Annotated in this window: 53 protein-coding genes, 2 tRNA genes, 1 pseudogene and 1 riboswitch (1 of these 57 cut by a window edge); of the genes and pseudogenes, 30 read left to right on the plus strand and 26 right to left on the minus strand. The window is 60.2% G+C overall.

Features of this window, described 5'->3' with window-relative positions; all coding sequences use genetic code 11:
• Positions 1 to 199, minus strand: a pseudogene (locus PMI35_RS15215) (gamma-glutamyltransferase); the annotation flags it as partial.
• Between the two features lie 165 nt (positions 200 to 364).
• Here PMI35_RS15215 and PMI35_RS15210 point away from each other — a divergent pair.
• Entirely contained in the window at positions 365 to 1,474 is a 1,110-nt protein-coding gene (locus tag PMI35_RS15210; RefSeq protein WP_008060164.1) for a DUF2817 domain-containing protein, read from the plus strand.
• A gap of 188 nt (positions 1,475 to 1,662) precedes the next feature.
• Here PMI35_RS15210 and PMI35_RS15205 read toward each other — a convergent pair.
• Positions 1,663 to 1,739, minus strand: a tRNA-Met gene (locus tag PMI35_RS15205).
• A gap of 242 nt (positions 1,740 to 1,981) precedes the next feature.
• Between PMI35_RS15205 and PMI35_RS15200 the strand changes: the two genes are divergently transcribed.
• On the plus strand, positions 1,982 to 3,199 hold the full coding sequence (locus tag PMI35_RS15200) for an MFS transporter (protein WP_008060166.1): 1,218 nt from the start codon (positions 1,982 to 1,984) through the stop codon (positions 3,197 to 3,199).
• 100 nt (positions 3,200 to 3,299) lie between these two features.
• Entirely contained in the window at positions 3,300 to 5,501 is a 2,202-nt protein-coding gene (locus tag PMI35_RS15195; protein ID WP_032831628.1) for an OsmC domain/YcaO domain-containing protein, read from the plus strand.
• Positions 5,502 to 5,564: 63 nt separating this feature from the next.
• Here PMI35_RS15195 and ychF read toward each other — a convergent pair whose 3' ends face one another.
• The 8 genes from ychF to PMI35_RS15155 form a co-directional block, all read right to left on the minus strand.
• A complete protein-coding gene (gene ychF / locus PMI35_RS15190; protein WP_008060171.1) occupies positions 5,565 to 6,665 on the minus strand; it encodes a redox-regulated ATPase YchF in 1,101 nt (366 codons plus the stop codon).
• A 22-nt stretch (positions 6,666 to 6,687) separates the two neighbouring features.
• Positions 6,688 to 7,272 (minus strand): aminoacyl-tRNA hydrolase, encoded by a 585-nt coding sequence (gene pth / locus PMI35_RS15185; RefSeq protein ID WP_008060172.1) that lies wholly within the window; start codon positions 7,270 to 7,272, stop codon positions 6,688 to 6,690.
• A gap of 169 nt (positions 7,273 to 7,441) precedes the next feature.
• Positions 7,442 to 8,041, minus strand: a complete 600-nt coding sequence (locus PMI35_RS15180; RefSeq protein ID WP_008060174.1) for a 50S ribosomal protein L25/general stress protein Ctc — start codon at positions 8,039 to 8,041, stop codon at positions 7,442 to 7,444.
• A 142-nt stretch (positions 8,042 to 8,183) separates the two neighbouring features.
• Positions 8,184 to 9,125, minus strand: a complete 942-nt coding sequence (locus tag PMI35_RS15175; RefSeq protein ID WP_003171603.1) for a ribose-phosphate pyrophosphokinase — start codon at positions 9,123 to 9,125, stop codon at positions 8,184 to 8,186.
• A gap of 45 nt (positions 9,126 to 9,170) precedes the next feature.
• Positions 9,171 to 9,245, minus strand: a tRNA-Gln gene (locus PMI35_RS15170).
• 36 nt (positions 9,246 to 9,281) lie between these two features.
• The gene (gene ispE, locus PMI35_RS15165; RefSeq protein ID WP_008060176.1) at positions 9,282 to 10,133 is read right to left on the minus strand and encodes a 4-(cytidine 5'-diphospho)-2-C-methyl-D-erythritol kinase; all 852 of its coding nucleotides are present in this window, start codon (positions 10,131 to 10,133) and stop codon (positions 9,282 to 9,284) included.
• A 1-nt stretch (position 10,134) separates the two neighbouring features.
• The gene (gene lolB / locus PMI35_RS15160) at positions 10,135 to 10,752 is read right to left on the minus strand and encodes a lipoprotein insertase outer membrane protein LolB (protein WP_008060178.1); all 618 of its coding nucleotides are present in this window, start codon (positions 10,750 to 10,752) and stop codon (positions 10,135 to 10,137) included.
• Positions 10,753 to 10,756: 4 nt separating this feature from the next.
• A complete protein-coding gene (locus tag PMI35_RS15155) occupies positions 10,757 to 12,481 on the minus strand; it encodes a tetratricopeptide repeat protein (protein ID WP_008060180.1) in 1,725 nt (574 codons plus the stop codon).
• 235 nt (positions 12,482 to 12,716) lie between these two features.
• Between PMI35_RS15155 and hemA the strand changes: the two genes are divergently transcribed.
• From hemA to PMI35_RS15125, 6 genes are all read left to right on the plus strand, one after another.
• Positions 12,717 to 14,006 (plus strand): glutamyl-tRNA reductase, encoded by a 1,290-nt coding sequence (hemA, locus tag PMI35_RS15150; protein WP_008060183.1) that lies wholly within the window; start codon positions 12,717 to 12,719, stop codon positions 14,004 to 14,006.
• Positions 14,003 to 15,085, plus strand: coding sequence for a peptide chain release factor 1 (gene prfA, locus PMI35_RS15145; RefSeq protein ID WP_008060185.1), 1,083 nt, complete (start codon positions 14,003 to 14,005; stop codon positions 15,083 to 15,085). The genes hemA and prfA overlap by 4 nt, the downstream gene beginning before the upstream one ends.
• Positions 15,086 to 15,916, plus strand: coding sequence for a peptide chain release factor N(5)-glutamine methyltransferase (gene prmC, locus PMI35_RS15140; protein ID WP_008060186.1), 831 nt, complete (start codon positions 15,086 to 15,088; stop codon positions 15,914 to 15,916).
• Complete coding sequence (locus PMI35_RS15135) at positions 15,910 to 16,665, plus strand: molybdopterin-synthase adenylyltransferase MoeB (RefSeq protein WP_008060189.1); 756 nt, start codon at positions 15,910 to 15,912, stop codon at positions 16,663 to 16,665. The genes prmC and PMI35_RS15135 overlap by 7 nt, the downstream gene beginning before the upstream one ends.
• The gene (murI, locus tag PMI35_RS15130; RefSeq protein ID WP_008060191.1) at positions 16,658 to 17,449 is read left to right on the plus strand and encodes a glutamate racemase; all 792 of its coding nucleotides are present in this window, start codon (positions 16,658 to 16,660) and stop codon (positions 17,447 to 17,449) included. The genes PMI35_RS15135 and murI overlap by 8 nt, the downstream gene beginning before the upstream one ends.
• A 119-nt stretch (positions 17,450 to 17,568) precedes the next feature.
• Positions 17,569 to 18,087 carry an acyloxyacyl hydrolase gene (locus PMI35_RS15125; RefSeq protein ID WP_008060193.1) on the plus strand — a complete coding sequence of 173 codons (519 nt, stop codon included), beginning with the start codon at positions 17,569 to 17,571 and terminating at the stop codon, positions 18,085 to 18,087.
• 48 nt (positions 18,088 to 18,135) lie between these two features.
• Here the strand turns inward: PMI35_RS15125 and PMI35_RS15120 are convergent, their stop codons facing one another.
• The 6 genes from PMI35_RS15120 to PMI35_RS15095 form a co-directional block, all read right to left on the minus strand.
• Positions 18,136 to 18,441, minus strand: coding sequence for a YkgJ family cysteine cluster protein (locus PMI35_RS15120; protein WP_008060195.1), 306 nt, complete (start codon positions 18,439 to 18,441; stop codon positions 18,136 to 18,138).
• An 85-nt stretch (positions 18,442 to 18,526) separates the two neighbouring features.
• Positions 18,527 to 19,309 carry an SDR family NAD(P)-dependent oxidoreductase gene (locus PMI35_RS15115; protein ID WP_008060197.1) on the minus strand — a complete coding sequence of 261 codons (783 nt, stop codon included), beginning with the start codon at positions 19,307 to 19,309 and terminating at the stop codon, positions 18,527 to 18,529.
• A gap of 72 nt (positions 19,310 to 19,381) precedes the next feature.
• On the minus strand, positions 19,382 to 20,827 hold the full coding sequence (phrB, locus tag PMI35_RS15110) for a deoxyribodipyrimidine photo-lyase (RefSeq protein WP_032831634.1): 1,446 nt from the start codon (positions 20,825 to 20,827) through the stop codon (positions 19,382 to 19,384).
• Between the two features lie 34 nt (positions 20,828 to 20,861).
• Positions 20,862 to 21,803 (minus strand): MerR family transcriptional regulator, encoded by a 942-nt coding sequence (locus PMI35_RS15105; RefSeq protein ID WP_008060202.1) that lies wholly within the window; start codon positions 21,801 to 21,803, stop codon positions 20,862 to 20,864.
• Entirely contained in the window at positions 21,803 to 22,762 is a 960-nt protein-coding gene (locus tag PMI35_RS15100; protein WP_008060204.1) for a YbgA family protein, read from the minus strand. The genes PMI35_RS15105 and PMI35_RS15100 overlap by 1 nt, the downstream gene beginning before the upstream one ends.
• Before the next feature lie 213 nt (positions 22,763 to 22,975).
• The gene (locus tag PMI35_RS15095) at positions 22,976 to 23,962 is read right to left on the minus strand and encodes an NAD(P)/FAD-dependent oxidoreductase (protein ID WP_008060205.1); all 987 of its coding nucleotides are present in this window, start codon (positions 23,960 to 23,962) and stop codon (positions 22,976 to 22,978) included.
• A gap of 198 nt (positions 23,963 to 24,160) precedes the next feature.
• Between PMI35_RS15095 and PMI35_RS15090 the strand changes: the two genes are divergently transcribed.
• Both PMI35_RS15090 and hemH read left to right on the plus strand, forming a co-directional pair.
• On the plus strand, positions 24,161 to 25,063 hold the full coding sequence (locus PMI35_RS15090; RefSeq protein WP_008060207.1) for a TIGR01777 family oxidoreductase: 903 nt from the start codon (positions 24,161 to 24,163) through the stop codon (positions 25,061 to 25,063).
• 13 nt (positions 25,064 to 25,076) lie between these two features.
• Positions 25,077 to 26,099, plus strand: coding sequence for a ferrochelatase (hemH, locus tag PMI35_RS15085; RefSeq protein WP_008060209.1), 1,023 nt, complete (start codon positions 25,077 to 25,079; stop codon positions 26,097 to 26,099).
• Positions 26,100 to 26,159: 60 nt separating this feature from the next.
• On the opposite strand, the gene PMI35_RS15080 is transcribed toward hemH, so the two are convergent.
• Both PMI35_RS15080 and upp read right to left on the minus strand, forming a co-directional pair.
• Positions 26,160 to 27,434 carry a uracil-xanthine permease family protein gene (locus PMI35_RS15080; RefSeq protein WP_008060211.1) on the minus strand — a complete coding sequence of 425 codons (1,275 nt, stop codon included), beginning with the start codon at positions 27,432 to 27,434 and terminating at the stop codon, positions 26,160 to 26,162.
• Positions 27,435 to 27,436: 2 nt separating this feature from the next.
• A complete protein-coding gene (gene upp, locus PMI35_RS15075; protein ID WP_008060213.1) occupies positions 27,437 to 28,075 on the minus strand; it encodes a uracil phosphoribosyltransferase in 639 nt (212 codons plus the stop codon).
• 162 nt (positions 28,076 to 28,237) lie between these two features.
• Here upp and PMI35_RS15070 point away from each other — a divergent pair, with 162 nt between their 5' ends.
• From PMI35_RS15070 to PMI35_RS15060, 3 genes are all read left to right on the plus strand, one after another.
• Positions 28,238 to 28,795 carry a hypoxanthine-guanine phosphoribosyltransferase gene (locus tag PMI35_RS15070; RefSeq protein WP_008060214.1) on the plus strand — a complete coding sequence of 186 codons (558 nt, stop codon included), beginning with the start codon at positions 28,238 to 28,240 and terminating at the stop codon, positions 28,793 to 28,795.
• A gap of 165 nt (positions 28,796 to 28,960) precedes the next feature.
• Positions 28,961 to 29,446, plus strand: a complete 486-nt coding sequence (locus PMI35_RS15065; RefSeq protein WP_008060215.1) for a hypothetical protein — start codon at positions 28,961 to 28,963, stop codon at positions 29,444 to 29,446.
• Between the two features lie 63 nt (positions 29,447 to 29,509).
• Positions 29,510 to 29,797, plus strand: coding sequence for a PA4642 family protein (locus PMI35_RS15060; RefSeq protein WP_008060216.1), 288 nt, complete (start codon positions 29,510 to 29,512; stop codon positions 29,795 to 29,797).
• 68 nt (positions 29,798 to 29,865) lie between these two features.
• On the opposite strand, the gene mqo is transcribed toward PMI35_RS15060, so the two are convergent.
• Positions 29,866 to 31,374, minus strand: a complete 1,509-nt coding sequence (gene mqo / locus PMI35_RS15055) for a malate dehydrogenase (quinone) (protein ID WP_008060217.1) — start codon at positions 31,372 to 31,374, stop codon at positions 29,866 to 29,868.
• 740 nt (positions 31,375 to 32,114) lie between these two features.
• Positions 32,115 to 32,348, minus strand: a complete 234-nt coding sequence (locus PMI35_RS15050) for a hypothetical protein (RefSeq protein WP_008060218.1) — start codon at positions 32,346 to 32,348, stop codon at positions 32,115 to 32,117.
• 199 nt (positions 32,349 to 32,547) lie between these two features.
• On the opposite strand from PMI35_RS15050, the gene PMI35_RS15045 reads away from it, so the two are divergent.
• Positions 32,548 to 33,132, plus strand: a complete 585-nt coding sequence (locus PMI35_RS15045; protein WP_008060219.1) for a YajG family lipoprotein — start codon at positions 32,548 to 32,550, stop codon at positions 33,130 to 33,132.
• A gap of 260 nt (positions 33,133 to 33,392) precedes the next feature.
• Positions 33,393 to 33,671, plus strand: a complete 279-nt coding sequence (locus PMI35_RS15040; RefSeq protein WP_008060220.1) for a hypothetical protein — start codon at positions 33,393 to 33,395, stop codon at positions 33,669 to 33,671.
• A gap of 56 nt (positions 33,672 to 33,727) precedes the next feature.
• Here the strand turns inward: PMI35_RS15040 and PMI35_RS15035 are convergent, their stop codons facing one another.
• Positions 33,728 to 34,894, minus strand: a complete 1,167-nt coding sequence (locus PMI35_RS15035) for a 1-acyl-sn-glycerol-3-phosphate acyltransferase (protein WP_032831629.1) — start codon at positions 34,892 to 34,894, stop codon at positions 33,728 to 33,730.
• A gap of 139 nt (positions 34,895 to 35,033) precedes the next feature.
• Between PMI35_RS15035 and PMI35_RS33950 the strand changes: the two genes are divergently transcribed.
• The 4 genes from PMI35_RS33950 to PMI35_RS15020 all read left to right on the plus strand — a co-directional run bounded on the left by PMI35_RS33950 (position 35,034) and on the right by PMI35_RS15020 (position 37,112).
• Complete coding sequence (locus tag PMI35_RS33950) at positions 35,034 to 35,216, plus strand: CPXCG motif-containing cysteine-rich protein (protein ID WP_008060224.1); 183 nt, start codon at positions 35,034 to 35,036, stop codon at positions 35,214 to 35,216.
• 8 nt (positions 35,217 to 35,224) lie between these two features.
• The gene (locus tag PMI35_RS15030; protein ID WP_008060226.1) at positions 35,225 to 35,485 is read left to right on the plus strand and encodes a putative signal transducing protein; all 261 of its coding nucleotides are present in this window, start codon (positions 35,225 to 35,227) and stop codon (positions 35,483 to 35,485) included.
• Positions 35,486 to 35,520: 35 nt separating this feature from the next.
• Positions 35,521 to 36,144: an SOS response-associated peptidase gene (locus PMI35_RS15025; protein WP_008060228.1), complete on the plus strand. Its 624-nt coding sequence runs from the start codon at positions 35,521 to 35,523 to the stop codon at positions 36,142 to 36,144.
• Between the two features lie 149 nt (positions 36,145 to 36,293).
• On the plus strand, positions 36,294 to 37,112 hold the full coding sequence (locus PMI35_RS15020; protein ID WP_008060229.1) for a M48 family metallopeptidase: 819 nt from the start codon (positions 36,294 to 36,296) through the stop codon (positions 37,110 to 37,112).
• A gap of 84 nt (positions 37,113 to 37,196) precedes the next feature.
• Here the strand turns inward: PMI35_RS15020 and PMI35_RS15015 are convergent, their stop codons facing one another.
• From PMI35_RS15015 to PMI35_RS15005, 3 genes are all read right to left on the minus strand, one after another.
• A complete protein-coding gene (locus PMI35_RS15015) occupies positions 37,197 to 37,781 on the minus strand; it encodes a TMEM165/GDT1 family protein (protein ID WP_008060231.1) in 585 nt (194 codons plus the stop codon).
• An 89-nt stretch (positions 37,782 to 37,870) separates the two neighbouring features.
• A riboswitch (yybP-ykoY riboswitch) is annotated at positions 37,871 to 37,995 on the minus strand.
• Positions 37,996 to 38,034: 39 nt separating this feature from the next.
• On the minus strand, positions 38,035 to 39,033 hold the full coding sequence (locus PMI35_RS15010) for a class I SAM-dependent methyltransferase (protein ID WP_008060233.1): 999 nt from the start codon (positions 39,031 to 39,033) through the stop codon (positions 38,035 to 38,037).
• Between the two features lie 33 nt (positions 39,034 to 39,066).
• On the minus strand, positions 39,067 to 40,032 hold the full coding sequence (locus PMI35_RS15005; RefSeq protein ID WP_008060236.1) for a 2-hydroxyacid dehydrogenase: 966 nt from the start codon (positions 40,030 to 40,032) through the stop codon (positions 39,067 to 39,069).
• A 91-nt stretch (positions 40,033 to 40,123) separates the two neighbouring features.
• On the opposite strand from PMI35_RS15005, the gene PMI35_RS15000 reads away from it, so the two are divergent.
• The 7 genes from PMI35_RS15000 to PMI35_RS14970 all read left to right on the plus strand — a co-directional run bounded on the left by PMI35_RS15000 (position 40,124) and on the right by PMI35_RS14970 (position 50,695).
• Positions 40,124 to 40,753, plus strand: a complete 630-nt coding sequence (locus PMI35_RS15000) for a LysE family translocator (RefSeq protein WP_008060238.1) — start codon at positions 40,124 to 40,126, stop codon at positions 40,751 to 40,753.
• A gap of 145 nt (positions 40,754 to 40,898) precedes the next feature.
• Complete coding sequence (locus PMI35_RS14995; RefSeq protein ID WP_008060239.1) at positions 40,899 to 42,581, plus strand: fatty acid--CoA ligase; 1,683 nt, start codon at positions 40,899 to 40,901, stop codon at positions 42,579 to 42,581.
• 337 nt (positions 42,582 to 42,918) lie between these two features.
• Complete coding sequence (locus PMI35_RS14990) at positions 42,919 to 44,838, plus strand: DUF1302 domain-containing protein (RefSeq protein WP_008060240.1); 1,920 nt, start codon at positions 42,919 to 42,921, stop codon at positions 44,836 to 44,838.
• 26 nt (positions 44,839 to 44,864) lie between these two features.
• Positions 44,865 to 46,229, plus strand: a complete 1,365-nt coding sequence (locus PMI35_RS14985; protein ID WP_008060241.1) for a DUF1329 domain-containing protein — start codon at positions 44,865 to 44,867, stop codon at positions 46,227 to 46,229.
• 174 nt (positions 46,230 to 46,403) lie between these two features.
• Positions 46,404 to 49,142 (plus strand): LuxR C-terminal-related transcriptional regulator, encoded by a 2,739-nt coding sequence (locus PMI35_RS14980; RefSeq protein WP_008060242.1) that lies wholly within the window; start codon positions 46,404 to 46,406, stop codon positions 49,140 to 49,142.
• A 75-nt stretch (positions 49,143 to 49,217) separates the two neighbouring features.
• The gene (locus PMI35_RS14975; RefSeq protein WP_008060243.1) at positions 49,218 to 49,862 is read left to right on the plus strand and encodes an MBL fold metallo-hydrolase; all 645 of its coding nucleotides are present in this window, start codon (positions 49,218 to 49,220) and stop codon (positions 49,860 to 49,862) included.
• A gap of 104 nt (positions 49,863 to 49,966) precedes the next feature.
• On the plus strand, positions 49,967 to 50,695 hold the full coding sequence (locus PMI35_RS14970; RefSeq protein WP_008060244.1) for an OmpA family lipoprotein: 729 nt from the start codon (positions 49,967 to 49,969) through the stop codon (positions 50,693 to 50,695).
• A gap of 237 nt (positions 50,696 to 50,932) precedes the next feature.
• On the opposite strand, the gene PMI35_RS14965 is transcribed toward PMI35_RS14970, so the two are convergent.
• Positions 50,933 to 51,367 (minus strand): YhcB family protein, encoded by a 435-nt coding sequence (locus PMI35_RS14965; RefSeq protein WP_008060245.1) that lies wholly within the window; start codon positions 51,365 to 51,367, stop codon positions 50,933 to 50,935.
• A 144-nt stretch (positions 51,368 to 51,511) separates the two neighbouring features.
• Between PMI35_RS14965 and PMI35_RS14960 the strand changes: the two genes are divergently transcribed.
• The 3 genes from PMI35_RS14960 (at position 51,512) to zapE (ending at position 54,706) form a co-directional block, all read left to right on the plus strand.
• The gene (locus PMI35_RS14960) at positions 51,512 to 52,141 is read left to right on the plus strand and encodes an alpha/beta hydrolase (protein WP_032831630.1); all 630 of its coding nucleotides are present in this window, start codon (positions 51,512 to 51,514) and stop codon (positions 52,139 to 52,141) included.
• A 24-nt stretch (positions 52,142 to 52,165) separates the two neighbouring features.
• Positions 52,166 to 53,521 carry a tryptophan--tRNA ligase gene (locus PMI35_RS14955; RefSeq protein WP_008060247.1) on the plus strand — a complete coding sequence of 452 codons (1,356 nt, stop codon included), beginning with the start codon at positions 52,166 to 52,168 and terminating at the stop codon, positions 53,519 to 53,521.
• Between the two features lie 90 nt (positions 53,522 to 53,611).
• The gene (gene zapE / locus PMI35_RS14950) at positions 53,612 to 54,706 is read left to right on the plus strand and encodes a cell division protein ZapE (RefSeq protein ID WP_032831631.1); all 1,095 of its coding nucleotides are present in this window, start codon (positions 53,612 to 53,614) and stop codon (positions 54,704 to 54,706) included.
• Positions 54,707 to 54,900: 194 nt separating this feature from the next.
• Here zapE and PMI35_RS14945 read toward each other — a convergent pair whose 3' ends face one another.
• Positions 54,901 to 55,753 carry the 3' portion of a GlxA family transcriptional regulator gene (locus tag PMI35_RS14945; RefSeq protein WP_177325075.1) on the minus strand. It continues 68 nt past the right edge of the window, so 853 of the gene's 921 nt are visible here — the last part of the coding sequence; its start codon lies beyond the right edge, outside the window; the stop codon is at positions 54,901 to 54,903.

The raw sequence follows: 55,753 nt of genomic DNA on the forward strand, positions 1-55,753 counted from the left end.
CTGCCAGTGGGTTGGCGGCTGCCGCCATGTGGCGTGAAGCGTGTCGGGTCTGCAGGTCGGTGCGGTAACCGGAGGCGCTTTCCGGTGCGGTGGGCAGCGTCGGGGCTGACGCGTTGTGGCAGGCGCCAAGGGTCAGCGCGGTGATGATCAGCGCGAGGGCTGGCAGGCGCGCGCGGCGCGAATGGGAGGCTGAGAACACGGGGGCACTCCGTCCGTTGGATAAAGGTACCGGGGACTGTATCGGCGACCTCGCAGTGACGCAAACCAGGTCCTGGGGTGAGGATGCGGTTGTGCTTCATCAATGGGCGGATTTTCGGTAGGGTCATTGCCAGCGATCAGGCCAGAAGACCCACAAGAGGCACACATGCAAAGCGAGTTTCCAACCCAGCCGAGCTACCGTTCCCAGCGCGAACAATTCCTGGCGGCGGCAACCGCGGCCGGTGCGACGCTGAGCGAGTATCTCCATCCACTCACAGGGCCGTCAGGCGAAGCCCTGGGCACCGATGTGGCGGTGCTCGGCGATCCTGGCGCCAAACGCCTGCTGATCGCGCTGAGCGGCACTCACGGGGTCGAGGGCTTCTATGGCTCGGGTTGCCAGATCAAGTGGCTGCAAGAGCTCGGCAAGCGCTCGTTGCCGGCGGATGTCGCCGTGGTGATGATTCATGCGATCAATCCCTGGGGCATGGCATGGCTGCGTCGGGTCAACGAAGACAACATCGACCTGAACCGCAATCACCTGGACTTCAAGCGTGCGTTGCCGGACAACCGGGCATATGACGCACTGCACGACATTTATGCCTGCACGCAATTGCGAGGGCCCGAGCGCGACCGGGCCGATGCCTTGCTCGACGAGCAGATCCGCCTGCAGGGATGGCCTGCGGTCATGTCGGTTGTCGAGGGTGGCCAGCATGCGCATCCGGATGGGTTGTTCTACGGCGGTGTGGCCCCCAGCTGGTCGAACCGTACGTTGCAGCAGATCATGCAAAAGCACGTGGCCCATGCTGACGTCGCCCTGTGTTTCGACTTGCACACCGGCGCTGGGGAGTACGGGCATCCGATGTTGTTGACGATCACCGAGGCGGCTTATCCGGCGCTGGCCGATGCCCAGGGGATTTACGGCCCGTGGCTCTACACGTTGCACACCGGTGCCGACACGCTGAGCGAAACCGGTGTTGCAGCCACTGCGACCGGCTACACCTCGCAGGCGCTGCTCAATGCGCTGCCGCAGGTGCGGTTGATGCCATTCGTCATCGAGTGCGGGACGTATCCGGGGCCAGACGTTCATCGACATCTGCGCGATGACCACTGGCTGCATCTGCATGGTGATGTCCACGATGCGGCGGGGCGAGAGATCAAATTGAACCTGCTTGAACAGTTCTATCCGGCGGATAGCGATTGGCAGGCCATGGTGTGGTTGCGCACGTGGCAGATCTGGGAGCGGGGATTATCGGCGCTACCGACGCTTCGTTGCTGATGTTGTAGGAGCGAGCATGCTCCGGGCGGCGTTCCGACGATGGTCGTGAACGATAACGAGGGAGTCTGGTTCCCCGCGGTGGCCTTGAGTCCATCGCGAGCAGGCTCGCTCCTACAGGAGTGATGGAGTTGCACTTTTCGCGAGGCATAAAAAAACGGCCTACCTTTCGGTAAGCCGTTTTTAGCACTTGGTGGCTACACAGGGACTTGAACCCCGGACCCCAGCATTATGAATGCTATGCTCTAACCAACTGAGCTATGTAGCCAAGATGGCGCGCATTATTCACCGGGAATGGAGATGCGTCAAGCATAAATCTAAAATATTTCTCTACACTTTCAACCGCTTATCCTCAGGAGCCGAAAAAACGGCGCGGGGGAGGGTATCAATCGGTCGGAAATTTGCCGAATGGCGAGGTCGTTAGCAGGCTAAGGGGATGGCGCTGGTGCAGCGAAAAATGGCACATTGACGCACCTGCCCGTGTGCACCCCTCTGTTTTTCGGAAATTTCATGGCTATCAGCAACGTTCAGTCCGCCACTGCGGCAGCGCCCGCGACGTCACAAAGCAGTCCCCTGGTCATGCGCATCATCGGCGCGGTGGCGCTGGCGCACCTGATCAACGACCTGATTCAATCGGTGCTGCCGTCGATCTACCCGATGCTCAAGGCCAACTATGGCCTGACGTTCACCCAGGTCGGCCTGATCACCCTGACTTTCCAGCTGACCGCTTCGCTGCTGCAACCCTGGGTCGGCTACCACACAGACCGCCACCCCAAGCCCTGGCTGTTGCCGGCTGGTACGGTCTGCACCTTGATCGGCATCGTGATGATGTCGGTGGTCGGCAGCTTCCCGCTGATTCTGCTGGCGGCGGGCTTGATCGGCATTGGCTCCTCGACCTTTCACCCGGAAGCTTCCCGCGTGGCACGGCTGGCCTCGGGTGGGCGGTTTGGCCTGGCGCAATCGACCTTCCAGGTCGGCGGCAACGCGGGCTCGGCGTTCGGTCCGTTGCTGGCGGCCGCGATCATCATCCCTTACGGGCAAGGGCATGTGGCCTGGTTCGGCCTGTTCGCGGTGTTTGCCCTGTTCGTGCTCTACCGGATCAGTCGCTGGTACGCCAACCACTTGAACCTGTTCAAGCTCAAGCAGGGCCAGGCGGCGACCCACGGCCTGTCCAAGGGCCGGGTGACCAGCGCGCTGGTGGTGCTCGGGCTGCTGGTGTTCTCCAAGTACTTCTACATGTCCAGCCTCACCAGTTACTTCACGTTCTACCTGATCGAGAAGTTCGACCTGTCGGTGGCCAGTTCGCAATTGCACCTGTTCCTGTTTCTTGGCGCGGTGGCCGCGGGGACATTCTTCGGCGGGCCCATCGGCGACAGGATCGGGCGCAAGGCCGTGATCTGGTTCTCGATCCTTGGGGTTGCACCGTTCACGTTGCTACTGCCGCATGTGGACCTGTTCTGGACCACTGTCCTCAGTGTGGTCATCGGCTTCATCCTCGCCTCGGCCTTCTCGGCCATCGTGGTGTACGCCCAGGAGCTGGTGCCAGGCAATGTCGGGATGATTGCCGGGGTGTTCTTCGGCCTGATGTTCGGCTTTGGCGGGATTGGTGCGGCGCTGCTGGGTCACCTGGCGGACATCCACGGCATCGAATACGTGTACTTCCTGTGTTCGTTCCTGCCGTTGCTGGGCGTGTTGGCGATTTTCCTGCCGCGGACCAAAAAGGCCTGATTAACGCACCGCTGGCCGGACGCGCGAGCTTGAACAAGACTTCCGGCTGAAAAGCCGGATAATGGCGGCCATTCGTTTGCTCGTTATTCTGGTATCCCGCATGGAAATCAAGGTCAATTTTCTCGACAACCTTCGACTTGAAGCCAAGTTCGATGACTTCACCGTGGTGGCCGATCAGCCTATCCGCTACAAGGGCGATGGTTCGGCACCGGGTCCGTTCGACTACTTCCTGGCTTCGTCGGCGTTGTGTGCGGCTTACTTTGTGAAGTTGTACTGCAGCACTCGCAATATCCCCACCGAAAACATCCGCCTGTCGCAGAACAACATTGTCGACCCGGAAAACCGCTACAACCAGATTTTCAAGATCCAGGTCGAGTTGCCGGCCGATATCTCCGACAAGGACCGCCAGGGCATCTTGCGCTCCATCGACCGCTGCACCGTGAAAAAGGTGGTGCAGGCCGGGCCTGAGTTCGTGATTGAAGAGGTGGAGAACCTGGATGCCGACGCCCAGGCGCTGCTGATGCCGGCTGCCAATGCAGGTTCTGAGGCGGGCACCTACATCGTAGGCAAGGACCTGCCGCTGGAACAGACCATCGCCAACATGTCGGGCATCCTGGCCGGCCTGGGCATGAAGATCGAAATCGCTTCGTGGCGCAATATCGTGCCCAATGTGTGGTCGCTGCATATTCGCGATGCGCATTCGCCAATGTGTTTTACCAATGGCAAGGGCGCGACCAAGGAAGGCGCGCTGGCGTCGGCGTTGGGCGAGTTCATCGAGCGACTGAACTGCAACTTCTTCTACAACGATCAGTTCTGGGGAGAAGACATCGCCAACGCGGCGTTCGTGCACTACCCGAACGAACGCTGGTTCCAGCCTGGCCCTAAAGATGAGCTGCCACCGGAGATTCTCGACGCGTACTGCCTGCGGGTTTACAACCGCGATGGCGAGTTGCGTGGCTCGCATCTGTTCGACACCAACTCGGGCAACGAAGAGCGCGGCATCTGCTCGCTGCCGTATGTGCGCCAGTCAGACGGCGAGGTCGTGTATTTCCCGTCCAACCTGATCGAAAACCTGTACCTCAGCAATGGCATGAGTGCCGGTAATACCCTGGCCGAAGCGCAGGTGCAGTGCCTGTCGGAAATCTTCGAGCGCGCGGTTAAACGCGAAATCATCGAAGGTGAGTTTGCCCTGCCGGATGTGCCGGCCGAGGTGCTGGCGAAGTACCCAGGGATACTGGCCGGTATCCAGGCGCTGGAAGAGCAGGGGTTCCCGGTGTTGGTGAAGGACGCGTCCCTGGGGGGGGAATTCCCGGTGATGTGCGTCACCTTGATGAACCCGCGTACCGGTGGCGTGTTCGCCTCGTTCGGCGCGCACCCGAGCCTGGAAGTGGCGCTGGAACGCAGCCTGACGGAATTGTTGCAGGGCCGAAGCTTCGAAGGCCTCAATGACCTGCCCCTGCCAACCTTTGAAGGTCATGCGGTGACTGAGCCGAACAACTTCGTCGAGCACTTCATCGACTCCAGCGGCGTGGTGTCGTGGCGCTTCTTCAGTGCCCAGTCGGATTACGAATTCGTGGAGTGGGACTTCTCCGGCCAGGGCGAAGACTCCAACGCCGAGGAAGCCGCGACCTTGTTCGGCATTCTCGAAGGCATGGGCAAGGAAGTGTACATGGCGGTGTACGAGCACATTGGTGCCACGGCCTGTCGCATCCTGGTGCCGGACTACTCGGAAATCTATCTGGTGGACGACCTGATCTGGGATAACACCAACAAGGCGCTGTTTTTCCGCGAGGACATCCTGAATCTGCACAGCCTCGACAAGGCCGGCCTGAAGGCATTGGTCAAGCGTCTGGAAGACAGCGAGCTGGACGACTACACCGACATCACCACCTTGATCGGCATCGAGTTCGACGACAACACCGCCTGGGGTCAGTTGACGATCCTGGAGTTGAAGCTGCTGATCTATCTGGTCTTGCAGAAGTTTGAAGAGGCCAAGGAACTGGTGGAAATGTTCCTCCAGTACAACGACAACACGGTCGAGCGCGGGTTGTTCTACCAGGCCGTGAACGTGGTGCTGGAAATGCAGCTGGACGAGGACCTGGAGTTGGCCGATTACGAGGCCAACTTCCGCCGGATGTTTGGCAACGAGCGCATGGACGCCGCGATCGGCTCCGTGGACGGCAGCGTACGCTTCTTCGGCTTGACGCCTACCAGCATGAAGCTGGAGGGCCTCGACAGGCACCTGCGCCTGATCGACAGCTACAAGAAGCTGCACGCGGCGCGCGCGAAGGTGACGGGTTGACCCGTTGATAGCGCTCACAAAAAAAGCACCCTCGGGTGCTTTTTTTGTTGATGGCTGCGAACGTCAGACGTTGAAGCGGAAGTGCATCACGTCGCCGTCTTTTACGATGTATTCCTTGCCTTCCAGGCGCCATTTACCGGCTTCCTTGGTACCGGCTTCGCCCTTGTACTGGATGAAGTCGTTGTAGGCGATCACTTCGGCGCGGATGAAGCCTTTTTCGAAGTCGGTGTGGATCACGCCAGCGGCTTGTGGTGCGGTGGCACCGACGCGCACGGTCCAGGCGCGGACTTCTTCGACACCGGCGGTGAAGTAGGTCTGCAGGTGCAGCATTTCGTAGCCGGCGCGGATCACGCGGTTCAGGCCAGGCTCTTCGAGGCCCAGGGCTTCGAGGAACATGTCTTTCTCTTCGCCGTCATCGAGCTCGGCGATTTCCGCTTCGATCTTGTTGCACACCGGAACAACCATGGCGCCTTCTTCTTCGGCGATGGCCTTGACTACGTCCAGGTGCGGGTTGTTCTCGAAGCCGTCTTCAGCGACGTTGGCGATGTACATGACCGGCTTGGTGGTCAGCAGGTGGAAGCCCTTGATCACCGCTTTCTCGTCGGTGCCCATGTTCTTCATCAGGCTACGTGCTGGCTTACCTTCGCTGAAGTGAGCGATCAGTTGTTCCAGCAGGCCTTTCTGGACCACTGCGTCCTTGTCACCGCCTTTGGCGTTGCGCGCGACTTTCTGCAGTTGCTTCTCGCAGCTGTCGAGGTCGGCGAAGATCAGTTCCAGGTCGATGATCTCGATGTCGCGTTTCGGGTCGACGCTGTTGGAGACGTGAATCACGTTCTCGTCTTCGAAGCAGCGGACCACGTGGGCGATGGCATCGGTTTCACGGATGTTGGCCAGGAACTTGTTGCCCAGGCCTTCACCTTTCGACGCGCCGGCAACCAGGCCCGCGATGTCGACGAATTCCATGGTGGTCGGCAGGATGCGCTTTGGATTGACGATGGCCGCCAGGGCGTCCAGGCGTGGATCCGGCATCGGCACGATACCGCTGTTCGGTTCGATGGTGCAGAAGGGGAAGTTCTCGGCCGCGATCCCGGATTTGGTCAGGGCGTTGAACAGGGTGGACTTGCCGACGTTAGGCAGGCCGACGATGCCGCAATTGAATCCCATGGTGTTTCCCCTCGGGTAAAAGTCAGGCCTTCTGGCTGTGCAGGTTTTTCATCGCGCGGTTCCATTCACCGGCGAGGATATCCGGCAGCACGCCGAGGGCAAAGTCGATGCTGGCATCGAGTTTTTCCTGTTCGGCGCGTGGCGCACGACCCAGGACGAAGTTTGAAACCATACTGGCAACGCCCGGGTGGCCAATGCCAAGCCGCAGGCGGTGAAAGGTATTCTGATTGCCCAGTTGCGCAATGATGTCGCGCAACCCGTTGTGACCGCCATGGCCACCGCCCACCTTGAGTTTGGCGACGCCCGGAGGCAGATCGAGTTCGTCGTGCGCCACGAGGATTTCTTCAGGCTTGATGCGGAAGAAACCGGCAAGGGCCGCTACGGCCTGGCCGCTGCGGTTCATGTACGTGGTGGGAATCAGCAGGCGAACATCCTGACCCTGATGCGAAAAGCGCCCGGTCAGGCCGAAATATTTGCGGTCCGCCACAAGGTTCACGCCTTGTGCGTTCGCGAGACGCTCAACAAAAAGGGCCCCTGCGTTATGCCGGGTCTGTTCGTATTCAGCGCCTGGATTTCCCAGGCCAACGATCAGTTTGATGGCAGTCACGATAGGGGCCCTTCATTGGAGTAGTGGATAACATCGCCGCAATCAGGGAGTGCGGCGAAAGTGGACGAAAATTGCTCATTTACCATGATGTAAACTCCGCGTTCTCGCCCGCTTTCTCGCTACGCTCTAGTCCGCGATGTTTCCGGTCACTCCGGCAGCGCAGAGTAAATTACTCTGCAGCGCCTTCTGCAGCTTCTGGAGCAACACGTGGAGCGTGGACGTTGGCAACAGCCTTGTCATCGCCGTGTGCCAGAGCAACAAACTCAACGCCTTTAGGAGCTTTGAGGTCGGACAGGTGAATGATCGAACCGATTTCGGCGTCAGCCAGGTCGACTTCGATGAATTCAGGCAGGTCTTTCGGCAGGCAGGAAACTTCGATCTCGCCAACAACGTGGGAGATTTCGCCGCCTTTCTTGGTCGGTGCTTCTTCGTTGATGAAGTGCACTGGAACGATAGCGGTCAGTTTCTGGCCAGCTACAACGCGTACGAAGTCAGCGTGCATCACGTGGCCTTTGGCCGGGTGACGTTGCAGGGCTTTGATCACGACGTTTTGCTTGGTGCCACCAACGTTCAGCTCGATGATGTGGCTGTAAGCCGCTTCGTTTTCGAGCAGTTTGGCAACTTCTTTAGCCAGCATGCTGATGGATTCAGGGGCTTTGTCGCCACCGTAAACTACAGCTGGAACCAGGCTTGCGAGACGACGCAGGCGGCGGCTCGCACCTTTCCCCAGGTCGGAACGCACTTCAGCATTCAGAGTAAAATCGTTCATGTTGTATCTCCAAAATAACCACACTCGCCCCAGCGTTTGCGACCAGCGCTAAAGGCGATATGGGCAAAAAAGCCCCGCCCCGACAGGAATGCCGGGGCGGGGCGCTTTTCGTCAACGAGACATTTCGAGAAGGGCAGGGCCCTTAGCGGAACATCGCGCTGATCGATTCTTCATTGCTGATGCGGCGGACCGCCTCGGCAACTACCGGTGCGATATCCAGTTGACGGATACGCGCACAGGCTTGTGCTGCAGCGGACAGCGGGATGGTGTTAGTCACCACCAATTCGTCCAGCACGGAATTTTCAATGTTTTCGATCGCTCGACCGGACAGCACAGGGTGCGTGCAGTAGGCGAAAACCTTGGCAGCGCCATGCTCTTTCAAGGCCTTGGCCGCGTGGCACAGGGTGCCGGCGGTATCGACCATGTCATCGACCAGAATACAGGTACGCCCTTCGACATCACCGATGATATGCATCACTTCAGAGTGATTGGCTTTCTCACGGCGTTTGTCGATGATCCCGAGATCCACGCCCAAGGATTTGGCAACGGCACGTGCACGCACGACGCCACCAATGTCCGGGGACACGATCATCAGGTTTTCGAAGCGCTGATCTTCAATGTCATCCACCAGAACCGGGGAGCCGTAGATGTTATCTACCGGAATATCGAAGAAACCCTGGATTTGGTCAGCATGCAGATCAACCGTGAGAACACGGTCGATGCCGACTACGGTAAGCATGTCAGCGACGACTTTCGCGCTGATAGCCACACGTGCGGAACGCGGACGGCGATCCTGACGGGCATAACCAAAGTAAGGAATAACAGCAGTGATACGAGTAGCCGAGGAGCGGCGGAAGGCATCAGCCATCACTACCAGTTCCATCAGGTTATCGTTGGTCGGAGCGCAAGTCGGCTGAATAATGAAGACATCTTTACCGCGGACGTTTTCATTGATCTCGGCTGTAATTTCGCCGTCGGAAAACTTACCGACAGAGATGTCACCGAGAGGGATATGCAGCTGACGTACGACACGCCGAGCCAGATCGGGGTTAGCATTCCCCGTAAAGACCATCATCTTGGACACGCGCAGTACCTAGAGGCTGAGGGTAACCTGGATGAGTATAGAAAATGGCAGGGGCGGCTGGATTCGAACCAACGCATGGCAGGATCAAAACCTGCTGCCTTACCGCTTGGCGACGCCCCTGTATCTGTTGCAACGATTACCCAGTAATCGGTTCCTTTAGAGCAGACTTTGCAGCTTGCGGTGCAACATCGAAATGTTGCTTCCTTTTGCTACAAACCCTGTAAGGGTCTCTGTAAGAAGGGCCGAGACTTTATCAGCTTCAGCTTTGCTTGGGAAGCCCCCAAACACACAACTTCCAGTTCCGGTGAGTTTTGCTTCGGTAAAATTACCTAACAAATTCAATGCGTTACGTACCTCTGGATAACGCCTTGCTACCACCGGCAAGCAGTCATTTCGACTGTTTCCCTTGGGAACGGGGCGCACTTTAATGGGCGGAGTGTTACGTGTCAACAACGGATCTGAAAAAATTTCTGCCGTACTTACAGAGACTTGCGGTACCAGCACGAGATACCAGGGTTCTTCCGGGTCGACAGGGGTCAGTTTCTCCCCCACGCCCTCGGCGAAAGCAGCATGGCCGCGCACGAAAACCGGGACATCGGCGCCCAGCGTCAGGCCCAGCGCGGCCAACCGATCCTCATCCCAACCCAGTTGCCAGAGGTGATTGAGGCCGAGCAGGGTGGTGGCGGCATTCGAACTGCCGCCGCCGATGCCGCCGCCCATGGGCAGGACTTTATCGATCCAGATATCAATGCCGAGCGGGCACCCGGATTGTTCCTGTAGTTTTTTCGCGGCCTTGACGATCAGGTTGCTGTCGTGGGGGACGCCTTCGAATTCGGTGTGCAGGCGAATGACACCGTCGTCGCGCACGGCAAAGGTGATTTCGTCGCCGTAGTCGAGAAATTGAAACAGCGTCTGCAGTTCGTGGTAGCCGTCTTCACGGCGACCCAGAATGTGCAGCATCAAATTGAGTTTGGCGGGAGAAGGCAGGGTCAGGCGATTGGCTGGCATGTCATTGCCCCAATTTGCGCGGTTGCCAGGTCTTGATCACCAGCGTGACATCCAGGTCGGTGCCGTGCAGTTTGATCCGCTCGGGCAACCAGTAGCCGTTTTGCTCGGTATAGGCGGTGTACTCGACCTGCCAGCCGTCCTGTTCGAGGCTGGCCAGACGGCTGTCGCCATCGAGGGTCAAGCGGCTTTTGCTGTCCGGCGCCGGGAGTCCGCGGACCCACCAGGCCAGATTGGCAACCGGCAGCTTCCAGCCCAACTGCTCTTCGAGCAGGGCATCCGGGGACGGTGCTTCATAGCGCCCCTGGTTGGCGACTTCCAGGGAAACCTTGCCCGGATGCCCGGTCAGGCGCGCCGCACCGCGACCCAATGGGCCCGAGAGGCGGATGTCGTAGTAATCCTGGCGTTGCAGCCAGAACAGCGTGCCGCTGCCGGAATCTTTTGGCGCACGGATGCCGATCTTGCCGTCGATCTGCCAGCCATCAAGGCTTGCAAGCTGCAGTTTGTGCTCGCGCCATTGCGCGGGGTTGCCGTGGCCCACGACCGATTCGCGGGCAGTAAAACCCGCACAGCCGGCGAGCAGGGCAATGAAGCTGAAAACGATGAGGTGGCGCAAAAACATAATCTTAAAGAGTCTCTGATCCGGTCAGGCGCTTGATGGTGCTGCGCAGGGTAGGGCTGTCGGGCTGTTCCTTGAGGAACTTGCCCCAGATTTGCCGTGCTTCGCGTTGCTTGCCGTTGGCCCACAGGACTTCACCCAGGTGGGCGGCGACTTCCTGGTCGGGGAAGCGTTCCAGGGCCTGGCGCAGCAGGCGCTCGGCTTCGTCGAGATTGCCCAGGCGGAAATTCACCCAGCCGAGGCTGTCGAGTACCGCTGGATCCTCCGGTGTGATCTGGTGCGCTTGTTCGATCAGCGCCTTGGCTTCGGCGTATCGCGTCGTGCGGTCAGACAGGGTATAGCCGAGGGCGTTCAATGCCATGGCGTTGTCCGGATCGCGCTTGATGATCAGGCGCAGGTCTTTTTCCATTTGTGCCAGGTCATTGCGTTTTTCCGCCTGCATGGCGCGGGTATAGAGCAGATTCAGGTCGTCCGGGTATTTTTGCAGGGCTTGTTCCAGGACTTTCCAGGCCTTGTCCCCCTGTTTGTTGGCGGACAGGGTTTCGGCTTCGATCAGGTACAGCTGGATCGCGTAGTCCGGTTGTTCGTCGCGCTCTGCCGCCAGTTTGCGTTGGGCTTCGGCAGTCTTTCCGTTATTCATCAGGATGTCGGCCTGACGCAGTTGTGCAGGCAAATAGTCGTTACCCGGGCCGACCTGATCGTATTCGATCAGCGCACCTTGCGGATCGTTACGTTCTTCGGCGATGCGCCCCAGGTTCAGGTGCGCCGAGTCGACATGGCTGTCACGGGCGATCAAGTCTTCCAGGTAGCCCTTGGCCTCGTCCCAGGCTTTGGCCTCCAGGCAGACGAGCGCCAGCGAATACCGCAGGTCGTCGTCTTCCGGGTATTGCTGCACCAGGCTTGAGAACTCGGCCTTGGCGTCATCCATGCGGTCCTGTTCAACCAGCATGCGCGCGTAGGTCAGGCGCAGGCGCTTGTCGTCCGGATACTTCTTGATGCTTTTCTGCAGCAGCGGCAAGGCTTCGTCACCGCGATCAAGGGCTTGCAGCAGGCGCGCGCGCAGCAGGATCGGAGCAATTTCGCCGTCGTCCGGTGGATTGTCTTCCAGCAGGGTCAGCGCGCCTTTGGTGTCGCCGTCCTGTTGCAGCAGCAAGGCCTTGCCAAAAATCAGCTGGCCATTGTTCGGGTGGCGCTGCAATAAACGGTCGAAACTTTTCATCAGGCCATTGCGCGTGTCCTGGTCGGTATCGGCCGCGGACAGTGCGAGGAAGTCGAAATGGGTATCGCCCTTGCCTTGCAGCACTTTCTCCATGTAGACCATGGAATCGTCATAACGCCCGGCGCGCGCCAATTGCACGGCGGCGGCCCGCTGGGCCTCGAGGTCGTCCGGCGCGTTTTTGGCCCAGATCAGTGCCGTGTCCAGGGCGGCCTGGTCGGCGCCCAGGTACTCGGCGATGCGGAATGCCCGCTCGGAGATGCCCGGATCCTGGGTGTTGATGGCCTGGGTCACGTAGTTGTCCAGGGCGATGTCGAAACGATTGCGCTGGCCAGCCAGTTCCGCACTCAGCAGGCTGAAGACAGTGTCTTCGCTGAATGAACTGTAGACCTTGGGCTTTTCGGGGGCCGGGGTGGTGTCTTCGACCGGCGACGGGTCATCCGTCGACACGGGAGCCAAGGCCTGGCAGCCGCTGAGTAAGACAAGGGCGAGGAGCAACGCGGAAGATCTATTCATATAGGAAAAGGACGACTAACCTGCGGTCGGATCATCATGACACAAGCCTTCGGTCAAACATAACCGGCCCGGCAATTTACCCAATGCCCTTATACATACAGAGGTCGTGTCCGTGTAAACGAGAACCGCTCTCACCCTCTGGCGCTTACTACCAGGGTGATAGATATCGAGTAGTTGTTCTGAATCTGACGAAGTAGGACAATTACCGGCTTCACGTCACCACCAGCGACTTTGAATGGCCTTCCTTGCACTCGGTATTAACCACAAGACTGCTTCAGTAGACGTCCGCGAGCGCGTGGCCTTTACCCCTGAGCAGCTGGTCGAGGCCTTGCAGCAGCTCTGCCGACTCACCGACAGCCGCGAAGCTGCGATCCTCTCCACCTGCAATCGCAGTGAACTCTATATAGAACAGGATCACCTGTCGGCGGATACCGTGCTGCGCTGGCTGGCCGAATATCATCATTTGAGCCTCGACGAGCTGCGCGCGAGCGCTTATGTGCACGAAGACGATGCGGCAGTTCGTCACATGATGCGAGTCGCCTCCGGGCTCGATTCGCTGGTGCTGGGCGAACCGCAGATCCTCGGCCAGATGAAATCGGCCTACGCCGTGGCTCGGGAGGCCGGCACCGTCGGGCCGTTGCTCGGGCGTTTGTTCCAGGCGACGTTCAATGCCGCCAAGCAAGTGCGCACCGACACCGCCATCGGCGAGAACCCGGTGTCCGTGGCGTTTGCCGCGGTCAGCTTGGCCAAACAGATTTTCAGTGACCTGCAACGCAGCCAGGCCTTGCTGATCGGCGCCGGCGAGACCATCACCCTGGTCGCCCGCCATCTGCACGACCTGGGCGTGAAGCGTATCGTGGTCGCCAACCGTACACTGGAGCGCGCAAGCATACTGGCCGAGCAGTTCGGCGCCCATGCGGTGCTGCTGTCGGATATTCCGGCGGAGCTGGTGCGCAGTGACATCGTCATCAGCTCCACGGCGAGCCAGTTGCCGATCCTTGGCAAAGGGGCTGTTGAAAGCGCCTTGAAGCTGCGCAAGCACAAACCGATCTTCATGGTCGACATCGCCGTTCCGCGGGATATCGAGCCAGAAGTCGGCGAGTTGGACGACGTATACCTCTACAGCGTCGACGATCTCCACGAAGTGGTCGCCGAGAACCTCAAGAGTCGCCAGGGTGCAGCCCAGGCGGCGGAAGAGATGGTCTCGGTGGGCGCCGAAGATTTCATGGTGCGCTTGCGCGAACTGGCGGCGGTGGATGTGCTCAAGGCCTATCGTCAACAGAGCGAACGCTTGCGCGATGAAGAACTGCAAAAAGCCCAACGCCTGCTGGCCAACGGCAGCAGCGCCGAAGAGGTGCTGGTGCAACTGGCACGCGGCCTGACCAATAAACTCCTGCACGCACCGAGCGTGCAGTTGAAAAAGCTCTCTGCCGAAGGTCGCCTCGATGCGCTGGCGATGGCCCAGGAACTCTTTGCCCTCGGTGAGGGCTCATCGGATAGCTTTTCGGATAAGAAACCGCAATGAAAGCGTCACTGCTCAATAAGCTGGACATCCTCCAGGACCGTTTCGAGGAATTGACCGCCTTGCTTGGCGATGGCGAGGTCATTTCCGATCAGAACAAGTTCCGTGCCTATTCCAAGGAATACGCGGAAGTCGAGCCGATCGTCGAAGCCTACAAACAGTTGCTCAAGGTGCAGGGCGACCTCGAAGGCGCCCAGGCCCTTCTCAAGGACAGCGACCCGGACATGCGCGAGATGGCCGTGGAAGAAGTCCGCGAAGCCAAGGAGCGCCTGGTCGAACTCGAAGCCAATCTGCAACGCATGTTGCTGCCTAAGGACCCGAACGACGGGCGCAACGTGTTCCTCGAAATCCGCGCCGGCACCGGTGGTGACGAGGCGGCGATTTTCTCCGGCGACCTGTTCCGCATGTACTCGCGCTACGCCGAGCGTCGCGGCTGGCGGGTGGAGATCCTCTCGGAAAACGAGGGTGAACACGGTGGCTACAAGGAAGTCATCGCGCGGGTCGAGGGCGACAACGTCTATGGCAAGCTGAAGTTCGAGTCCGGCGCCCACCGCGTGCAACGGGTGCCGGCAACCGAGTCCCAGGGGCGCATCCACACGTCGGCCTGCACCGTGGCGGTGTTGCCCGAGCCGGACGAACAGGAAGCGATCGAGATCAACCCGGCTGACCTGCGCATCGATACCTACCGATCCTCCGGTGCGGGCGGCCAGCACGTGAACAAGACCGATTCGGCGATCCGCATCACGCACTTGCCGTCGGGTATCGTCGTGGAATGCCAGGAAGAGCGTTCTCAGCACAAGAACCGTGCGCGGGCGATGTCCTGGCTGTCGGCCAAGCTCAACGACCAGCAAACCAGTGCCGCCGCCAACGCCATCGCCAGTGAGCGTAAATTGCTGGTGGGCTCGGGGGATCGCTCCGAACGTATCCGCACCTACAACTACGCCCAGGGCCGGGTGACCGATCACCGGGTCAACCTGACCCTGTATTCGCTCGACGAAATCCTCGCCGGGGGCGTCGACGCCGTGATCGAGCCGTTGCTGGCCGAGTACCAGGCCGATCAACTGGCGGCGATAGGTGAATAAATGACGATCATTGCCAGTTTGTTGCGTGCGGCGGATCTACCCGACTCGCCCACGGCGCGCCTGGATGCCGAATTGTTGCTGGCGGCCGCGCTGGGCAAGTCCCGCAGTTTCCTGCACACCTGGCCGGAACGCATCGTGCCGAGCGAAGCGGCGTTGACCTTCGCCGAGTATTTGCAGCGCCGCCGCAGCGGTGAGCCGGTGGCGTACATTCTCGGCCAGCAAGGTTTCTGGAAGCTCGACCTGGAAGTCGCGCCGCACACGCTGATCCCGCGCCCGGACACCGAGTTGCTGGTGGAAGCCGCGTTGGAGCTGTTGCCGGCCACCCCCGCCAACGTACTTGACCTGGGCACTGGCAGTGGCGCGATTGCCCTGGCCCTGGCGAGTGAACGTCCGGCCTGGAACGTCACCGCCGTGGATCGCGTGCTGGAAGCCGTGGCCCTGGCCGAACGCAATCGCCAGCGCCTGCACCTCAATAACGCCAAGGTACTGAGCAGCCATTGGTTCAGCGCCCTGCAAGGTCAGCGTTTTCAACTGATCATCAGCAACCCGCCGTATATCGCGTCCGCCGACCCGCACCTGGTGGAAGGCGACGTGCGCTTCGAGCCGGCCAGTGCCCTGGTGGCCGGTGTCGACGGGCTCGACGATTTGCGTCTGATCGTTGCCCAGGCACCGGACCATCTCGACGCTGGCGGCTGGTTGATGCTCGAGCATGGTTACGATCAGGCCGAGGCGGTCCGCGATTTACTGCTGACCCGCGGTTTTGAGGACATTCACAGCCGCACCGATCTGGGCGGTCACCAACGCATCAGTCTGGGGCGCCTGCCGTGCTGAATGATCAAGAGTTGCTGCGTTACAGCCGGCAGATTCTGCTGCAACACATCGATATCGACGGCCAGTTGCGGCTCAAGGATAGCCGCGTATTGATCATCGGCCTCGGTGGTCTCGGCGCGCCGGTGGCGCTGTATCTCGCCGCCGCAGGGGTTGGCGAATTGCATCTGGCGGACTTCGATACGGTCGACCTGACCAACCTGCAACGCCAGATCATTCACGACACCGACAGCATCGGCATGGGCAAGGTCGATTCGGCGATCAAGCGCCTGACGGCAATCAACCCGCAGATCGGGCTGGTCGCCCATCGCGCGGCGCTCGATGAAGACTCGCTGGCTGCTGTCGTGGCCGGCGTGGACCTGGTACTCGACTGCTCCGACAATTTCTCTACCCGCGAAGCGGTCAACGCGGCTTGCGTGAGCGCCAGCAAGCCGCTGGTCAGCGGTGCGGCGATTCGCCTTGAGGGGCAATTGTCGGTGTTCGACCCGCGTCGGGCAGAAAGTCCGTGCTACCACTGTTTATATGGGCACGGCAGCGAAGCCGAACTGACCTGCAGCGAAGCCGGGGTGGTCGGGCCGTTGGTAGGGCTGGTCGGCAGCTTGCAAGCGCTTGAAGCGCTGAAGTTGCTCGCGGGCTTTGGCGAGCCTTTGGTGGGACGCCTGTTGTTGATCGACGCCTTGGGTACGCGCTTCCGTGAGTTGCGGGTCAAGCGTGATCCGGGTTGCAGCGTCTGTGGGCCCAAGCATGCGTGAAGCGCCGATTGGCGTGTTCGACTCCGGTGTCGGTGGGCTTTCGGTGCTGGCCGAGATCCAGCGTTTGTTGCCTGGCGAATCCCTGTTGTATGTCGCTGATTGCGGGAACATTCCCTACGGCGAGAAAACCCCGGAATTTATCAAACAGCGTTGCAGCGTCATGGCCGAGTTTTTTCAAGGCCAGGGTGCCAAGGCCCTGGTCCTGGCCTGCAACACCGCCACGGTCGCCGGTGTTGCCGACTTGCGTCGCGATTACCCGCAGTGGCCCATCGTCGGTATGGAACCTGCCGTCAAGCCGGCCGCCGCCGCTACCCGCAGTGGCGTGGTCGGCGTGCTGGCCACGACGGGCACCCTGCAGAGCGCCAAGTTCGCCGCGTTGCTCGACCGTTTCGCCACCGACGTTCGGGTCATCACCCAGCCTTGCCCTGGGTTGGTTGAGTTGATCGAAAAAGGCGACCTGCACAGTCCCGCCCTGCGCCAGTTGCTGGAGGGTTATGTCCAGCCGCTGCTGGCCGAGGGCGCCGATACCATCATCCTGGGTTGCACCCATTACCCGTTCCTCAAACCGTTGCTGAAGCAGATGATCCCCGCCGAGATCAGCCTGATCGATACCGGTGCGGCGGTCGCGCGTCAGCTTCAGCGCTTGCTGGCAGAGCGCGAACTGCTCGCCGCCGGGCCTGCGCGATCTGCGCAATTCTGGACGAGCGCCGATCCTGTTCATTTCACAAATATATTGCCGATCTTGTGGAATAACGCTGGCGTTGTGCGAAGCTTTGAAGGGTAAGCAAGTTTCGGGGCAGGGCAAGAATTTGGGCTGAACTTCTGAGTAACTGTCGACTTCTATAGCTGTGAACGTAGAGCAACAAAAAAACCAAACGTATTCGTTCGGAAAAGGATGTTTCTATGAAGCGACTATTTTGCTTGGCCGCGATTGCGGCCGCACTGATGGGGCACAGTTTCACTGCACAGGCTGCGGGCGTGGAGTTTGGGGTCGGCCAGACCGGCGAATCGAGCATGACCTATCGCCTGGGCATGCAATTCGATTGGGACAAGAGTTGGTGGCAGAGCGACGTGGGTCGCTTGACCGGTTACTGGAGCGGTGCCTACACCTATTGGGATGGCGACGAGACCTCCAGTAACCACAGCCTTTCGTTCTCTCCAGTGTTTGTTTACGAGTTTGCCGGTCAGAGCGTCAAACCCTACGTTGAGCTCGGGTTCGGCGTGGCGGTGTTCGCCAGTACCGAAGTCGAAAACAACGACCTGGGCAGCGCGTTTCAATTCGAGGACCGCTTCGGTGTTGGCCTGCGCTTTGCCGGCGGGCATGAAGTCGGAATTCGCGCGACGCACTATTCCAATGCCGGGATCACCAGTCCGAACGATGGCGTGGAAAGTTACGCACTGCATTACACGATGCCGTTGTAAGGCCCGGTCAATGTGGGGGCTTGCTCCCACATTTGTATTGCGCTGGCTTCAACGATACGCCGTCGAAATCCCCTGGCGCTCCTCAATGCATTCTGGTGCCCCCATCTCGAATTCCCGGCAGATCAGCGGGCGTTTTTCGTAGATGGTGCACATCATCGTGTTGCGATCCAGCGCGGCGCACCAGCCGTCGTCCAAGCGCAGCATGACCTCTCCCCCCCAGTCATCGGTGTCGATGAATCGCTCGGGCACGCCGGTGTCGGTGATCAACATGACTTCGAGCTGGCAGCAGCAGGCTGCACAGGTCGAGCAGGTCACGGCCGCTGTGGCGATTTGCGTGTGGGGGATGGTTTTCATGGCGCGCAGTGTAAGGCAGTCAGCCTGTGCCGTGTGAAAGCTCTGACGGACGCTCAGTCACTGGTATTCGCTGCAAGTCTTTCGATCACAACCGATCCATGATCGGCGGGCTGCTGCGAACCATGCGTTTGCCAATCGCCAACTTCGTCCGGTCGGGTATTTTCGGCAGCGGCCACAGGGCGGACATGAACATCCCAGGCAACGCGATCTCAAGTGGTCGGTTCCTGATTTCGTGGAAGATGTGCTGCGCTGCTTTCCCCGCCGGCCAGATGAGTGGCATGGGTAAATCGTTTTTCGAGGTTCGTGGTGTCTCGACGGCCCCGGGATTAACTACTGTGACTTCGATCCCTTCCGGTGCCAAGTCAATGCGCAGGGATTCGAACAGGTAACGCATGCCGGCTTTCGAGCCGCCGTAGGCTTCGGCGCGGGGCAGTGGCAGGTAGGTCACCGAACTGGCCAGCCCCACCAGGTGCGGCGCTGTGCCGGAGCGCAGCAATGGCAGCGCCGCTTCGATGCAGTAGCTGCTGGCGAGCAGGTTGGTGCGCACCACATGCTCGATGATAGAGGCGTCGAACTGCTTGGCATCCACGTATTCGCAGGTACCGGCGTTGAGGATCACGGTGTCCAGGGAGCCCCAGTCCCGAGCAATCTGTTCGCCGATTTCACGGACCGTCTGGCTGTTGGTCAAGTCGCCAGCCACCACCAATACTTGCCCGGGATAGCGCAGCGACAAGACTTTCAGCGGGGCCAGCGAGCGGGCGCTAACGGCCAGATGGGCGCCGCTCTTGAGTATTTCTTCGGCCAGCGCGGCGCCAATACCGTTGCTTGCACCGGTCAACCAGTATCGTCGTGGAGGTGTCAGCCTCATCCCGTTCTCCTTTGCAACCAGGCAGTCGCCCGGCCGAATACCATCAGATGTTTATAAAGACGCAGCAAAAAGTTATTCATAAAGGCTCCCGGCAGCTTGCCGTGACGGCAGGTTCTTGAACGCGGCCAAGGCGCGGGCACGGGAGGTGCTCAGGTCGACGATCGGTGGCGGATAATCTGGCACACCGAACAAACCGCCAAGTTGCGCCGGGTTATGCACAGCTTTTTTATCGAGCCCCGACAGTTGCGGGAGCCAGTGCTTGATGAACAGGCCTTCGGCGTCGAATTTTTCCGACTGGCTCAGCGGGTTGAAAATCCGGAAGTAAGGCGCCGAGTCGGTGCCGGTAGACGAGCTCCACTGCCAGCCGCCGTTGTTCGCTGCCAGGTCGCCATCGATCAGGTGGCGCATGAAGAAGCGTTCGCCCTCGCGCCAGTCGATCAACAGGTTCTTGGTCAGGAACATCGCCACCACCATGCGCAGGCGATTGTGCATCCAGCCGGTTTCCAGCAGTTGGCGCATGGCCGCGTCGATGATCGGCAAGCCGGTACGGCCCTGCTGCCAGGCGGCAAGTTCTTCGGGGGCGTTGCGCCACGCCAGGGCTTCGGTTTCCGGGCGAAAGGCGCGGTGACGGGAAACCCGCGGGTAGCCCACCAGAATGTGTTTGTAGAACTCGCGCCACAACAGTTCATTGATCCAGGTGACGGCGCCGACCTTGCCACTTTCGATCTCGCCCTGATTGCTTTGCATCGCGGCGTGCAGGCACTGGCGGGGAGAGATCACCCCGGCTGCCAGATAGGCCGAGAGTTGGCTGGTGCCGGGTTTTGCCGGGAAGTCGCGCTCGCTCTGGTAGTAGTCGATTTGCATCTCGGTAAAGCTGTCGAGGCGGCGCCGGGCTTCGTCTTCACCGGCCGGCCATAGCTCACGCAGGCTGTCAGGGGGCGGGTCGAAACCTTCGACCCGCGTCGCGATGGCGTCGCTGGCAATGTTCAGCGCAGCTTGCGCCGCCGGGGTTCGTACCAGGCCGGGCAGCGAATGATGCAGCCGTTCATGACAGACTTTGCGGAACTGACTGAAGACCTGAAAGTAACTGCCGGTTTTAGTCAGCACACTGCCGGGTTTAAACAATAGTTGATCGAGGTAGCGGCGGACCTCGATGCCTTCGGCCTCCAGAGTCTGGGCTACCGCTGCATCGCGACGGGTTTCGTGGATGCCGTATTCCTCGTTGAAATGAACCGCGTCGATCTGCAATTGCCGGCATAGCTCGAGCAACACGTTGGGGGCGTCATCCCAACGGGGGGCATTGCGGATTAGCAGGGGAATGTTCAATTGGCCCAACGCACCACTCAGTACCTGCAGGTTGCGCAGCCAGAAGTCCACTTTGCAGGGGGCGTCGTCATGTTCGCGCCATTGCTCCGGGCTCAGCAGATACACCGCCACCGTAGGGCCGCACGCCGCCGCGGCCGAAAGGGCGGTGTTGTCGTGCACGCGCAGGTCGCTGCGCAGCCAGATCAATTGCATGTGGGTGTTCGCCCGATTCATTGCACAAGTGCCTTTAAATGAGTCCGCATTGAACGAGTGCCTGGTGCGCGGCCAAGGGGTTTTCAGCCAGGTACAGATCAGCGATCTCTGAAGTTATTGCGGACAATTCGGTGTTGTGAATGCACACCGTTGGGCCGGCGATCATTTTTGGGCAACTGGCGCCGTTTAAAAGTTTCACCAGTTGTGAAAGGTTTATCGCTTTGCTGGAATACAGCAGTACGCCGCGTGGTTGCAGCAGGTCGACAGCCAGTGCCAGTTCACTGGCTGGCAGCGGCCAGTCAAACACTTGCACCGGGCAATCGGCGCTGCTGATCAACCAGGCCGTGAGCCACACGTGGGGTTCAAGGGGCAGGTCCGAGTGGTTGATCAACAGCAGCGGTGCGCCGTGTAACTGGCGGTTGTTATGGTAGAGGCGCGCACCAAACTTGCTTCGCAGCCAGGAGTAGAAAAATCCCCGTTCCATCTGCGTGCCGAACTGCCCTTGCCAGCGTTGTTCCAGCTCCGCCAGCAGGGGCATAAGTAACTGCTCGCACAGGGTGCGCGGCGGGTACAGCGCCATGGCCTGGTTGATGGTGTCGTCGAGGGTGCGTTCAGTCAGCTGCGTGACGGCGGTGAACAAGGTATGGCGCAACACTTGCCAATCGTTTTCAACAAAACCGCTGAAGGCCTGCGGCGTGTCGAGCAATTGCTTGACCTGGCTGACGGCCACGCCGCGGTTGATCCAGGTGAGGATCGCCAGGATGCGTTGGACATGCTCGGCCGAGAACAGCCGGTGTCCCTTGGGCGTGCGCTGCGGCACGATCAGGCCATAGCGACGTTCCCAGGCTCGCAGAGTCACCGCGTTCACCCCGGTCTGCCGGGCAACTTCGCGGATCGGCAGCCAGCCTTCATCCAGGGCTTTCTTGAAGTCGGCACCAAAGTCTTCGCTGGCGCTGCTGTCGAGTAGGGGTTTCATCAGATGGCGTTTCGCAGGCTGAGATTTTCCGGATGGGGTTGCAGGTACGCCTGCTGATCGATGTACGGGTCCGGATGTTGACGAAAGTGATGCTTGAGCAAAGTCAACGGCACCACCAGCGGCACGATGCCCTGGCGGTATTGACCAATGAGGTGTTGCACTTCCTGCTTGTCCTCAGCGCTGATGGCCTTTTTCAGATAGCCGCTCAGGTGCTGCAACACATTGGTGTGGGTGCGGCGGGTCGCGCATTGCTTCAGGGCTGCCATCAGCAGGCTGAAGTAGCGTGGCCCAAGTTCTTTCGGATCGGTCTGGCCCATGTTGCCCAGCAAGTTGCCGAGGATTTTGTATTGCACCGGGTTATGGGCCATCAGCAGGTATTTGTAGCGCGAGTGAAACGTTGTCAGGCCGCGGCGACTCAGGCCTTCGTGCAACAACTGTTGCCAGGCGCTGTAGGCGAATACGCGGGTGAGAAAGTTTTCGCGCAGCACCGGGTCGTTGAGCCGGCCGTCTTCTTCCACCGGCAGGTCCGTTTGCTGGGCACAAAACGCCTGGGCGTAGATGCCCCGGCCACCGCCCCTCACCGGTGCGCCATTGGCGTGATAGATCTTGACCCGCTCCAGGCCGCAGGAAGGGGATTGCTGCATGAAAATGTAACCGCAGATATCTTCAAGCTCCGCCGCCATCTGCCGACCATAGCTGGCCAGCGGCCGGGTGACATTGATGTCGCGGTCGACCGTGCCGACGGCCTCGGGTGCATCCGCATCCCCCACCAGCCGGATGGGCTGGCGCGGAATGCCCAGGCCAATGGCGACTTCGGGGCAGATCGGGACGAACTCGAAGTAGTCGCTGAGAACCTGACTGCACAGTCGCGATGCCTTGTGCCCGCCGTTGTAGCGCACGTCAAAACCCATCAGGCAGGCGCTGATGGCGATTTTCGGCTTGGCGGGGGGCAGGGACATCGAGCACCTCGGAATCTATACCTGTACAGAGCTGAAAGTCTGTACAACATAGGCTCATCATAGATTCAAAGATGTACAAGTCAAATTAGTTGTATAAGTTTTTAGCAAAGAGGGTGACTGGCTTGAGCGATGTTGCCAGCGATCCAGGTGCAGCGGAGTTCAGCTGCACCGCATTTTTCGTTCATCGCTGGCAAGACGTGTCGGGTGTTGCAGTTACTGCAAGTGTGCATGCAGGCGACGGGCGGCTTCCTGGCCGCTGAGCCACGCACCTTCAACGCGTCCGGACAGGCACCAGTCGCCGCACGCATAGAGGCCCAGGTCCGCATCGGCCAGGGTGCCCCATTCATGGCTGCTGGCAGGGCGGGCATAGAGCCAGCGGTGGGCCAGGCTGAAGCTCGGCGCAGGCATGGCATCGTGCAACAACTCGGCGAACGCGCCGTGCAATTGCTCGATCACCGCCTCTTTTGGCAAGTCGATGTGCTGGCGACTCCAGGCACTGGTGGCGTGCAGCACCCAGGTGTCGAGGGTGTTGTCGCGCCCTGGTTTGCTGCGGTTGCGCGCCAGCCAATCCAGCGGACTGTCTTGTACGAAGCAGCCCTCCATCGGCGTTTCCAGGGGCGTTTCGAACGCCAATGCAATCGCCCAGGTAGGGTCCATTTTTACCCCGGCGGCGGCGCCCGCGAGCTTCGGCGCGGAGGCCAGCAGCGCGGTCGCCTGGGGTGCCGGGGTGGCGATGACCACATGACTGAACGGACCATGGGTGAAGCCTTCGGCATCCTGCAGATGCCAGTGTTCTTCGCCGCGATACACCTCGGTGATCCGGCAGGCGAAATGCACTTCCAGGTCGCCCAGCAGGGAACGGGTGATGGCGCTCATCCGCGGGGTGCCGACCCAGCGCGTCTGTTCGTCCGGCGACAGATCGAGCCGGCCGCCATGGAAGGTATAGAGCTGCGGGGTCCATTCGGCGACCCAGCCCTTGGTCTGCCAGCGTTGCACTTCGGTGACAAAGCGACGGTCGCGGGCGGTGAAATATTGCGCGCCCATGTCCAGAGCACCCGCATCGCTGCGCTTGCTCGACATGCGTCCGCCACTGCCGCGGCTTTTATCGAAAAGTTGCACGACATGCCCCAGGTCGGTCAGGGCTTGTGCGGCTGAGAGTCCGGCAATGCCGGTGCCGATGATTGCGATAGGTACAGTCATAAGGGCCTCGTTTACCTGTCTGTACAGACTACGCCGGGGTTGAAACCTGTACAATATTGTTTTTTGGTATAACTTTCAGCGTTCTCGTTCTGACAGCTTGGCCTATTGTTAATCACAGGGTCTGCCCGATACCAAAAGATCCCTTGCTTATAAAAATAGACTAGTGATCAGGGTAAAACGCCACGCGAGGAAGTAGTCATGCACATATTGCTGACCGGCGGTACTGGTTTGATAGGACGTCAGCTCTGCCGGCACTGGTTGAGTCAAGGGCATCGCCTCACAGTCTGGAGCCGGACGCCTGCAAAAGTCACCAAAATCTGCGGTGCCCAGGTGCGTGGCATCGCCCGGCTTGAAGAGGTCGGGCAAGACCCGGTGGACGCCATCGTCAATCTGGCCGGTGCGCCGATTGCTGATCGCCCATGGACCCACAAGCGCAAAGCCCTGCTGTGGAGCAGCCGAATCACCCTGACGGAAACCCTGCTGGCCTGGCTCGAAAGCCGTGAACAGAAACCGCAGGTACTGATTTCAGGGTCCGCGGTCGGTTGGTACGGCGATGGTGGCGAGCGTGAACTGACCGAGGATTCGCCACCGGTCATCGATGATTTCGCCAGTCAGTTATGCATCGCCTGGGAGGAAACTGCCCAGCGCGCCGAAGGGATGGGCATTCGCGTGATCTTCATCCGCACCGGGCTGGTGTTGTCGGCAGAGGGCGGCTTTTTGTCGCGCCTGTTGCTGCCATTCAAACTGGGGCTGGGCGGGCCTATCGGCAGTGGCCGGCAGTGGATGTCGTGGATTCATATCAACGATCAAATCGCCCTGATTGATTTTCTTCTGCATCGGCAAAGCGCCACTGGTCCTTATAATGCCTGCGCGCCCAAACCGGTGCGCAACCGCGAGTTCGCCAAGACGTTGGGCAGCGTGCTGCACCGCCCGACGTTCATGCCCATGCCGGCCCTGGCGTTGAAGGTATGCCTGGGCGAGTTGTCATTGCTGTTGCTGGGTGGCCAGAAGGCCGTACCGGCTCGCTTGCTGGAAGCGGGTTTCACTTTCCAGTTCACTGATTTGCGCGCGGCCCTGGACGACCTTTCCAGCCGCCTTTGAAATAGGACGTTGCATGACCGATCACGCGTTGCTTCTGGTCAACCTGGGCTCTCCGGCCTCCACCTCGGTGGCGGATGTGCGCAGTTACCTCAACCAGTTCCTGATGGACCCTTATGTGATCGACCTGCCATGGCCGCTGCGGCGCTTGCTGGTGTCGCTGATCCTGATCAAGCGCCCCGAGCAGTCGGCGCATGCCTACGCGTCGATCTGGTGGGACGAGGGATCGCCACTGGTGGTGCTCAGCCGTCGCCTGCAACAGGCCATGACTGCGCAGTGGCATCACGGCCCGGTGGAACTGGCGATGCGTTACGGTGAGCCGTCGATCGAATCGGCACTGGTGCGCCTGGTAGCCCAAGGGCACAAGCGGATCACCCTGGCACCGCTTTATCCACAGTTCGCCGACAGCACCACCACTACTGTGATCGAAGAAGCCAAGCGCGTACTGCGTGAGAAAAACCTCGACGTGCAACTGTCGGTGCTCCAGCCGTTCTACGATCAACCGGAATACCTCGATGCGCTGGTAGCCACGACCCGGCCTTACCTGGAGCAGGATTACGATCACCTGCTGTTGAGCTTCCACGGTTTGCCGGAGCGGCACCTGACGAAGCTCAACCCGGGGCACAGCTTCGAAGGCGGGGGCGATTGCTGCGCCGGTGCACCGCCGCAAGTGGTTGCGACCTGTTATCGCGGTCAATGCCTGCGCACCGCCGCAGCGTTCGCCAAGCGCATGGGATTGCCGGACGGCAAGTGGTCGGTGTCATTCCAGTCGCGCCTGGGGCGAGCCAAGTGGATCGAGCCCTACACCGAGGCCCGCCTGGATGAGCTCGGCAAAAGCGGCGTGAAGAAAGTGCTGGTGATGTGCCCGGCCTTTGTGGCCGATTGCATCGAGACGCTGGAAGAAATCGGCGATCGCGGGCTGGAGCAATTCCGCGAAGCGGGAGGGGAGGAGTTGGTGCTGGTGCCGTGCCTCAACGATGACCCGCAGTGGGCGAAGGCGTTGAGTGCGTTGTGCGAAAGGGCGCCGTTGGTGTTGTAAGCCAAAAAGCTTCGCGGGCAAGCCTCGCTCCTACAGGAGCGAGGCGTCCTTGAGGCGGCCTTAGATCAACGGATCTTGCGCCTTCTTGTGCTTCCAGCTGTCATTGCCAGGCAGGATCAGGTTCAGCGCAATCGCCACCACCGCGCACAGCGCGATGCCTTTGAGGCCGAAGTCGTCCGGGCCGGTGCCAGTACCGACCAGCACGCCGCCAATACCGAACACCAGGGTCACCGAGACGATCACCAGGTTGCGCGCTTCGCCCAGGTCAATCTTGTGGCGAATCAGCGTGTTCATCCCCACGGCAGCAATCGAACCGAACAACAGGCAAAGAATCCCGCCCATCACCGGGACCGGAATACTTTGCAGCAACGCACCGAATTTGCCGATGAACGCCAGGCTGATGGCGAAGATCGCCGCCCAGGTCATGATTTTCGGGTTGTAGTTCTTGGTCAGCATCACCGCACCAGTGACTTCTGCGTACGTGGTGTTCGGTGGACCGCCAAACAGGCCGGCGGCGGTGGTTGCGATGCCATCACCCAGCAGGGTGCGATGCAGGCCAGGCTTCTTCAGGTAATCGCGACCGGTCACGCTACCCACGGCGATCACGCCGCCGATGTGCTCGATCGCTGGCGCCAAGGCCACCGGAACGATGAACAGGATCGCCTGCCAGTTGAATTCCGGCGCGGTGAAGTGGGGAATGGCGAACCAGGGCGCAGCGGCAATTTTCGCGGTATCGACCACGCCAAAGTAGAACGACATGGCAAACCCCACCAGCACGCCGGAAATGATCGGCACCAGGCGGAAAATACCTTTGCCGAACACTGCGACGATCAGGGTGGTCAGCAACGCCGGCATCGAGATCAGCATTGCCGTCTGGTAATGGATCAGCTCGCTACCGTCACCGGCCTTGCCCATCGCCATGTTGGCGGCGATCGGGGCCATGGCCAGGCCGATGGAGATGATCACCGGGCCAATCACCACCGGTGGCAGCAGGCGGTCGATGAAGCCGGTGCCTTTGATTTTCACTGCCAGGCCGAGGAACGTATAGACAAAACCGGCCGCCATCACGCCACCCATGGTCGCGGCGAGGCCGAACTGGCCCTTGGCGAGAATGATCGGGGTGATGAACGCGAAGCTCGACGCCAGGAACACCGGCACCTGGCGCCCGGTGACGACCTGGAACAGAATCGTCCCCAGGCCTGCGGTAAACAATGCCACGTTCGGGTCGAGACCCGTGATCAGCGGCATCAGCACCAGGGCGCCGAAGGCCACGAACAGCATCTGGGCGCCAGACAGCACCGTGCGCCAGAGCGGATCGTTGAACTCTTGCTGCATGCTCACGCGTCCTTCTGCTTGGTGCCGAAGATCTTGTCGCCAGCATCGCCCAGGCCCGGGATGATGTAACCGTGTTCGTTGAGCTTCTGGTCGATGGAAGCGGTGTAGATGATCACGTCGGGGTGAGCTTTCTCGACCACGGCGATACCTTCTGGTGCAGCGACCAGCACCATGGCGCGGATGTCCTTGCAACCGGCTTTTTTCAGCAGGTCGATGGTGGCAACCATCGAGCCGCCGGTGGCGAGCATCGGGTCGATGATCATTGCCAGGCGTTCGTCGATTTCCGGCACCAGCTTCTCGAGGTAGGTGTGGGCTTCGAGGGTTTCCTCGTTGCGGGCCACGCCCACGGCGCTGACTTTGGCGCCCGGGATCAGGCTCAGCACGCCTTCGAGCATGCCGATACCGGCGCGCAGGATCGGCACCACGGTAATCTTCTTGCCGGCGATCTTCTCCACCGACACGGTGCCGCACCAACCTTCGATATCGTAGGTTTCCAGCGGCAGGTCTTTGGTGGCTTCGTAGGTCAGCAGGGCACCGACTTCCTGAGCGAGCTCACGGAAATTCTTCGTGCTGATGTCTGCGCGGCGCATTAGGCCAAGTTTGTGGCGGATCAGCGGGTGGCGGATCTCGAGGATGGGCATGGGAAAGGCTCCGGCGGCGGGCAAAAAAACCGGCCTAGATTAATCTATCCGAGGTTGATGTCCTATAGACATAGAGTACGTTAGTCCACAATCGCTTGATCTGGCCTCGCCAGATGCGTACCTTTGCCGGCTTTTCCGAAACCGCCATCCCTGGAGAGCGCCATGTCCGCTGATCTCGAGCATATCCGTCAAATCATGCGAGAGGCTGACTGCCTGTACACCGAAGCTGAAGTCGAGGCAGCCATTGCCCGCGTCGGTGCACACATCAACGATGAACTGGCGGACAGCAATCCGGTGGTGTTCTGTGTGATGAACGGCGGGCTGATTTTCGCCGGCAAGCTGCTCACGCACCTGCAATTCCCGCTGGAAGCGTCCTACCTGCACGCCACCCGCTACCGCAACGAAACCAGCGGCGGCGAGCTGTTCTGGAAAGCCAAGCCGGAAGTGTCGTTCATCGATCGTGATGTACTGATCATCGACGACATCCTCGATGAAGGTCACACCCTGGGCGCGATCATCGACTTCTGCAAGCACGCCGGCGCGCGCAAAGTGCACACCGCCGTGCTGATCGACAAGGACCACGACCGCAAGGCTCGCCCGGACCTGAAGGCCGATTTCGTCGGTTTGCCGTGCATCGACCGATACATCTTCGGTTATGGCATGGACTACAAAGGCTACTGGCGCAACGCCAACGGGATTTTTGCCGTTAAAGGCATGTAATCCCGTAGCGCCCTCAAAAGATCGCAGCCTGCGGCAGCTCCTACAGGATTGAGTTCACCCGAAGATTATCGGGTGTATCCGGTTCTCTGTAGGAGCTGCCGAAGGCTGCGATCTTTTGCTTTTAAACCCATGCTAGAGTGCACGGCCCCGATTCCGGAGCCTGTCATGAGCCGTTCGATCCGCTGCTATGCCGCCCTGTTGCTGACCCTCAGCTTGCCCCTGGCGGCCGCCCCGGCCCCCATGCACGGGCAGTTCCTGCCCCCGGATGACCTGAACCTGCGTGACGCAGAACCGGAGCAGCAACAATTGCTGCAAGTCACTGAGTATTCGGTGGTGGTCGGCAGTCAGCGCCAGTCCAGCCAGCAGCCGATCCCCGTCACTTCGCCGCTGATGATTCGCCTCAAGGGAAAGTCCTTGAACAAGGGCGCGACCATCAGTCAGGTGCTGGTCAATTTCGATGGCGAAAGCAAAAGCCTGAAAAAGCCGCTCTACGACGACAAGAGCAAGACGTTGACGCTTTATTACCCGCTGGCTCAATACCGGGTAGTCATCGACTTGTTGCGTAACGATACGGTGTATTGCCAGTTTCTCAGCTACGCCAACGGCCACATCTGGGCCGATCTGCACACCGGGGCTGTTCGTCCGCGTTGAGCCCGGCGCCCGCGCAGGGGTAAACTGCCCGCCCCGTGAAATGTCTGCGAGCTGGAGTCGGCAATGCGTAAAGATAAGAAACAAGTGATTGGTGACGAGATCGGCGATGAGCAGATCAAGTTGTTCCTCGATTTCGAACCGGTCGACGCGACTTCCCCGTCCCTGCACAAGCTGATCAAGGCTTACCGTGGCCTGCGAATCGACGATTTCGAGCGTTTCCTGACGTTTTTCGTCGAGGCCGGTTATGACGTGAATGGCAAGGACGAGCACGGCAATGACTTCGTTGCCCTGATCCAGGATCAACGCAACGCGCCGGAATACATCGAGCTGATCGAAAAGGCTCGCGGTTAAGATTTCAAAGGCACAAAAAAAAACGCCCCGCCATCAATGATGGACGGGGCGTTTTTCATGGAGCCGGATCAAGCGTAGCTTTCAGTCTCGCTGCTGGCTTCAACCAGCTCCAGGGCGATGTTGTTCTGCGTATTGATCTTGCGATACAGCGCCGCGTCGGTTTCCAGGACCTTCTCCCGGGCCGGGAAGATCTCGGCCAGTTTGGCAGCCCACTCACCCTTGGCTTTGCCCGGGAAGCATTTTTCGATCAGTTCCAGCATGATCGAAACCGTCACCGAGGCACCTGGCGAGGCGCCGAGCAGGGCGGCGAGGGAACCGTCCTTGGCCGCGACCAGTTCGGTACCGAATTGCAGGACGCCGCCTTTTTTCGGGTCTTTCTTGATGATCTGCACCCGTTGGCCGGCCACTTCCAGGCGCCAGTCTTCGGCTTTCGCTTCAGGGTAGAAGCGACGCAGGGACTCCAGGCGCTGCTCCATCGACTGCATCACTTCGCTGACCAGGTACTTGGTCAGGTCCATGTTGTTTTTCGCCACCGCCAGCATCGGGCCGATGTTGCCGGCGCGAACCGACATCGGCAGGTCCATGAAGGAACCGTGCTTGAGGAACTTGGTGGTGAAACCGGCGTAAGGTCCGAACAGCAGGGATTTCTTGCCGTCGACGACACGGGTATCCAGGTGTGGCACGGACATCGGTGGCGAACCCACGGCGGCCTGGCTGTAGACCTTGGCCTGGTGGTGCTTGACCACTTCCGGGTTGTCGCAACGCAGCCATTGGCCACTGATCGGGAAACCGCCGAAGCCTTTACTTTCTTCGATACCCGAGGCTTGCAGCAGCGGCAGTGCCGCACCGCCAGCGCCGAGGAAGACGAATTTGGCGTCGACTTCACGGGTATTACCGCTGTTGACGTCCTTGATGCTGACAGTCCAGCCGCCGTTGCTGCGCTTGAGGCCGGTCACGCGCTTGCAGTACTTGACCTGGGCATCAGGTGCGCTGGTCAGGTGCTTGAGCAACTGGTTGGTCAGGGCGCCGAAGTTGACGTCGGTACCGTTGATCACGCGAGTGGCCGCGAGGGTTTCACCAGGATCGCGTCCCGGCATCATCAGCGGCATCCACTCGGCCATCTTGGCCTTGTCTTCGGTGTATTCCATGTCGGCGAAGGCGTGGTGCTTATGCAGCACGTTGAAGCGTTCCTTGAGGAAGGACACGCCGCTGTCGCCCTGCACGAAACTCAGGTGTGGCACCGGGCTGATAAACGATTTGCACGAACCGAACGTGCCTTTCTTGGTCAGGTACGACCAGAACTGCTTCGACACCTCGAACTGGGTGTTGATGTGCACGGCTTTCTTGATGTCGACGGTGCCATTGGCAGCCTGCGGCGTGTAGTTCAGCTCGCACAGGCCGGCGTGACCGGTACCGGCGTTGTTCCACGGGTTGGAACTCTCCGCGGCACCGGAATCCATCAGCTCGACGACTTCCAGCTTGATCGCGGGGTCGAGCTCTTTGAGCAGTACCGCGAGGGTGGCACTCATGATGCCGGCCCCAACCAGTACTACGTCGACTGCTTCGTTATGCGCCATTTAACGCGTCTCCAAAATCTGCAGCACCAAATTGTCGGCATGGCTGCCAGGCGTTCCGGGGCGAGTCAGTGATGCCCCTCGAACTCATGGCAGTATCGCCATGTCCGAATCTTCGCAATTTTTCGCAACTTCGACGGACGCTACCTGCCGGGTCTAATAAGAGTCATATGAACTCATTTCAACGTGCGACTGGCAATTCGACTTATGGTCGATACATCCGCTTGTGCAACCAAATCCGTAGCGGACAGGCTTCAGGCTCCGGTATTCGAGGTGTACTCGGTCCTGTGTCGTTGGGCTGTACTGGACGCTAATGGTGCATATTCAGACGCAAAACTATTCATTTGCTCGCCACACTCTTGTGAAGTTGTGAAAACCCGTTTTTTTCACGCTCTTTTGAAGACGTGAACCTCAAAAAAGGGCTGTCCCAGCCTGGCACCGTGCCCGGATGGTTTGCCGCCAGGGAAAACCGGGCAGGCAATACGGGCAAACAGCTCAGTGACCGAGCGTAATGACAGCTCTGCAGATTCGCGAAAAGTGGAGGTTGTGCTTGAGGAACAGCAAGCGCGCCAGCTTCACTCGATCTGTGTGGGCGGCTCTCTGTGGGCGGTGCGGGGTGCCAAAACCGAAGCATTGACGATGCTGCGAGGCCCGATCAGGAGACGTCCTTATAATCGGGGGGAGATTGTAGCGAAGAAACGCAGGGAATTGGTCGTGTTTAATGACTTTTATTAGGCGTCTGGTCAGGTCGCCATCAGGTGTTGTGCCCGTGAGCGTGCTGGAGGCTGGCTGACGCGGGCGCTGGCGGGCAGGGGTTGCTGCAGCCAGTTGAGGCGAATTTCCTCGATTTCGACCCAGCCATCGCCCATGGGTTGGAGGCTGCACTGCTTGAAAGCCTGGCAATGGCCGTTGCTGTCGAGCAGGGCAAAGCTGCGGTGCCGTGGGCGTGGGGCGAACAGCGAAACGAGAAAGCGCATGGCGAAGTACCTTTTGGGTGACTGCGCTGAAGAATGGCAGCGAGCCGTTACGTGCAAGTGTATGGGGGGTGACAGATGTGTGACAGGAAGGGGTTTCTGAAACTTTTGTCAGAATTTTCTGCAATTGTTGCGCTGGTTCGCTGCAGTGGCGCACCGCTATACTGCGGGCCTGTTAGTGCCTGATTCTGGAGAGAAGAGTATGTTGCAACGCCTGTTGTTCGGTTTGATCACTGTGACCAGCTTGACGTTGGTCGGCTGCGCCCACAGCCCGCAACAACTGAACCCGGAACCCAAGCTGACGGCTCAACTGGCGCCGGTCGGCCACGGCCAGCCGGTGGTGGTGCGCGTGGTCGACGGGCGTCCGTCGCCAACCCTGGGCACCCGTGGCGGCCTGTACCCGGAAACCAGCGCGATTACCGTGCAGGGCGCGCAGATCCTGCCGAAACTGCAGGCGCAGGCCGAAGCGGCCGTGCGGTTGCTGGGCTTCACCCCGACGGCGAATGCGCTGAACGCGCCACAGATCACCGTGACCTTGGCCGAGTTGAAGTACCAGTCGCCCAAAGAAGGCATGTACGTGACCGAGGCCACCATTGGCGCGACGTTCCGTTCCGATGTGCAAAATGCCAATCGTCGTTACAGCGGCCGTTATGGCGCGTCCCTGGACCAGCGTTTCGGCATGGCGCCGAATCAGGAAACCAACACCAAGCTGGTCAGCGACGTGTTGAGCGATGCGTTGACCCGCTTGTTCAAGGACCCAACCGTGGGTCAGGTTCTCGGCGAGTAATGCGAGCCCCGTAGGAGCTGCCGAAGGTTCGGGCCGCGTTCGGACGATCTTTTGATCTTGATCTTCGGCAGTTCCAAATCCCCCAAAAGCAAAGTCAAAAGATCGCAGCCTGCGGCAGCTCCTACTGTAGGATCGCAGGCGGTCTTGAGCAAAACGGCGTTAATTGTCGGAAAGACAGGGCAGGGTGCAAGGCATTCGGTAGAATCCCAGCCGCGGTCGTCGGTCGGCGTCTGCCCTACCTGTTTTGTTTGAGGCTTGTGATGTCGCTGCATTTGATGACGCTGTTTACCGCCCATCCCGCCAAATTGATCAATCTGCTGGCCTTGCTGCTGGCCTTCCCGGGCAGCTGGCTGCTGCACGCCACGCGTCGCCGCGAACAGCGCGCGATGGCCAGTCTCCAGGCGCAACGCCAGAGCCGTCCAAGCCAGGAACCGACGCTGGATTGGGCAACCCTGCGCATGAACCGGTTTTTCTATCGCTTCGGTTTTGCCTGCATGGGGCTGGCGTTGCTGGTGTCGTGGATCAGCACCCAGGTCTAAACCATTTTAATGCTTAAAAAAAACGGCGCCCGAAGGCGCCGTTGTCGTATCCGCGGTTAGAGCGGCAATCCAGCCTTCACCCGATACTGGTTGCGTACCGGGGTCGCATACTGCAGCACCAGGAACGGGCGATGCTCCTCGGGGCAGGCATCCAGGCGTAGCTGCCATTGTTCCTGAGCCTTGGCCAGTTCGTCGGCCGGGAACAACTTGCTGGCGCTTGGCACCTGCAGTTGCGGGTCGGCATCCTGCCATTGGGCGTAGGCCAGGTAGTGCACCGGGAACAAGCGGTAACCGCCGAGGATCTGCTTGTCCATCTCGATCGCCAATTGCTTGGTGTCTTCGAACAGGTCGGTGATGGGCGCCGCAAAATTCACGTGCACCCGACCCTTGTAGCCGGTGATGCCCTTGGCGATGCTCACGTCATCTTCGCCCGGCGCCTTGGTGTAGCTGCCGGTGGTGGCGCGGATGTAGAGTTCGCGGGCCTTGGCCTGGTCGCACGGATCGTACTCGTAGCTGATCGACACGGGGGTCAGGTTCAGCGAGCGGATGACTTCACCGAACGGTTCGTCCTTGCGGCTCATGTGGAACATCTTGAGGATCGCCGACTCGGTACGGTCGTCGCCGTCCTTGGCCCGGCCTTCGGCCTGGGCGATCCAGATCGAGGCGCAATCGTTGCGGATCGAATGGTTGATGTACGCCGACAGCAATTGGTACGCCGCCATTTTCTCGCGACGTCCGGTGATCGAGCGGTGCACGATGAAGCTCTTGTTCAGGCGCATCAGGTCGCTGACAAAGGGCTTTTGCAGCAGATTGTCACCGATGGCGATGCGCGGGGTCGGCAGGCCGGCGTGGTACACGGCGTAATTGACGAAGGCCGGATCCATCACGATGTCACGATGGTTGGCGATGAACAGATAGGCGCTGCCGGACTTGAACTGCTCCACGCCGGTGTACGTCACACCGTCCGTGGCGCGCTCGATGGTGTGGTCGACGTAGTACTCGACTTTGTCCTGCAAGGTGGCCACCGACGTGATGCCGGCGAACTCACGGCGCAGCCGATGAGCTATAAGGGGTTTGAGCGCCCAGCCCAAGGCGCCGGCAAAACGCGGAAAGCGGAAGTGGGTGAGGATATCTAGAAACGCCTTGTCGCCGAGCAGTCGTGCCAGCACCGCTGGGACTTCGCTATCGTCGTAAGGTCGGATGGCATCGAATTCGCCCATCATGCTCTCTTGTTAGAAACGGCTAGGGTAAGTAAAGGTTCTGATCGAAAACCAGCGGGGCACGGTCTGAAAAAGTAGTCAGACAAAAATAGCCCTGCAAATAGACCGGCGATTATACGCACAAGTCACCTGGGAGACCGCGATGCTGGAAAGCGCAGTTTATGAATGTCCGTATTGTGGTGAGGAAGTCGAGACGACCCTGGATTTATCCGGCGGCGATCAGACCTATATCGAGGACTGTCAGGTGTGTTGCCGGCCGATAACATTTGTATTGCAAGTTCACGAAGACGAATGGCACCTCGAAGTATTCAGTGAAAACGAGTGAGGGCGCATATGCAGCGCATCTACGAACCGGAAAACCTGATGGAAGGCGAGTTGCTGCAAGGCATGCTGGCCAGCGAGGGCGTCGAGGCGCATCTGGTGGGGCGCGATCTGGTGGGCGCCACGGGTGAATTGCCGATCTTCGGCCTGCTGGGCCTGGCGGTGGATAATGACCAGGCGCAATACGCCCGCGAGCTGATCACGGCGTACAATGCTGCGCTGCCGCTGTCCTGTGATGAACCGGACAGCTTTCCCGGCACGCTGGTCTGTTAGGCTGGCGTTCGTTTGATCTAGAGTCGTGCTGCCCCATGTGTGGACGTTATGCCCTGTTTCGCTGGAATCGCGATTTTGCGAGCCTGCCAGGTTTTCCAGCCGATCAGCAGGCCCAGTGGAACATTTCCCCCAATGATTCGGTGCTGATGCTGCGCGCAGGCCAGGACGGCCAGCGTGAACTGGCCCGTGCCCGCTGGGGCCTGACACCGCCGTGGCTGACCGACTTGTCCCGCACCCCGGCCCATGCCCGGGCCGAAACCGTGGCCGAACAGCCGATGTTCCGCCAGGCCCTGCGCGAGCGTCGTTGCCTGCTGCCGGCCAACGGTTTCTACGAATGGCGCGGTACCACTCGCAAGCGGCCGTACTGGCTGACGCCGGGTGAAGGCTCGTCGCTGTTTTTCGCTGCCATCTGGGAGGCTTACCCGGTACAGGAGCAGGTGTGGCTGAGCACGGCGGTGATCACGCAACCCGCGGCGAGCCAGCGTCGACCGTTGATTCTGGATGAGGTGGGGCAGCAAATCTGGCTTGATCCCGAGACGCCACTGCATGCTCTGCAAGCCTTGCTCGCCAGCGAACCCGCTGCGTTGCGTGAGCGGGTGCTGGCCAACATGGTCAATGATCCGAAGCTCAATGGGCCGGAGTGTCTTACGCCGGGTTGAAAAGATCGCTGCTGAGCGTTCAGTTGGTGTCGTGAATTTTTCCTGCATCGATGAGAGCTTTGCTTGAAAAAAGCGTCTTATCTTCTGTGTATCTGGCGTCGATACATTCCCACGCCTAGGATAGGCGGCAGTTTTCATGGAGTCTTTCGATGAACAAGATTTTGGTTGTAGGTGCACTCGGCGCAGCGCTGCTGCTCGCCGGCTGCCAGTCGGTCAACACTACCAGCGGTGGCGCCGTAGGTGTTGAGCGCAAGCAATACATGTTCAGCATGCTGTCCACTGATGAGGTCAATCAGATGTACGCCCAGTCTTACCAGAATACGGTGGGAGAGGCGAACAGCAAGGGTGTGCTGGACAAGACCAGCAACGATGCCAAGCGCATCCAGCTGATTTCCGATCGGCTGATTGCCCAGGCTCCGGTTTTCCGTCCGGATTCGGCCCAGTGGAAGTGGGAAGTCAACCTGATCAAGAGCGATGAGCTCAATGCCAACTGCGGGCCCGGTGGCAAGATCATTTTCTATACCGGCCTGATGGACAAGCTGCAGCTGACCGATGACGAAATCGCCGCCATCCTTGGCCACGAAATCGCCCACGCCCTGCGCGAGCACGGTCGTGAGGCAATGTCCAAGGCCTATGGCATCGAAATGGCCAAGCAGGGTGCGGGTGCCTTGTTCGGCCTGGGCCAGGGCAGCCTGGCGCTGGCGGATGCCGTGGCCAACTACGGCATGACCTTGCCCAACAGTCGGTCCAATGAAAACGAAGCGGACCTGATCGGCCTCGAGCTGGCCGCCCGTGCCGGCTACGACCCGAACGCCGCGATCACCTTGTGGAACAAGATGGCCAAGGCCTCGGAAGGTTCGCCGCCGGAGTTCATGAGTACCCACCCGGCTTCGTCGAGCCGTATTGCTTCGTTGCAGGCGGCGATTCCGAAGGTCATGCCGCTTTACGAGCAGTCCAGGAATCACTGATAGAAGCTTTCGCGAGCCAGCCCGCTCTTGTAGGAGCGAGGCTTGCCCGCGAAGAACGCTGACGCGGTCTACCGACCTACACCGTCAAACCCACCCACTGCTCTGCATCGCCTTGTACACCGCGACAATCGCCAGGATGAAGAACGCCGACGCCGCCAGTCGACGGATCAACGTCAATGGCAGTTTGTCCGCCGCAAAGTTGCCCGCCAGGACCACCGGTACGTTGGCAATCAACATGCCCAGGGTGGTGCCGATGATCACCAGCCACAGTTCAGGATATTGCGCGGCGAGCATCACCGTCGCGATCTGGGTCTTGTCGCCGATTTCCGCGAGGAAAAACGCAATCAGCGTGGTCAGGAACGGTCCGAACTTGCGGGCGGTACTGGCTTCGTCATCGTCCATTTTGTCCGGCACCAGGGTCCACAGCGCCGTCGCGGCAAAGCTGGCGGCAAGAATCCAGTGCAGCAGCGTATCCGAGAAGAAGCTGCCAACCCAGGCGCCTACCGCACCGGCTGCCGCATGGTTGGCCAGGGTCGCGGCGATGATGCCGGCGATGATCGGCCAGGGCTTGCGAAAACGGGCGGCGAGAATGAGCGCGAGCAATTGCGTCTTGTCGCCGATTTCGGCCAAGGCAACGATTGCGGTGGGTACCAGTAGTGAATCCAGCATCAGGGGTTTTCCTAAGGGGCGGGTCGACACGGCTATGACACGTACAGCCTTCCCGCCCCGGGTAAGGTGTTCGTGTCATAGGTCTTGTCAAACCCTGCGATCCGTCTGATGCGGACGCTTGGGTCGCATGCGCCATGGCCTGTTGACCAAGTATGTTGACGCATGCCGGACGAGCATGGCGCTCGTGGGAGACTACTCCCCTAGGACGGAGCGGATTCTGCCTAGGCAAAATCCATTGCGCAAGTACAAAGTTTTATCCGCGTTTGGCACGGTAGATGCGGAAACCCTGTCCTTCGGCCTTGATTGCACAGGCCCCCAGGTGCTCTTCGATCAGTGGTTGATACTTCAGGAAGCTATTGGCGACAAGCCGAAGTTCGCCGCCATTTTTCAGATGTTTGGCCGCTTTTCGCAGCAGGTTCTCTGTCGCGTAGTAATCGGTGTGCACGCCGACATGGAAGGGCGGGTTGCTCAGGATGGCGCTCAATCCCATCGGTGCCGCATCGATGCCGTCGCCGGTGATCACATCGGCTTCCAGACCATTGGCCGCCAGGGTCAGGCGACTGCTGGCAGCGGCAAAGGCATCGACATCCAGCAATGTGACCTGATTGTGCGGGTAACGACGTTTCACTGCTGCGCCCAACACCCCCGCGCCGCAGCCGAAGTCCAGCAAGTGGCCGCTTGGCAGTTTATCCAGGTGTTCCAGCAACAGCGCACTGCCGCGATCCAGTCGACCGTGGCTGAACACGCCTGGCAGGCTGATGACTTTCAACGGGCCTTCGGCCAGCGGCAATTCATAGGTCTGGGCCAGGCTTTCCAGCGGTTTGGCGTCGGGTGCATTGGCCACGGTGACCAGCCACAGCTGGCAATGCCGCGCACTGTCGAGCTTGCGGGGTTTGCCAAACGGGTTCAGCTGTTTGGCTGCGCCTTCGATGCCGCTTTTTTTCTCACCGACCAGGTACAGCTCGCGGCCGGCCAGCCGGGAGGCGAGTGCGTTGAGGATGTAGTCGGTCAGGTCCTTGGACTTGGGCAGAAACACCACGGCGCTATCGAATGCGCGCTCAGGCGCGTTGACACCAAAATGGCTGCGTTCGGCAAAGCGCGCATCCAGCGCGGCTTGATCGCCGGCGTGCCAGCTCCAGCCATGGGCGTCGGGCAGGCGGCCCAGCAAGTCGTCGGCGGGCAGGCCGGCCAACAGCACTGGGCCCTGGAATAATTCAGCCTGACGAAGCAGTACTTCACTGCGCGGATCCATAACTGCTCCTGTGAAAAAAAGTGCCGCAGTTTATCAACTGACGACCCGCAGCGCCTTAGCGCTGAAGTATCCCCTGGCGTTTTCGGTCAATTGACCGACGATTCGTTGCCGCGCTTCGCGACTTCCCCAGGCGTTGTGCGGGGTGACGATCAGGCGTGGAATGTCCTGGGCCAGCAGTGGATTGCCGTTGACCGGCGGCTCCACGCTCAGCACGTCGGTGGCGGCACCGCCCAAGTGACCGTTGCGCAAGGCATCGGCCAGCGCCTGCTCGTCGATCAGGCCGCCACGGGCGGTGTTGACCACGAACGCGCCGGGCTTCATCGCCGCCAGTTCACGGGCGCCGATGAAGTGACGGGTGTGTTCGTTGAGCGGACAGTGCAGGGTCAGCGCATCGATTTGCGGCAACAACTGGTCCAGCGGCAAGCGGTCTGGCCGGGCAGGGCGCCCGGGAATCTGCCCCAGCAGTACGCGCATGCCGAACGCTTCGGCCAGGCGCGCGACCGCGCCGCCCAGTTCGCCGTGACCGAGCAGGCCGAGGGTTTTGCCTTGCAGCTCGACGATCGGGTAATCCAGCAGGCAGAACTGCTTGGCCTGTTGCCAGCGCCCTTCACCGACGGCTTTCTGGTAGTCGGCCAGGCGCGTGGCCAGGTTGAGCAGCAGCATGATCGTATGTTGGGCCACGGATGGCGTGCCGTAACCCTGGCAGTTGCACACGGTTATGCCGTGGGCACGGGCGGCCTCGAGGTCGACGTTGTTGGTGCCGGTGGCGCTGATCAGGATCAGTTTCAGTTCGGGACTGGCCGCGATGGCGGCCGCGTCGATCCGGATCTTGTTGGTGATGGCGACGGTGGCGCCCTTGAGGTGTTCGATCACCTGATCGGGCAGGGTCTGGGCGAACAGCTGCAGTTCGCTAAAGCATTCGCGCAGGGGGCTGAGGTCGAGATCGCCCAGGTCCAGGGACGGGTGGTCGAGGAAAACTGCGCGGTGAATGTTCGTCATCAACTGTACCTTTTGTGCAATGAACTGAAGGCGTAATCTGCCGAGCCTACCAGATGAAATAAATAGTTACGCTTGGCCTGAAGGAGCCCTCATGTACTGGACCGAGTTCTTGACCGTTGCACTGATCCACCTGTTGGCCGTCGCCAGCCCCGGCCCGGACTTTGCCGTGGTGGTACGGGAAAGCGTGACCCATGGTCGTCGCGCCGGCACCTGGACGGCGCTTGGGGTCGGTACGGCGATTTTCCTCCACGTTGGCTACTCGCTGCTGGGCATCGGCCTGATCGTGTCCCAGTCGATCGTCCTGTTCAACGCCTTGAAATGGGCCGCCGCGGCTTATCTGCTGTACATCGGCTTCAAGGCGCTGCGGGCGCAACCGGCCAAGGCCGTGACCGATGATCTGCACAAGGAAGCCGGTGAGCGCACCGCGCGGGGCGCCTTTACGTCGGGGTTCGTGACCAACGGCCTGAACCCGAAGGCCACGCTGTTTTTCCTGTCGCTGTTCACCGTGGTGATCAATCCGCATACACCGCTGGCCGTGCAGGCCGGTTACGGGGTTTACCTGGCCGTGGCGACAGCGATCTGGTTTTGCCTGGTGGCCATGCTGTTCAGCCAGCAGCGCGTGCGGGCCGGTTTCGCCCGCATGGGGCATTGGTTCGACCGGACCATGGGCGCGGTGTTGATCGCCATTGGCGTGAAACTCGCGTTTACCGAGATGCACTGATCCAACATCTGCAAGGCGAATGCTGGCGCAACGCTAGCATTCGTGCGGTTCTGCAAATCATTCCTTTGGCTGATTTGGTTGGCGATCAGGGGTACTACAGTGCTCACTCTACAGCCACGACCGAGTAGTCAGAAAAGGGATTCTTATGTTGCAGACTCGCGTTATCCCCCCAGCCGAAGGCGCTTACCAGTATCCGCTGCTGATCAAACGGCTGCTGATGTCCGGCGCGCGTTATGAGAAAACCCGCGAGATCGTCTACCGCGACCAATTGCGCTACAGCTATCCGACCCTGATCGAACGGGTCGCACGCCTGGCCAATGTGCTGACGGCTGCCGGGGTCAAGCCCGGGGATACCGTGGCGGTGATGGATTGGGACAGCCACCGCTACCTGGAGTGCATGTTTGCCATTCCGATGATCGGCGCGGTGATCCACACCATCAACGTGCGCCTGTCGCCGGAACAGATCCTCTACACCATGAATCACGCCGTGGACCGCTTTGTCCTGGTCAACAGTGAATTCGTCGGACTGTACAACGCGATCGCCGGGCAACTGACCACGGTCGAGAAAACCCTGCTCCTGACCGACCTGCCGGAAAAGACCGCCGACTTGCCAAACCTCGTCGGTGAGTACGAGCAATTGCTGGCAGCGGCAAGCCCGCAGTACGACTTCCAGGACTTCGACGAAAACTCGGTGGCGACCACGTTCTACACCACCGGCACCACCGGCAACCCCAAGGGCGTGTACTTCACCCATCGGCAGCTGGTGCTGCACACCATGGGGGTGTCGACGATCATGGGGGCGATCGACAGCGTGCGCCTGCTGGGCACCAACGACGTGTACATGCCCATCACGCCGATGTTCCACGTGCATGCCTGGGGCCTGCCCTATGTGGCGACCATGCTCGGGCTCAAGCAGGTGTATCCGGGACGCTACGATCCGGAGTACCTGGTGGAGTTGTGGCGCAAGGAAAAAGTCTCCTTCTCGCACTGCGTGCCGACCATCCTGCAAATGGTCCTCAATGCCAAGGCTGCCCAAGACACCGACTTCGGTGGCTGGAAAATCGTCATCGGTGGCAGTGCGCTCAATCATGCGTTGTACGACGCGGCCAAGGCCAAGGGCATTCAATTGACCGCTGCCTACGGCATGTCGGAAACCGGGCCGCTGGTATCGTGCGCGCACCTCAATGATGAGCTGATGGCCGGCACGGAAGACGAACGCACCACCTACCGGATCAAGGCCGGCGTGCCAGGGCCGTTGGTGGAGGCGGCGATCGTCGACACCGAAGGCAACTTCCTGCCCGCCGATGGCGAAACCCAGGGCGAACTGGTGTTGCGCGCGCCGTGGCTCACCGAGGGCTATTTCAACGAACCGCAGAAGGGCGCCGAGCTCTGGGCTGGCGGCTGGCTGCACACCGGGGATGTGGCGACTCTGGACAGCATGGGCGTGATCGACATTCGCGACCGGATCAAGGACGTGATCAAGACCGGGGGCGAGTGGATCTCCTCCCTGGACCTCGAGGACCTGATCAGTCGCCACGCGGCGGTACGCGAAGTAGCAGTGGTGGGGATTGCCGATCCGCAGTGGGGCGAGCGGCCGTTTGCCTTGCTGGTGCTGCGCGAGGGCCATGCCATCGGCGCCCGGGAACTCAAGGAACATCTCAAGCCGTTCGTGGAACTGGGGCACCTGAGCAAGTGGGCCATCCCGAGTCAGATCGCCATTGTTACTGAAATTCCCAAGACCAGTGTCGGTAAGCTCGACAAGAAGCGCATTCGCGTTGACATCACCGAATGGCAGGCCAACAACAGCACCTTCCTCTCGACGCTTTAAGCGTCCCTTGGCGTGCCCAAAAGGGCACGCCAGCCCCACCAAGCAAGCGCTTGGCTTGTCAAATCCGTATTTTCAGCCATTCTTGCCGGGCCGACGGGTGTCGGCATGGCAAAGGACTGTTCCAGAGTGGCTGGCAGGCGCAAATCACACTTTAGAGGGATCAAGCACTACTACCTGCTGGCTATAGTCCGCTCAAGGATTTTTAAGAACGGAGCAAACGCACAAACCGGGGCGATGCAACTTTGGAATGACTTTGGGAAGCCATGGCTCCCTGTTATCCAAGCGTTTTTAGAAGTGCTATTTGCCATAACAATAAAATGCACATGGAGTAGCGTCGATGACATCAGTAAACCAGTTCTGGCGCCGGGCTAAACTGCCTCTGGCCGTCAGCCTTGCCTCTACGCTCGCCGGGCCTGCATTCGGCGTCAGTTTCAACATCGGTGAAATCGAAGGTCAATTCGACTCTTCCCTGTCGATCGGTGCGAGTTGGTCTACTGAAAGCGCCAACAAAAACCTCATCGGCGTCAACAACGGCGGTCGCGGCCTGTCCCAGACTTCCGATGACGGTCACTTGAACTTCAAAAGCGGTGAAACCTTCTCGAAAATCTTCAAGGGCATCCATGACCTTGAGTTGAAGTATGGCGACACCGGCATTTTCGTCCGTGGCAAATACTGGTACGACTTTGAACTCAAGGACGAAAGCCGTCCGTTCAAGGACATCAGCGACGACAATCGCAAGGAAGGCGCCAAGTCTGCTGGCGGCCAAATCCTCGACGCCTTCGTCTATCACAACTACGCCATTGCTGATCAGCCGGGTTCCGTACGCTTGGGCAAGCAAGTGGTGAGCTGGGGTGAAAGTACCTTCATCGGCGGCGGTATCAACTCGATCAACCCGATCGACGTGTCCGCATTCCGTCGTCCCGGTGCCGAGATCAAGGAAGGCCTGATCCCGGTCAACATGTTCTATGTGTCCCAGAGCCTCACCGAGAATCTCTCGACCGAAGCGTTCTACCAGATCGAATGGGACCAGACGGTTGCCGACAACTGCGGCACCTTCTTCTCGCAACCGGACGTGATCGCCGATGGTTGCGACAACAACCTGGCTGTACTGCGTACCCAACAAGGCCTTCGCAGCGCATTGGGTCCCCTGGCGACGCCAGCCCTCAATGTCCTGTCTGCCCGGGGCGTGACCTGGGGCAATCCGGACGAAGGCGTGATCGTTCGTCGCGGCCCGGATCGTGACGCTCGAGACAGTGGTCAGTTCGGTGTTTCCTTCAAGTACATGTTCGATCCGCTGGATACCGAATTCGGTGCCTATTTCATGAACTACCACAGCCGTGCACCGATCTTCAGCGGCCATGGTGCGCCAGCGAGCGCCTATAACCCGCAGGCCCTGGGTGGCGCACTGGTTGGCGCCGGTATTCCACCCCGGCTCGTGCCCAGCTTGACTGCACAGTTGCTGCCTTTGGTAGTGGCAGGTAACTCCAGCTACTACGTCGAATACCCTGAAGACATCCGCCTGTACGGCTTGAGCTTCTCGACCACCTTGCCGACAGGCACCGCGTGGAGTGGCGAAGTCAGCTACCGGCCGAATGCGCCAGTCCAGCTCAACACCACCGACATCCTGTTCTCCGGCCTGACGCCGCTGAACCCTAACGTTTCCGTGCTCCAGGGCACGCCAGGGCAGGATCAGCAAGGTTATCGCCGCAAGGAAGTGACCCAGCTGCAAACGACCTTGACCCACTTCTTCGACCAGGTGATGGGCGCCGAGCGTCTGACCCTGGTGGGTGAGGTTGGCTGGACCCACGTTGGCGGCCTGGAAAGCAACTCCAAGGCACGTTACGGCCGTGACCCGAGCTACGGCCCTGGCCCATTGCCGAACAACCAATGCGTGGCGTTGAACACCGGAACGCTGGCAGGCGGCCCACAAAACAACGTCAGTCGCTACTGCGAAAACGACGGCTTCACCACGGCCAACTCCTGGGGTTATCGCGGTCGTGCCATCTGGGAATACAACGACGTGTTCGCCGGTGTGAACCTCAAGCCGAACGTTGCATGGTCCCACGACGTGGAAGGTTACTCCCCTGGTCCTGGCGGCAACTTCGAGGAAGGTCGCAAAGCGGTCAGCCTGGGTGTCGATGCCGAGTACCAGAACACCTACACCGCAAGCCTGGCGTACACCAACTTCTTCGACGGCAAGTACACCACCGTGGATGACCGCGACTTCGTTGCGCTCAGCTTCGGCGTGAACTTCTAAGCACTATTTTCAGGACGAGTACACACATGAAAATAACCAAGAGTCTGTTTCACGCTGGTGTCCTGGGACTTTCGCTGCTGGCGACCGGCGTAATGGCAGCGGTCCCGGCGGCAGAAGCGGACAAGCTGGGCAAGAGCCTGACGCCGATGGGCGCCGAAATGGCAGGCAATGCCGACGGTTCGATTCCGGCCTGGAAACCGATGCCGAAAAATGCCGGCACCGTCGACAGCAAAGGTTTCCTGTCCGATCCGTATGCCAGCGAAAAACCGCTGTTTACCATCACCGCGCAGAACGTCGACCAGTACAAGGCAAAGCTCGCTCCGGGGCAGTACGCGATGTTCAAACGCTACCCGGAAACCTACAAGATGCCGGTTTACCCGTCCCATCGCGGTGCCACCGTACCGGATAACGTGTTCGCCTCCATCAAGAAGAACGCCACCACCACCGAGCTGGTATCCGGCGGTAACGGGCTGAAAAACTTTGAAACCGCGGTACCGTTCCCGATTCCAAAAAGCGGCGTGGAAGTCATCTGGAACCACATCACCCGTTATCGCGGCGGCAGCGTAACCCGACTGGTCACCCAAGCCACGCCACAGCCGAACGGTTCGTTCAGCCTGGTGTACTTCCAGGACCAGTTCGTGTTCCGCGACAAGATGAAGGACTACGATCCGGCGAACCCGGGCAACATCCTGTTCTACTTCAAGCAGAAAGTGACGGCGCCGGCACGTCTGGCCGGTGGTGTGCTGTTGGTGCACGAAACCCTCGACCAAGTGGCGGAACCGCGTTCGGCGTGGGTCTACAACGCCGGTCAACGTCGAGTGCGTCGTGCGCCACAAGTGTCCTATGACGGCCCGGGTACCGCGGCAGACGGCCTGCGTACTTCCGACAACCTGGACATGTACAACGGTGCGCCGGATCGTTACGACTGGAAGCTCGAAGGCAAGAAAGAGATGTACATCGCCTCCGACGCCTACAAACTCGATGATCCGAAGCTCAAGTACGGCGACATCATCAAGGCTGGCCACATCAACCAGGACCTGGCTCGCTACGAGCTGCGCCGGGTCTGGCATGTGGTGGCAACCTTGAAGGAAGGCCAGCGCCACATCTACGCCAAGCGTGACTTCTACATCGATGAAGACACCTGGCAGGCGGCGGTGATCGACCACTACGACGGTCGTAATCAACTCTGGCGTGTTGCGGAAGCGCATGCCCAGAACTATTACAACGTCCAGGTTCCGTGGTACACCCTGGAAGCGCTGTACGACCTGCAATCGGGTCGTTACCTGGCACTGGGCATGAAGAACGAAGAGAAGTCGGCATATGACTTCGGCTTCACCGCCACCACCAGCGACTTCACCCCGGCGGCACTGCGCCAGGATGGTGTTCGCTAACTGGCACGCCATAGAGGCCGCATCCTCTGCAAACGCCCCGACTGGTTCGGGGCGTTTTTGTGTGTGTAGACTTTTTGTAGCCATTTGTAGCAATAACCTTCATTCCCTCCTCGTTTACCGCTAGTCTGCGGACATCTGCAACGCCGCCACCCGCAACACAAACAAGAGCCGGCCATGACTGATCTGTCCCCACCACCAGGTCCTGCAAGCGTCGCTGTCGCCGCGCTGGACGGGCGTTTTTTCCGGCCGCCATTGCCCGACGGCCATGTGCTGCGCCCACGCCTGTGCGAGCGCTTGAGCGCCGGTCTGGGTGGCAGGTTGCTGCTGGTCAGCGCACCGGCCGGGTTCGGCAAGAGTTCGTTGGCGGTGGAGTTTTGTCAGGCGCTGCCCGCGCACTGGCAAAGTCTCTGGCTGGGGTTGAGCCCGCGCGACAGCGACCCGGGCCGATTCCTCGAGCGATTGCTCGAAGGCCTGCAGGATTTTTTTCCGCAACTGGGCAGGCAGTCCCTGGGATTGTTGAAGATGCGCCAGCGGCATCAGCCGTTCGCCTTCGAAGAATGGCTGGACGGGCTGCTCGACGAGCTGGCCGTGCACCTGTCGACCGCGACCCCCCTGTTGCTGGTGCTCGATGACTATCACCTGGCACAGGGGCCGGTGCTCGATCGCTGCCTGCAGTTTTTCCTCAATCACCTTCCCGATGGCTTGCTGGTGATGGTCACCAGTCGACAGCGTCCAGACTGGCACCTGGCGCGGTTGCGCCTGTCGCGCCAGCTGCTGGAGCTGCATGAGCAGGATCTGCGCCTGACCCACGATGAAGCCTTGAGCCTGCTCGATCGGCACAGCAGTTCCTTGCGTGGCGAGGCGCTGGAAAACCTGATCCAGCGCAGCGAAGGCTGGGTTGCCGGGTTGCGCTTCTGGTTGCTGGCCGCGTCCGAGGCAGGCACCCAGGGAGCATTGCCCCAGGCGCTGCACGGCGGGGAAGGGCTGATCCGCGATTACCTGCTCGAGGAGGTGATCGATTGCCTGCCCGCCGAGGTGCAAGCCTTTCTCTACGACACCGCCCACCAGGAACGTTTTTGCAGCGAACTGTGCGACGCCATTCGCGACGCCCATGACAGCGCCGAAATCCTGCGCTTCCTGGCTGCCCACCAGGTGTTCCTGGTGCCGCTGGACGAGCACGGCCACTGGTATCGCTATCACCACCTGTTTTCCGATCTGCTGCGCACGCGGCCTGGCGCGCAATCGATGGTGCCGGCCGCCAGCCTGCACCTGCGCGCCTGTCGCTGGTTCAATGCCCAAGGCCTGCTCGATGAGGCGGTCGAGCAGGCGTTGCGGGCCGGGCACCTGGACGTTGCGGCAAACCTGGTGCAAAACCTTTCCGAAGAACAACTGCTGGCCGAACAGAACGTCGGCATGTTGCTGCGCTGGAAAATGGACTTGCCCGATAGCCTGCTGATCAGCACGCCTCGCCTGATCGTGCTCTATAGCTGGGCGTTGGGGCTGGCCTGCCAACTGGACGCCGCCGAGGAACTGGCCAGCCACCTGAGCCGCTTCCTGCCGGCGCCGTCGGCCACCGCGCAAAAGTCGATGCTGGCGCAATGGCTGGCCCTGAGCGGGATCATCGCGCGCGGGCGCGGTAACCGCGAACTGACGATACGTTATTGCACCGAAGCGCTGGAGAGCCTTCCGTGCAAGCGCTATGGCCAGCGATTGATGTGTCTCTCGACCCTGTCCAACCTGGCGATTGCCGATGGCGATATGTGGCGTGCCAGGAAGTTGAACCGTGACTCCCTGGAACTGGCGCAACGGGTGGGCAACCCGTTGTTCGAGGCGTTGGCCCATTACGACCGCGCTCGCGTATTGCAGGCGCGGGGCGAAATACTGCGTTCGCTGGATGAAGTCCGGCAAGGGCTGCAACGCTTGCAGGGGCTGCCGGCGCAGCGGCTTTTTGCAGTACGTGCCCGACTGACGTTGTACGAGGGCTTCCTGTTGGCCTTGCACCTGCAACCCCAAGCAGCGCGGCTGCGCTTGCAGGCCGGCTTGGGTGAAGCCCGCGCCTGTCGCGACATCAGCGTCCTGATCGGTCATTGCGTGATCGCCCGACTGGAAGGCAGCAGCGGGGAGTTCGCCAAGGCCTTTGCCGAGCTCGCCGAAGCCGAACGGCTTATGCACATCTGGGACGTGCCGCCGATCTACTACCTGGCAATGATCACCCTGGTCAAATGCGAACTCTGGCTGGCCCAGGGGCGTACCGATCTGGCGCAAGCCTGGCTGGCGCGATTGGGGCAGACCTATAACGGCGAACAGCCGGCCGCACCGCCGGAATTCCATCCGCAACTGCCGCTGCACATCGAGCTGCAGCAGGCGTTGCTGGAGGTCATCCAGAACCAGCCGATGCTGGCCGAAGGGCGTTTGAATGCGCTGCTCGAACATGGCCAGCAAACCGGTCGGCAGATGCTCAGTGCAATGGCGCTGACGCAAAAAGTTTCACTGTTGCTGGGCAGCGGACGCGAACCCGAGGCCCGCAAGGCGCTGGTCCAGGCATTGGACGCCGCAGCCGGCGGCGTGCTGCAACCCTTTGAAGGACTGTTGGCCGAGCACCCGGATTGGCTGCGTGGACAGCTTCAACTCTGTACACCGACCACGGTTTCCCAAGACCTCGCAGAAAAACTTCCAGCCATGGTCTCTCGCCCGGCGCTTGAGCCCATTCCCCCGTCGGAACAACTCAGTACCCGGGAAATGGCGGTCCTGCGCCTGATTGCCCAAGGCTGCTCGAATCAGGAAATCAGCGACCAGCTGTTTATTTCGCTGCATACGGTGAAAACCCATGCCAGCCATATCAACAGCAAGCTGGGGGTCGAGCGGCGCACGCAGGCGGTGGCGCGGGCGAAGGAGTTGGGGGTGTTGGTGTAGCGTTGGGCGGCCCCCACGTCCCGCAATCGGGCATGCCTGTGCCAGAATAGGCCATCCATTTTTCCAGGAACATCCATGGACGCTGCCAAACCTGCGCTGATCCGCGAAACCTTCCCCGTCGGCCCCTTGCAGTGCAACTGCACGATCATCGGCGATCCGATCACGAAAAAAGCCATCGTGGTCGACCCGGGCGGCAATCATGAACTGATCCTCGCGCGGCTCGATGCCCTGGGCCTGAAGGTGGTCAGCATCATTCACACCCATGCGCACCTCGATCACTTCCTGGCCTCCGGCCAGTTGAAGGAAAAAACCGGCGCCACCCTGCATTTGCACAAGGAAGATCAGTTCCTGTGGGACAACCTGGAGATGCAATGCCAGATGTTTGGCGTGCCCTACACGCCGGTACCGTCGCCGGACCGCTGGCTGGCCGACGATGAAGAGCTGGCGTGTGGTTGTGGCGTGGCATTGCACACACCGGGTCACACACCAGGCTCCATGAGCTTCTGGTTTTCCGAGGCCAAGCTGTTGATTGCCGGAGATACCTTGTTTCGGCGCGGGGTAGGGCGCACGGATCTGTGGGGCGGCGACCAGGCGACCATCGTGCGTTCGATCAAGCAGCGTCTGTATACCCTCGACGAAGAGGCGACGGTCGTGGCCGGACATGGGCCGGATACCCGCTTGGGTGATGAAATGCGCGAAAACCCCTTTGTTCGCGCCTGATTTGTAACAAGTGGAATTTTCACCTGTCGAAATGATCCAACGCCCGCAAAGGTTCGATGCTTAAGTCCGTTGCACCACAGAATGCAAAAAAGTAGGAGCACTACATGTTCACCACGCCTCGTTTGATTATTGTCGCTACTGCCGTGGCACTGTTGGCCGGTTGCGCGTCGCCCAACCCTTACGACAACCAGGGCCAGGCCGAAAGCGGCTCCACGGGCATGAGCAAAACCGCCAAATACGGTGGTCTCGGGGCTCTGGCCGGTGCACTGGCCGGTGCTGCCATCAACCACGACAACCGTGGCAAGGGCGCGCTGATCGGTGCGGCCGTAGTGGGTGCTTCCGCTGCCGGTTACGGCTACTACGCCGACCAGCAGGAGAAAAAGCTGCGTGCCAGCATGGCCAACACCGGTGTCGAAGTGCAGCGTGAAGGTGACCAGATCAAGCTGATCATGCCGGGCAACATCACGTTCGCCACCGATTCGGCGAACATCGCTTCGAGCTTCTACCAGCCTTTGAACAACCTGGCCGGCTCGCTGAAAGAGTTCAACCAGAACCAGATCGAAATCGTCGGCTACACCGACAGCACCGGCAGCCGCCAGCACAACATGGACCTGTCCCAGCGTCGCGCCCAGAGCGTGGCGACTTACCTGACCTCGCAAGGCGTGAGCGGTACCAACCTGAGCGCCCGTGGTGCCGGCCCGGATAGCCCGGTCGCCAGCAATGCCGACGCCAATGGGCGGGCGCAGAACCGTCGGGTAGAGGTGAACCTGAAGGCGATTCCAGGCCAGCAGTACGGTGGCCAGCAACAAGGTAACGTTGAGCAGTTCCCTTGATCGCCTGACTGAACCCCAGGCATAAAAAAACCGCCCGATCCTCAACAGATCGGGCGGTTTTTTTGTGTTGCCACAACCGGCCCCTTCGCGAGCAGGCTCGCTCCCACATTCGAAGCGCATTCCCCTGTGGGAGCGAGCCTGCTCGCGAAGGGGCCGGCACAGGCAAAGAGGCATTCAGAAACAAAAAAGCCCTCGAACATTCACATGTCCGAGGGCTTTTTCACACCTGAAACCTGATTACTTCTTCAGGCCATAATGCTCATCGAGCATGCCCGGCGCGTTCGGGGCTTTCGGTGCGTAGTCGCGCGGCGGTTCCTGATTGCGCGGTGGCGTCAGGCGTTCCCGTGGAGCCTGCGTCGCATCGGCGTGCAGGGAGGCCAGCAGGCGTTGGCGGGTCTGCTCGTCCAGGGCCAGGCGGTTGGCACCCTCGGCGAGATGATCCTGCACTTCCTGGTAGCTCGCAGTCAGTTTCTTGACCAGTGTCGCGGTGCTGTTGAAGTGGGTCACCACTTCGTTCTGATAACTGTCGAAACGTTCCTGAATGTCGTCCAGCTGACGTTGCGTGCTGCTAGGCGCGGCATTCGGCGCAAGGCGAGCGATCAGAAACCCAATGGCGACACCCACAACCAGGGCAAGAGTCGGTAACAACCAAACTAAGAGCGAGTGTTCCACGAGTCCTTCCTCTATAAACGGCTTTGCTTTACGTTAACGGCTCGAACCTGCGCTGTATACCGCGATTCACTCGCAATGGACAGCCGCAGACAATTTGCTAGACGAGTCGACCCGATTCGAGGTCACGGAGTTCCTTCCTTGCTTATGCGTGAAACCCCTGTAGTGATTGATGGCCCGGTCGGCCAGCTGGAAGCACTGTACCTGGACAATGAGCAGCCGCGCGGCCTCGCGCTCATCTGCCATCCAAACCCGGTGCAGGGCGGCACCATGCTCAACAAAGTGGTCTCGACCCTGCAGCGCACGGCGCGCGATGCCGGTTTGATCACCTTGCGTTTCAACTACCGTGGCGTCGGTGCCAGCGAAGGCACCCACGACATGGGGACCGGTGAAGTCGATGATGCTCAAGCTGTCGCCGAATGGTTCCGGGCCAAACACCCGCAATTGCCGCTGACCCTGTTCGGTTTTTCCTTCGGCGGTTTTGTTGCAGCAAGTCTCGGCGGGCGCCTGGAAGCGCAGGGTGAACAGATCAAGCACCTGTTCATGGTTGCACCGGCGGTTATGCGCCTGGGCGCTCAGGATAAATTGCCGCAACACGGTGAGCTGACCTTGATCCAGCCCGAAACCGACGAAGTGATCGATCCACAAGTCGTTTACGAATGGTCGGACAAGCTCGAACGTCCCCATGAGCTGCTGAAAGTGGCAGAATGCGGACACTTTTTTCATGGCAAGCTGACCGATCTCAAGGATCTGATCCTGCCGCGTCTCTCGAATTGATTGCAGTCTGACAAGCGATTACCCATGACGACTCGTACCCGTATCCTCACCGGCATCACCACCACCGGCACGCCGCACCTGGGCAATTACGCAGGCGCTATCCGCCCGGCGATCCTTGCCAGCCGTGACAGCAATGCCGATTCGTTCTATTTCCTGGCCGACTACCACGCCCTGATCAAGTGCGATGACCCGCTGCGCATCCAGCGCTCACGCCTGGAAATCGCCGCGACCTGGCTCGCCGGTGGCCTGGATGTGGATCGCGTGACCTTCTACCGCCAGTCCGACATCCCGGAAATCCCCGAACTGACCTGGCTGCTGACCTGCGTTGCCGCCAAGGGCCTGCTCAACCGCGCCCACGCCTACAAGGCCTCGGTGGACAAGAACGTCGAGACCGGTGAAGACCCGGACGCCGGTATCACCATGGGCCTGTACAGCTACCCGGTGCTGATGGCCGCGGACATCCTGATGTTCAACGCGCACAAGGTGCCGGTCGGTCGCGACCAGATCCAGCACGTGGAAATGGCCCGGGACATCGGCCAGCGCTTCAACCACCTGTTCGGCCAGGGCAAGGAGTTCTTCACCATGCCCGAGGCGTTGATCGAGGAAAGCGTGGCCACGTTGCCGGGCCTGGACGGTCGCAAGATGTCCAAGAGCTACGACAACACCATTCCGTTGTTCAGCAGCGCCAAAGAAATGAAAGATGCGATTTCCCGTATCGTCACCGACTCCCGTGCACCGGGTGAGGCAAAGGATCCGGACAATTCGCACCTGTTCACCCTGTTCCAGGCGTTCGCCACCCCGGCGCAAGCTGACGAGTTCCGCAGCGATCTGCTGCAGGGCCTGGGTTGGGGCGAGGCGAAGAACCGCCTGTTCCAGCTGCTGGACAGCGAACTGGGCGAGTCCCGCGAGCGTTACAACCAATTGATCGAGCGCCCGGCAGATCTTGAAGACATCCTGCAGCACGGGGCGAAAAAGGCGCGTGCAGTCGCGACCCCGTTCCTCAACGAGCTGCGCGAAGCGGTAGGTCTGCGTTCGTTCGTTGCCCAGGCGCAAGTGGCAGCGACCACCAAGAAGAAAGCCGTTAAGGCTGCGCGTTTTGTCAGCTTCCGTGAAGACGACGGCAGTTTCCGCTTCCGTCTGCTGGCGGCCGATGGCGAGCAACTGCTGCTGTCGCGCAACTTCGCCGACGGTAAAACCGCAGGCCAGGTGACCAAGCAACTGCAATCGAGCCAGCCATTGGACGTGCGCAGCGAAGACCTGAGCTTCAGCGTCTGGCTGGAAGGCGAGTGCGTGGGTGACAGCCCGGCTTTCGCTGACAGCGCCGCGCGCGATGTTGCGATCGAGGCCTTGCGAATCGCCCTGACGCCAGTCCAGGACTAATCAACGGCTCGGCCCGACCAAGGGCTGATTGCCATTCCCACGGGCCATCGCTACAGTGACGGCCCGTTTTTGTTGCCTTGCTAACGAATTATGACGCCCCTAGAACGATATCAAGCTGATCTGAAACGCCCGGAATTCTTCCATGATGCCGCGCAGGAAACTGCCGTGCGTCATCTGCAGCGCCTGTACGACGATCTGGTCGCGGCCGAGCAGAACAAGCCGGGCCTGCTGGGCAAACTGTTTGGCAAGAAGGATCAGGCACCGGTAAAGGGCCTGTACTTCTGGGGCGGCGTGGGTCGCGGCAAGACTTACCTGGTCGACACCTTCTTCGAAGCGCTGCCGTTCAAGGAAAAGTCCCGTACGCACTTCCACCGCTTCATGAAGCGCGTGCACGAGGAGATGAAGACCCTGGGCGGCGAGAAGAACCCGCTGACCATCATCGCCAAGCGCTTCTCCACCGAAGCCCGGGTGATCTGCTTCGATGAATTCTTCGTCTCCGACATCACCGATGCCATGATCCTCGGCACCTTGATGGAAGAGCTGTTCAAGAACGGTGTGACCCTGGTTGCGACGTCGAACATCGTGCCGGACGGCCTGTACAAGGACGGCCTGCAACGCGCGCGCTTCCTGCCGGCCATTGCGCTGATCAAGCAGAACACCGAGATCGTCAACGTCGACAGCGGCGTCGACTATCGTCTGCGCCACCTCGAGCAAGCCGAGCTGTTCCACTATCCACTCGACGAAGCCGCCAACGAAAGCCTGCGCAAAAGCTTCCGTGCGCTGACACCGGAATGCACGGCAGCGGTCGAAAATGACGTGCTGATGATCGAGAACCGTGAAATTCGTGCCCTGCGCACCTGCGATGACGTGGCCTGGTTCAACTTCCGTGAACTGTGCGACGGTCCGCGCAGCCAGAACGACTACATCGAGCTGGGCAAGATCTTCCACGCCGTATTGCTCAGCGATGTCGAGCAGATGAGCGTCACCACCGACGACATCGCCCGACGCTTCATCAACATGGTCGACGAGTTCTACGATCGCAACGTCAAGCTGATCATTTCTGCCGAAGTCGAACTCAAGGACCTCTACACCGGCGGTCGCCTGAATTTCGAATTCCAGCGAACCCTGAGTCGTCTGCTGGAAATGCAGTCCCACGAATTCCTGTCCCGGGCGCATAAGCCATAGGACGATTCGGAAAATAAAAAGGGCCTGCATTTGCAGGCCCTTTTTTATGCGCAGAAGATCCCTCAAATTCACCGCAATCCCCTGTGGGAGCGAGCCTGCTCGCGATAGCGGTATGTCAGTCACATCATTGCTGAGTTTGCCGACGCCATCGCGAGCAGGCTCGCTCCCACATTGAAAAGAGTGGGCTTCAGGGTTTAGGCAGCCTGCTGAAACTGCTGCCGATACTGGTTCGGAGACAGTTCAGTATGTTGGCGGAATAACCGGGCAAAGAAGCTCGCATCGTCATAGCCAACTTCGTAACTGATGGTCTTGATGCTCTTGCGGCTACCGGACAGCAGTCCTTTGGCGGTTTCGATGCGCAGGCGCTGCAGGTAGTGCAGTGGCTTGTCACCGGTGGCGGTCTGGAAGCGGCGCATGAAGTTGCGGATGCTCATGCCGTGTTCGCGGGCAACGTCTTCGAAGCGGAATTTGTCGGCGAAGTGTTCTTCGAGCCAGTGCTGGATCTGCAGGATGATCACGTCCTGGTGCAGCTTTTGCCCGCCGAAGCCGATTCTTCCCGGCGAGTAGCTGCGTTGCACTTCATAGAGGATGTCCCGCGCCACGGCCTGGGAGACGTTGGCGCCGCAGAAGCGCTCGATCAGGTAGACATACAGGTCGCATGCCGAGGTGGTGCCGCCCGCGCAATACAGGTTGTCGGCGTCGGTCAGGTGCTTGTCCTGATTGAGTTGGACCTTCGGGAAGCGTTCTGCAAAGGCATTGAAGAAGCGCCAGTAGGTGGTCGCCTCCTTGCCATCGAGCAGGCCGGCTTCGGCGAGCCAGAACACCCCGGTGGCCTCGCCGCAGAGTACAGCGCCGCGGGCATGTTGCTGGCGCAACCAGGACAGGACCTGTGGATGACGTTTGCTCAGGGTCTCGAAATCGTCCCAAAACGCGGGAATGACGATGATGTCGGCATTTTCCAGGCCGCCGTCCACCGGGATCACTACGTCGCTGAAGGTGTTGACCGGTTTGCCGTCGGGGCTGACCAGTCGGGTTTCGAACGCTGGA

It is taken from the genome of Pseudomonas sp. GM78 (assembly GCF_000282475.1).
Lineage (GTDB): Bacteria > Pseudomonadota > Gammaproteobacteria > Pseudomonadales > Pseudomonadaceae > Aquipseudomonas.

What these genes read in the sequence shown, in the direction of transcription:
- upp (WP_008060213.1), bottom strand. Translation starts at nt 28,075, where the DNA reads ATGCCCATCCTCGAGATCCGCCACCCGCTGATCCGCCACAAACTTGGC.
- PMI35_RS14990 (WP_008060240.1), top strand. Translation starts at nt 42,919, where the DNA reads ATGACATCAGTAAACCAGTTCTGGCGCCGGGCTAAACTGCCTCTGGCC.
- PMI35_RS15180 (WP_008060174.1), bottom strand. Translation starts at nt 8,041, where the DNA reads ATGAACGATTTTACTCTGAATGCTGAAGTGCGTTCCGACCTGGGGAAA.
- PMI35_RS33950 (WP_008060224.1), top strand. Translation starts at nt 35,034, where the DNA reads ATGCTGGAAAGCGCAGTTTATGAATGTCCGTATTGTGGTGAGGAAGTC.
- PMI35_RS15195 (WP_032831628.1), top strand. Translation starts at nt 3,300, where the DNA reads ATGGAAATCAAGGTCAATTTTCTCGACAACCTTCGACTTGAAGCCAAG.
- PMI35_RS14970 (WP_008060244.1), top strand. Translation starts at nt 49,967, where the DNA reads ATGTTCACCACGCCTCGTTTGATTATTGTCGCTACTGCCGTGGCACTG.
- PMI35_RS15060 (WP_008060216.1), top strand. Translation starts at nt 29,510, where the DNA reads ATGCGTAAAGATAAGAAACAAGTGATTGGTGACGAGATCGGCGATGAG.
- PMI35_RS15045 (WP_008060219.1), top strand. Translation starts at nt 32,548, where the DNA reads ATGTTGCAACGCCTGTTGTTCGGTTTGATCACTGTGACCAGCTTGACG.
- PMI35_RS15035 (WP_032831629.1), bottom strand. Translation starts at nt 34,894, where the DNA reads ATGATGGGCGAATTCGATGCCATCCGACCTTACGACGATAGCGAAGTC.
- PMI35_RS15155 (WP_008060180.1), bottom strand. Translation starts at nt 12,481, where the DNA reads ATGAATAGATCTTCCGCGTTGCTCCTCGCCCTTGTCTTACTCAGCGGC.
- PMI35_RS15010 (WP_008060233.1), bottom strand. Translation starts at nt 39,033, where the DNA reads ATGGATCCGCGCAGTGAAGTACTGCTTCGTCAGGCTGAATTATTCCAG.
- PMI35_RS14975 (WP_008060243.1), top strand. Translation starts at nt 49,218, where the DNA reads ATGGACGCTGCCAAACCTGCGCTGATCCGCGAAACCTTCCCCGTCGGC.
- PMI35_RS15080 (WP_008060211.1), bottom strand. Translation starts at nt 27,434, where the DNA reads ATGCAGCAAGAGTTCAACGATCCGCTCTGGCGCACGGTGCTGTCTGGC.
- zapE (WP_032831631.1), top strand. Translation starts at nt 53,612, where the DNA reads ATGACGCCCCTAGAACGATATCAAGCTGATCTGAAACGCCCGGAATTC.
- PMI35_RS15030 (WP_008060226.1), top strand. Translation starts at nt 35,225, where the DNA reads ATGCAGCGCATCTACGAACCGGAAAACCTGATGGAAGGCGAGTTGCTG.
- prfA (WP_008060185.1), top strand. Translation starts at nt 14,003, where the DNA reads ATGAAAGCGTCACTGCTCAATAAGCTGGACATCCTCCAGGACCGTTTC.
- murI (WP_008060191.1), top strand. Translation starts at nt 16,658, where the DNA reads ATGCGTGAAGCGCCGATTGGCGTGTTCGACTCCGGTGTCGGTGGGCTT.
- PMI35_RS14995 (WP_008060239.1), top strand. Translation starts at nt 40,899, where the DNA reads ATGTTGCAGACTCGCGTTATCCCCCCAGCCGAAGGCGCTTACCAGTAT.
- PMI35_RS15040 (WP_008060220.1), top strand. Translation starts at nt 33,393, where the DNA reads ATGTCGCTGCATTTGATGACGCTGTTTACCGCCCATCCCGCCAAATTG.
- ychF (WP_008060171.1), bottom strand. Translation starts at nt 6,665, where the DNA reads ATGGGATTCAATTGCGGCATCGTCGGCCTGCCTAACGTCGGCAAGTCC.
- ispE (WP_008060176.1), bottom strand. Translation starts at nt 10,133, where the DNA reads ATGCCAGCCAATCGCCTGACCCTGCCTTCTCCCGCCAAACTCAATTTG.
- PMI35_RS15065 (WP_008060215.1), top strand. Translation starts at nt 28,961, where the DNA reads ATGAGCCGTTCGATCCGCTGCTATGCCGCCCTGTTGCTGACCCTCAGC.
- PMI35_RS15125 (WP_008060193.1), top strand. Translation starts at nt 17,569, where the DNA reads ATGAAGCGACTATTTTGCTTGGCCGCGATTGCGGCCGCACTGATGGGG.
- PMI35_RS15070 (WP_008060214.1), top strand. Translation starts at nt 28,238, where the DNA reads ATGTCCGCTGATCTCGAGCATATCCGTCAAATCATGCGAGAGGCTGAC.
- PMI35_RS15200 (WP_008060166.1), top strand. Translation starts at nt 1,982, where the DNA reads ATGGCTATCAGCAACGTTCAGTCCGCCACTGCGGCAGCGCCCGCGACG.
- PMI35_RS15025 (WP_008060228.1), top strand. Translation starts at nt 35,521, where the DNA reads ATGTGTGGACGTTATGCCCTGTTTCGCTGGAATCGCGATTTTGCGAGC.
- PMI35_RS15100 (WP_008060204.1), bottom strand. Translation starts at nt 22,762, where the DNA reads ATGTCCCTGCCCCCCGCCAAGCCGAAAATCGCCATCAGCGCCTGCCTG.
- PMI35_RS15000 (WP_008060238.1), top strand. Translation starts at nt 40,124, where the DNA reads ATGTACTGGACCGAGTTCTTGACCGTTGCACTGATCCACCTGTTGGCC.
- prmC (WP_008060186.1), top strand. Translation starts at nt 15,086, where the DNA reads ATGACGATCATTGCCAGTTTGTTGCGTGCGGCGGATCTACCCGACTCG.
- PMI35_RS15005 (WP_008060236.1), bottom strand. Translation starts at nt 40,032, where the DNA reads ATGACGAACATTCACCGCGCAGTTTTCCTCGACCACCCGTCCCTGGAC.
- PMI35_RS14955 (WP_008060247.1), top strand. Translation starts at nt 52,166, where the DNA reads ATGACGACTCGTACCCGTATCCTCACCGGCATCACCACCACCGGCACG.
- lolB (WP_008060178.1), bottom strand. Translation starts at nt 10,752, where the DNA reads ATGTTTTTGCGCCACCTCATCGTTTTCAGCTTCATTGCCCTGCTCGCC.
- PMI35_RS15105 (WP_008060202.1), bottom strand. Translation starts at nt 21,803, where the DNA reads ATGAAACCCCTACTCGACAGCAGCGCCAGCGAAGACTTTGGTGCCGAC.
- mqo (WP_008060217.1), bottom strand. Translation starts at nt 31,374, where the DNA reads ATGGCGCATAACGAAGCAGTCGACGTAGTACTGGTTGGGGCCGGCATC.
- hemH (WP_008060209.1), top strand. Translation starts at nt 25,077, where the DNA reads ATGACCGATCACGCGTTGCTTCTGGTCAACCTGGGCTCTCCGGCCTCC.
- PMI35_RS15095 (WP_008060205.1), bottom strand. Translation starts at nt 23,962, where the DNA reads ATGACTGTACCTATCGCAATCATCGGCACCGGCATTGCCGGACTCTCA.
- phrB (WP_032831634.1), bottom strand. Translation starts at nt 20,827, where the DNA reads ATGCAATTGATCTGGCTGCGCAGCGACCTGCGCGTGCACGACAACACC.
- PMI35_RS14960 (WP_032831630.1), top strand. Translation starts at nt 51,512, where the DNA reads ATGCGTGAAACCCCTGTAGTGATTGATGGCCCGGTCGGCCAGCTGGAA.
- PMI35_RS14980 (WP_008060242.1), top strand. Translation starts at nt 46,404, where the DNA reads ATGACTGATCTGTCCCCACCACCAGGTCCTGCAAGCGTCGCTGTCGCC.
- PMI35_RS15020 (WP_008060229.1), top strand. Translation starts at nt 36,294, where the DNA reads ATGAACAAGATTTTGGTTGTAGGTGCACTCGGCGCAGCGCTGCTGCTC.
- PMI35_RS15050 (WP_008060218.1), bottom strand. Translation starts at nt 32,348, where the DNA reads ATGCGCTTTCTCGTTTCGCTGTTCGCCCCACGCCCACGGCACCGCAGC.
- PMI35_RS15210 (WP_008060164.1), top strand. Translation starts at nt 365, where the DNA reads ATGCAAAGCGAGTTTCCAACCCAGCCGAGCTACCGTTCCCAGCGCGAA.
- PMI35_RS15115 (WP_008060197.1), bottom strand. Translation starts at nt 19,309, where the DNA reads ATGAGGCTGACACCTCCACGACGATACTGGTTGACCGGTGCAAGCAAC.
- PMI35_RS15015 (WP_008060231.1), bottom strand. Translation starts at nt 37,781, where the DNA reads ATGCTGGATTCACTACTGGTACCCACCGCAATCGTTGCCTTGGCCGAA.
- PMI35_RS15120 (WP_008060195.1), bottom strand. Translation starts at nt 18,441, where the DNA reads ATGAAAACCATCCCCCACACGCAAATCGCCACAGCGGCCGTGACCTGC.
- PMI35_RS15090 (WP_008060207.1), top strand. Translation starts at nt 24,161, where the DNA reads ATGCACATATTGCTGACCGGCGGTACTGGTTTGATAGGACGTCAGCTC.
- hemA (WP_008060183.1), top strand. Translation starts at nt 12,717, where the DNA reads ATGGCCTTCCTTGCACTCGGTATTAACCACAAGACTGCTTCAGTAGAC.
- PMI35_RS14985 (WP_008060241.1), top strand. Translation starts at nt 44,865, where the DNA reads ATGAAAATAACCAAGAGTCTGTTTCACGCTGGTGTCCTGGGACTTTCG.